Source organism: Stomatobaculum sp. (assembly GCF_057248925.1).
The window spans coordinates 57672-115063 of record NZ_DBHIHF010000004.1 but is presented as its reverse complement, the minus strand read 5'-3'; the positions used below and the strand labels follow the sequence as shown (position 1 = coordinate 115063).

Genomic DNA, 57392 nt, shown 5'->3' with positions numbered 1-57392 from the left:
GCGCACAAGCACCGCGACAAACATCGCGCCGACATAAGTTGGAAACGACATACCGATGGCTGCGCCAATCAGCGCGGAAATCTTCGCGCCGACCGCCATACAGACTAAGAGCACCGTGACATTTTCCATGATGACGCGGGTGCTCCGCGCCTCGCCGCTGCTCTTGTTGACCTCAAAGACATCACTGCCCTGAAAGCTGTCCGCCGCATCGGGCGTCAGCTTATGCCGGACAATCAGCTGACTTCCAAGCGGTCCGCCTATCATGACCGCCGTAATGAGGCCAAAGGTTGCCGCCGCCGCGCCGACCAGCATCGCCTGGTCGTAACCCATCTCGGTGAACTGTGCGCCGTAAGACGCCGCCGCGCCGTGGCCGCCTATCATCGAAATGGCACTGGATAACAGCGCATAGGGCGCGGGCAGTCCGATGGCCGTTCCGACCGCAATGCCGATTACGTTCTGAATGACCGAGATGACACCTGAGATCAGCCAATAGATAATCAGCATGACGCCGCCGCGCTTTAAGAGCGAAAAACTCGCCGAGAGTCCGACTGTCGTGAAGAAGGCCAGCATGAACGGACTCTGAAAATACGTGTCAAAACTCACCTGGAAGCTCCCCGTCACATGGCCGAGGAACGTCAGAAACATAAAGAGGAAACCGCCCACCACCGGTGCGGGAATGCAATAGTGGTTTAAGATCCGGACGCGGTTTTTCACCGCCGCTCCCAAAAGCAGTAAGAGCGCCGCGAGCGCCAAGGTCGTAATGGCATCCGCCTCGATTTGGAGGGTGGAATTCAGGATCTGTATGCTCACAACTCCGCTCCTTTCGTATGCGCAGTCTTAAATCTCTCTTGTCAGTTCGGAGAGCGCAAAAATCTCGCGCTCCGCCGCAATCGCCTGCTCCTCAAGCGCCGCAACGCGCGCGCTGTACTCGGCGACAAAGTCCTCATCCTCAATTGAGGCGAGATTAATCTTCACATTGAGGCCCGCACCGATCACAGCGGTTCTCGCCGCCATCGCCGCGACGAGGCCATCGGTCACGGCATTGGTATTGCCGCGCTCCACCACCGTCTTTGCGAGCGGGAAAATGCGCGCCGCGGTTTCCGCGACATGGCAGGGAACCTTTGCGGCAGACTTTAAGCCGTTCTGCATTGCGGCCTTTCGCGCAGCCTTCTCTTCGTCCGTGTTCTTCGGCAGCGCCATTGCCGCCATGAACTCGTTGAAGGACTCGGAGTCGCGGTCAATCTCCTCAACCAGCTCTTTCTTCAGTGCCTCGGCCGCCGCTGCGACCTCGCGCATCTCTGCCTCAACCTCAACATACTTCTTCTTGCCGACGGTGAGACCCGCTACCATGCCCGTAAGCGCTGCGGAGAGAGCGCCGAACCGCCGCCCGGCGCCGGTGCATCGGAAGCCGTGAGATCCACAAACGCGGCGATACTCATATCTTTCAGCTTTTCGCTCATGCCTCTTCCTCCTCATCCTCAAGGAGCCAGTTCTCCATGATCTGCTTCTTCGCGTCGAACTTCATCGGTCCGAACATGCAAGCCTGCAGGTAGTACTCTGCGCAGTCAATCAGGGACTGCATCGGCACGACACCGACAATCTCACTCTCGAGGACATTGACACCGTAGCGACGCGCCTCCATCTTGACTGCCTCAAACGCGCGGTAGATGGCCGTCTTCTCGTAGTTCACGAGGTTCATCGAAACCTGTGCGACCGTAGCTTTGCCGGAATAGTGATCCTTCAGCTCGACGCCGATGGCCTTGATGAAGTGGTAGCCGCCGCGGATATTCTTGACCGCATCCGCAATGTGGTTTGCGATTTCCATATTGTCCGTATCGAGGTTCACATTGTACGCAATGAGCGGCATTCTCGCGCCGATGGCAACGACACCTGCGGTCGGATGAATGTGATCCGGTCCGAAGTCCGGGGTCCAGAGTTCCTTGTCCTGAAGCTTCTCCGCCATGCCCTCGAACTGACCCTTACGAATCTTTGCGAGGTTTGCTCTGTGCGGTGCGGTTGCGGAATCCTCATACAGGAAGACCGGAATGCCGAACTTCTCGCCGACTGCTTTTCCGACTTCCTTTGCGATCGCATCCGCCTCTGCGACGGTCGTATTGCGGCAGGGGATAAAAGGAACGACGTCGACAGCGCCCATGCGCGGATGCTGTCCCTCGTGCTTGGTCATATCAATCAACTGCACAGCGACTTCAAACGAGTCGATGACTGCGTCGCGGAGCGCTTCCGGCTCGCCGACTGCGGTAATCACGCAGCGATTGTGGTTCACATCAGTCTGGCAATCCAGAAGCCGGACATTCTTTCTGTTCTTGAAGCACGCGGCAATTTTTGCCACCTTCTCCATGTCACGTCCTTCGCTGTAATTCGGCACAGTCTCAAGCAGTTTCTTTGCCATTTGTCTCCTCCTTTATCGGTTGACAGCGACACCCTGCCGCTGCTCTTTTATTATACTCAGTTTTTTTGTTTGTGCACATTTTTTTATTTAAGATTGTAAAGTAGGTAGCTCACCAACATTATATCCATTTTCAAGTGCTGATAGCGCCGATTTATTGGATGAACTATATGTAATACACAGAAAGCTGCCTTTCTTCCCTGCGCCATGTCTTCGGACCTTGCCTAGTCTCAAACAAACACAAAAGAAGAGGCAGCTCCGATCGGGACTGCCTCTTCTTTTGTTTCGTATCCTCTTTGATTCCGGACAGCTTTTCAGCTCAACTTACCTTCGGATGCCTTGTTCTCTCAGTTCCCGCTCCCCGCCGCGAGCAGTTCCTTCAGTTCCGGCGTTCTCTGAATGAGGCCCTCCTGCTTCATCCAGTCGATGTTCTCCTGCCAGCAGCTCTCTGTTTGCGAGAGGAAGGGCGCACTGTCGCTCTCCATCTTCGGCAACAGCACTGCTGCGCTCTTTTTCTCAACATTCTCACTGAGCGGGAAATTCTCGGCATTCTGCTTTTCGAGCAGCAGTTTCACGGCCGCATCCGGGTCTGCCTTGAAATCCGCAAACCCCTTCTTTGCCGCGCGCACAAATTTCTCCGCGAGCTCCGGCTTATCCTGTAAAACGCTGTCATTCGTAATCAGGCAGAGTTCATAGTAATTCGGGACGCCGTACTCGGTCGGCGAGAAGTAGTTGAGCGAAAATCCCTCTTCCTCGAGCTGCGGCACCTCGTGGTTCACGAGACAGCCTATGGTCGCATCCACCTGCCCTGTGGTCATGGAGCTCATGAGATCAAAGCCCACATTCTTTAAGGTGAGGTTACTCGTGTCCGCGCCGACATTCCGCATGAGCACCGAAATCATGGCCTCGGAGAGCGGCGTCCCCGCATAGCCGACCGTCTTGCCCTCGAGATCCTTCGGACTCAGAATATTTTTGTCCTTCAGCGAAAGGACAATGTTCAGCGGGCTCTGGCAAACTGCGCCGAGCGACTTCACCTTGACGCCCTGGTCCGCGACCATCTGGATAATGTCCTGCTGATAATAAAGTCCGAACTCTGCCTTGCCCGCCGAAACAAGCGAAATGGCATCGTTCTCGTTCGACGGGAACTGCACATGGACATTGAGCCCTTCTTCGGCAAAGTAACCCTTCTCGATTGCCTCATATAAGAAGGCATGCACGGCGTTTGGATACCAGTCCAGGACAATGTTCACATCCTCCGCTTTCTCCTGTCCCTTTGCCTGTTTTTCGGTCTTGCCACCGCAAGCTGTGAGCGCCGTCAAAAGCGCAAGTCCCGTCACGATAGCCGCTACGCGCCGCCAGATCTGTCCGCCAAACCGTTTCTTCATGAATCTCTCCTCCTTGTCTCTTCTGGATCGCTATCCTGATGATTCCGAAACCTGAGCGCTCTCGTCTCTATCTGCCGCGCAAGTGCCGTGAGCAGCATCGCCGCGACACTTAAGAGCACAATCGGCGCAAATACGCCCGCGCCGTCGAGCTGTGTCATCATACGGCGGGAGAAATAGCCGAGGCCCGCCTGGGCGCCGAGCCACTCGCCGATGGCTGCGCCGATGACCGAGAGCGGGATTGCCATACGAACTGCCGTGAAAAAGGAAGGCAGTACAGCCGGGAGCTTTAACTTCCAAAAGAGCTGCCACCGCGTCGCACCGAGGGTCTGCATGAGCTCCGTCATCTCCGGCGGAATCGCGCGAAAGCCGTCCGAGAGCGTGACCGCAATCGGGAAAAACGTCATGAGCACGGCCGCGAGCACCTTGCTCCAGATGCCGTAGCCGAGCCAGAGCACGAAGAGCGGCGCGAGCGCCGTGGTCGGGATGGTCTGCGAGGCGACGAGGAGCGGGTAGAGCGCCCGCTCCGCCGTTTTGCTCTGGTCCATGAGAATCGCGAGAAAAATCCCGAGCAGCAGCGAGAGCAGCAGCGAAACGGCGACGACTGCCATGGTCGCCGGAAGATGCACCAGAAGGAGCGGCTTCCGGAGCTCATAGATGCGGCGCAAGATCTGTGTCGGCGACGGCAAAATATAGGCCGCGTTCATGTGCCGCGCAAACAGTTCCCAGGCGAGTAGAAACAGAGCCGTCAGCAAAAGGGAGGGCAGCTGCCGCCGCATCGTCTCTCTGTTCATACCGTTATCTCCCGCGCGAGAAGCTGTATCAGCTCCCGCTTTAAGTCGAGCGCCGCCGTCTGTCCGAGACTCTCCTCGCTGCGCGGGTAAGAAAGCGGCACGCGAAATTCTCTAAGCGACCGCACCGGCCGCGATGTGATGACCAGAATGCGCTCCGAGAGAAAGATAGCTTCCTCAACATCGTGCGTCACAAACAGAATGGTCCGCTTCTCCTGCCGCCACCTGTCGAGGAGCCACTTTCGCATCGAGAGCCGGGTCATATAGTCGAGCGCCGAAAAGGGCTCATCTAAGAGAAGAAGCTTTGCGCCGGTCAGCAAGGTCCGCGCGAACGCCGCCCGCTGCCGCATGCCGCCGGAGAGCGAGAGCGGACTCTTATCCGCCCAGCCTTGAAGCCCCACCACTTCCAGTACAGCCTCTGCCTTCGCCCGCCGGGTCTCCCGGTCGAGCGGCTTCTCGCCGAGTTCCAGCGGCAGCCCGACATTGTCCGCAACAGTCCGCCACGGAAACAAAAGGTCCTGCTGCGGCATGTACCCGCAGTAGCGCTTCTTCTCCGCAATCGGCACGCCCTCCGCCAGGATGCTGCCGGACTCGGGCAAGAGAAGCCCGTTCATCAGGCGAAACAGGCTGCTCTTGCCCGCGCCGCTCGGCCCGAGAATCGAGACAAATTCCCCCGCTTCCACCTGAAACGAGAGCCTGTCCAGTAACAAAGGGCCGCTCCCGGCATAGCGAAAACTCACTTCCGAAAATTCCAATGCTGTCATTGTTTCTCCTCAAGCTGTCCATACAAAAAAGGACAGAACTGCCCGATGGCATCTCTGTCCTTTCATGAGATTCCTACGTTGGCATTACCCAAATCAGGTTTTCGGGTTCCGGTCCTCCGGTCTCAGCTGCACACAGCACCCCGTCTCGTTTTCTGTTTTGATTCTAGTCACCCGCACGCAGGCTGTCAAGTCAGTCTCAGTGCACATAGACCGGCATGCCGACCGTGATTCGCTCGTAAAGCTGTTTTGCGAAGGCCGACGGGAGGTTAATGCAGCCGTGGCTGCCGTTCGACTGGTAGATGTTGCCGCCGAACTTGCCGCGCCAGCTCGCATCGTGAAGCCCGATGCCGCCGTCAAACGGCATCCAGTAGCTCACAAACGCCGCGTAGAGATTCTGGGACCCGCGAAGAATCCGATTCCGCTGCTTGTAAGCGATGCGGAAGTTACCGTAGTGCGTGGCTCTCTCCCGGGTCGGAAGGCCGGTCACGCAGGCGCTCTCCATCACCTTTCTGCCGTTCTCAAAGAGAATCACGCGCTGTTTCTCGATGCTGATGTCGATATAGTTCAAGCCGTGTCCCAGCTGGAACTCGGGATCGGCCGCGAGCACCGGGACAAAGAGATCGTCCTTCGCCATCACAATCTCGCCGTTCAGAGACTTCGGCGTCTCCTTCACCGCGCTGCCGCTCTCGCTCGCTTCGCCGCTGTTGCCCTCGGCAGTGAGGCTCTCGACCGTCTCGGTCTCGACCGGCGCCGCGCCGACCGCAATCGTATCGCCGTTGACACTCTCGGTTTGAACCGTCCCTGCGGCAGTTTGGCTCTCCGCAGCCGTCGCCTCCGCCCCCGCCGCGGCCTGGGCGGGCGCCGGATCCGGATCCGGATTCTCGATGAAAATGCCGTCCCGGAGAGAGGCCGTCAGCACCGGACTCGCGGCATCCGCCGCTCTGTCTTCCTCGGATTTCAGCGTCGCGATGTACTCCGGCGCCTGGGTCTGCTGCGCCTCGGCCTCCTTTAAGAGCTGCTCGGCCTTTGCCTTGTCCTTTTCGCGCCGCGCCGCGCGCTTTGCGGCTTTCAGCTTCTTTGCATTGGCCGCGAGCCGCGCTGCCTTCTGCGCCTCGCTCTCCCGCACCGGGCGGTTGATGCCGAGCTTTGCGCAGAGAATTTGCATCATGCGCTCGCTGTCCACGACATAGTTCTCGCCGCCGTGTTCCGCGGAAAGCGCCGCAAGCTGCGGCTCAAACTGTCCCTGCAGTCCGTTCACATAGTCTTCGAGCGCCGCATAGTCAAGACCTGTCGTGCCGTCCCGAGTCTCGCGGAGCCAGCTGTTCAGCGTCTCGCTGTCCAGCTGTACCGTTGCCTGCCCGATGAAAAAGGTGAAGTCGTGATTGACCAGCGCGTTTCGCGCGGCTGCCTTGTCGGCCAGGGTGGCATTGTCCGCGGTCACCGCGGGCTGCACCGCAAAGGTGTCGGTGAGGTCAAGCTCGCTCTGATCGCTCTGCAGCGCCTCGACCACGGCATTCAGAATGTCCTCTTTGCTCGCGCTCCAGCCGGTCTCCGCCGGCAAAACGGAATAGCCGGCATCCGCCGTATAGTCGGAGAGTTTGGCATCCTGCGCCGGAATCGAGACCTCAAAGAGCCCCTGCTCCTCGAGGAGTTTCTCGACCGCATCGCGGTGCACGTCGACGGTTCTTTTGCTCAGAAGCTCATGCCGCTGAAAAATTGCGACCGGCCACGCGAACGAGGAGCCGTCTTTCAGCGCTGCCTTCCAGTTGTCCCGGCTCTCGACCCCGAGCACATCCTTCCGGTGCAGAGAATAGCTCAGATCCTTGACGCGTATGCCGAGCGAGCCCTCGGTCGCCGCCGCCGTAATCAGTTCCTGCGCTCTCGTATAGGAAATCAGCGAGGCATCCTTTCCGTCCACTGTCGAATTCGGGTAAGTATGACCCGCAAAAAAAGCGGCCCCGGCCAGATAACAGACGCAAAGTGCTGCCGCGGCGCCACCCAGTATCTTCTTTTGTTTCCGTTCCATCTCTCTGCCCTTGCCGACCCTCCGTCTTCATAAAAATTTTATACTCTATTTTAACATTCGAAGCGTCTTTTGAGAAGCTATGACAACAAAAAACCTTGCACACCGCAGTGCAAAGTGCTATGCTGATACGAAATTTTTTCATGTTGTTGTTTCTCTCAGATTGGAGGCAAGGTATGGCACTCGTCATTCCGGAGCACTACGATCCCGTGCTCTCGGTCCGTGAGACCCAGGAGGCAATCAAATTTATCCGCGACCTGTTCCAGAAAGAGTTCGGTCAACAGATGAACCTGGAGCGCGTCTCCGCACCGCTCTTCGTGACCGAAAAAAGCGGCTTAAACGACAATCTAAACGGCGTGGAGCGCCCGGTCAATTTTGACCTGCTCTCTTTACCGGGCGAGAACATCGAAGTGGTGCAGTCGCTCGCCAAGTGGAAGCGCCTTGCCTTAAAGCGCTACGGCTTCAAGCCGGGCGAGGGCCTCTACACAAACATGAACGCCATCCGCCGCGATGAAGAGCCGGACAACCTCCACTCCTGCTATGTGGACCAGTGGGACTGGGAGCGCGTGATTCGCAAAGAGGACAGAAGTATCGAAGTGCTCGAGGACACCGTGCAGCGCATCTTCACGATTATCAAGCACATGCAGCATGAGGTCTGGTACAAGTACCCGGATGCCTGCTACCGCCTCCCGCGGGAAATCACCTTCATCGACGCAGAAGAGCTTCTGAAGCGCTACCCGACGCTCACCCCGAAGGAGCGCGAAACTGCGATTGCGCGTGAGTGCGGCGCTGTCTTTGTGGAGCGCATCGGCGGCGCGCTCTCTAACGGCGAGCCCCACGACCTCCGCGCGCCGGACTATGACGACTGGAACTTAAACGGCGACATTCTCTTCTGGTTTGAGCCTCTGCAGTGTGCGCTCGAGCTATCCAGCATGGGTATCCGCGTCTCGCCGGAGAGCCTTGACGCACAGTTAAAGCTCACGCACTGCGAGAACCGCCGCGCCCTCCCCTACCATAAGGCGCTCTTAAACGGCGAACTGCCCTATACCATCGGCGGCGGCATAGGCCAGAGCCGTCTCTGCATGCTTTTACTCGGCAGAGCGCACATCGGCGAAGTGCAGGCCAGCATATGGCCAGAGGAGATGATCGAGACCTGCGCGGCCCACAACATCACCCTGCTGTAACGCGCAAAGACCGCTGCCTTTCGGGCCTGCATCCGTATGCAAAGCCAACGGAAGACAAAAAAATCCGCAGACAGTCGACTGTCTGCGGATTTTTTGTATCTGCTTTGTTATCCGAATTTATGCCGTTTCGATCGCGTCTTTTCGAGTTTCATCGTTTCGATTTTTAGTCTTATCGAAATACAGTCTTTTTGAATTCGGCATTTCCGCTCTTTCCCGCTCAGAGTGTGAGCAGCTGCTCCGCCCGAACTTCGTATTCGCTGAGAGTCTTACTCTTTTTGAGTTCCCGCACCGCTCTCTCGTGTTCCGGAAAGGCAAGTCCCAAATAGTCCCAGACCTCCTTCATGCGGCAGAGCGTCGCATTTTCATAGAGGAAACTCTTTCCGTAGCCGTCGAGGAGCGCCGCATGAAAAGCACGGCGCTGCCGCTTCTCTTCCTCTTCGCGCGGCATTTCTTCACCGCGCAGGCGTCTCAGATAGCGCGCGGCGAGCATCGGATCCCGGAGAAGTCCTCTCCCGAGCATAATGTGGGAGACCGACGGAAAGCGCTCCCGTATGCGGTCAATATCCGCCTCGTCGATGAGATCGCCGTTATAGCCGAGCGGCATCTTTGCCCCCTCCGCTGCCAGAGAAAACATGTCGAGGTGAACCGTTCCCCGGTAAAACTCCTTCTGAATCCGCGGGTGGACTATGAGCTCGGAGAGCGGAAAGTCGTTATAAATTTCGAGAATCGCCGGAAACTCCGCCGGGTCCTTGACGCCGAGCCGCGTCTTCACGCCGAGCTTCGTATCCGCAGGTAAGTTGCGAAATACCTCTTCAAAAAAATGCCTGAGCGCCGGGAGCTCCGTAAGAAAGCCCGAGCCCTTCTTCTTCGCCGTGACCGTGCCCGAGGGACAGCCGAGGTTCAGATTGAGTTCCTTGTAGCCGTAGTCTCTCAGGATTTCCGCGGCAAAGAGAAAATCCTCCGCATTGTTCGTTAAGAGCTGCGGAATCAGATGTAACCCTGTATTGTTCTCCGGCAAAATGTCGCGCCGGTCCCGCTTCGTGATGCCGGCACCCGCATGTCCCGGCGAGATAAACGGCGAATAAAACCGCGCAACGCCGCCGTAGCACGCGGCGAGCGCATTCCGATAGACATAGCCCGTGATGCCCTCCATCGGCGCAAGCGAAAATATGATTTCTTTCATCCGGATACTCCCTCTTATGATATGCCCCACATTGTAACGGAGTTACGAAAAACGCGCAAGCCGATGGACAGCGCCGGAATCTGTGCTACACTGCCTGTAGTAAAGGAGGAACTTGCAATGCTCGAACAGGTGAATTTGAAACAGAAACTTGCGAAAGAGGATTATCAGGCTGTGATGCCCGCCCTGAAAGCGAGACTCGCCGCGCTGGATGCACCGCTCCGCGCCGCAAATCTCCCGGTCATTCTGATTTTTGAGGGCTGGTCCGCCGCCGGCAAGGGGCAGATGATCGGGCAGCTCATCAAAAATCTCGATCCGCGCTGGTTCACCGTCGTGAACACCCAGCCGCCGACCGAACTCGAACAGCGCTATCCTTACCTCTGCCGCCACTGGCACACCATTCCGGAGGCGGGCAAATTCTCGATCATGGACCGCTCCTGGTATCAGGAGGTCTCGGTCCGTGCGATTGCGGACAAACTCCCCGCGCACACCGTGGAAACCCGGCTCGCCGACATCCGCCGCTTCGAAAAAACACTCACGGACAACGGCTATCTGATTCTCAAATTTTTCATCCACATCTCAAAGCGGGAGATGAAAGCCCGCCTCGAGGCACTCGCAGAAAACCCGGAGACCGCCTTCCGCGTCGTGAAATCCGACCGGAAGCAGGTAAAGCACTACGACGACTACTATGCCGCCTTTGACCGCATGCTTGCCGAGACCACGACCGCCGAAGCCCCCTGGACCCTGGTCTCCGGCACGGACCGCCGCGCCGCGACCGCGCAGGTATTCCGCACCGTGATCGATGCCATCTCCGAACGGCTGACCCGCCCCGCTCCGCCGCAGACTATTACGCTGCCGAACGAGGACACCGCCGATGCAACGCTCTGCCTCTCCGACATCGACTTAAGTCAAACGCTCACGCGGGAGGAGTACAAAAAATGCCTGAAAGCAGAGACCGCGCGGCTCGCCAAAAATCAGAACCTTCTCTATACCAGACGCATCCCGCTGATTGTCGGCTTTGAGGGCTGGGACGCCGCGGGAAAGGGCGGCTGCATTAAGCGTCTCTCCTCACCGCTCGATGCCCGCGGCTACGCGGCACTCCCGATTGCGAGTCCAACACCGGAAGAGAAAAAGCGTCACTTCCTCTGGCGCTTCTACGAGCGGCTTCCGAAGAGCGGTCACATTGCGATTTTTGACCGCACCTGGTACGGTCGCGTCCTCGTCGAGCGGATTGAGGGCTTCTGCAGCGAGGCGGACTGGAGGCGCGCCTACGGGGAAATCAACGACTTTGAGGCCTATCTGCAGCAAAGCGGCGCTCTGCTGGTGAAATTCTGGATTCATATCAGTAAGGAGGAACAGTTAAAGCGCTTCCGCGCCAGAGAGCGCACGCCCGAGAAGCAGTGGAAAATCACCGCCGAGGACTGGAGAAACCGCGAAAAGTGGGCGCTCTACGAGACCGCGGTGAACGATATGCTCCGCTACACCTCGACCGAGACAGCGCCCTGGCACATACTCGCCGGAAACGACAAGTACTTCGCGCGGATTCAGGCTCTCCGCATTGTGAACGAGGCGATTGAGGCGAGGCTTAAGGAAAAGGGGTGAACAGCACAGTTTCTACGATAGCACAGCACAGATAAGAAAAGCGGGCATCTCCGAAGGAGAGGCCCGCTTGCTTTCATTAGAGTTTCTTTTGTTACTTGGGAATTAACGCCATTTTTAGTGCCATCGGCGTTAATTGTGGCATTATTCACGGTGTCATCCACCTTGCTTTGATTTCGATAGAGCAGCATCCGATTTACAAGGTGACGGTTTGTTTTCTCGTATAACCGATTTTTAATCTTTCTCGTAGAAAACAATGTCCATCTGTTCATTGACTTTTTCAATTCTTCCGGTTCGATGGTACCCCAGCTTTTCGTAAAGATGCAGGTTGCCGGCCTCCTGTAATATTGTATCCAGGCACCAGTGATGACTACCATGTATTTGTTCCGCTGCGCTTATTGCTGCTTGGGCATATCCCTTGTTTCTATGCGCAGGCATAATCCAAATCGGGGATATTCGTTTTCTGCTATGATCTTTCTTGTCGACAACCCGAATAACACCGACATTTTCATTCTCGACAACAACGAAATAATAAACCGTCCCCGGCTGCTCATATCGTGCAGAGATTTTCTCCAAGCTCTCAGCTCCGGGACTCATCCCATAATCTTGATATTTATCCAGTAAATCCGAAAAAGCACTGATCTGCATTTCCCATATGGTTTGCAGATCATCCTTAAAAGCAGGCTTTAAGGAAACCTTATTCATTTGTCTCTCTCCATAATCATCTACCGCTCTACAAAGGTAGATGTTAATAAATCTGAATTTCAACAATTGTATCATCATTATACGCGTGAGTTGATAGGCTTTCCACCATCTCTCGATCCCAGCGTTAGCTCTACAGTAGCAAAAAGGCAGCGGCCTCACGGCCGCTGCCTTTTTCTATCTTACGAATTCTGCTTCTGCTTAATCATAGCGCGCTTCCGGAGCGTCGGATCCAGAATTTTCTTCCGGATGCGGAGGTTCTCCGGCGTGACCTCAAGGAGCTCATCGGTGTCGATGAACTCGAGGCACTGCTCAAGACTCATGACCTTCGGCGTGACGAGCTTCAGGGCATCGTCCGAGCCGGAAGCACGGGTGTTGGTGAGTTTCTTCGTCTTGCAGACATTGACCTCGACATCCTCGGACTTGCCGCTCTGGCCGATGACCATGCCGGCATAGACCTTGACACCGGCGCCGATGAAGAGCTGTCCTCTCTCCTGCGCTTGGAAGAGTCCGTAGGCAACCGCCTCACCGCTCTCGTAGGCGATGATAGAACCGGTCTTCCGGTAGAACATATCGCCCTTATAAGGACCGTAGCCCTCGAACTCAGTGTTCAGGATACCGTTGCCCTTCGTGTCGGTCAGGAACTCGCCGCGGTATCCGATCAGGCCGCGCGACGGGATATTGAACTCAAGGCGCGTAAAGTTGCCGTGAATCGGCGTCATGCCGATCAGTTCGCCCTTTCTCGAGGTCAGCTTCTGGATGACCGCACCGGTAAACTCGTCCGGCACATCGACAAAGGCAATCTCCATCGGCTCCAGTTTCTTGTCGCGCTCGTCAAAGTGATAGATGACCTCTGCCTTCGAGACTGCGAACTCAAAGCCCTCGCGGCGCATGTTCTCGATTAAGACCGAGAGGTGCAACTCACCGCGGCCGCTTACCTTGAAGCAGTCCGGCGTGAGTTCTTCGACGCGGAGCGAGACATCGGTATTCAGCTCGCGGAACAGACGGTCGCGCAAGTGGCGGGATGTAATGTACTGACCCTCCTGGCCGGCGAGCGGGCTGTCGTTGACCATGAAATTCATCGAGATGGTCGGCTCGGAAATCTTCTGGAACGGAATTGACTCCGGGGACTCGGGGCTCGTGATGGTGTCGCCGATATGCAGGTCGGAGATGCCGGAGATTGCGACAATCGAGCCGAACTCCGCTTCCTTCACTTCAACGCGGTTCAAGCCCTCGTACTCATAGAGCTTGCCGATTTTCACGCGGCGCAGCGTATCCGGCTCGTGGTGGTTCACCAGCGCAACTTCCTGGTTCACGCGAATCGAACCGTTATCTACCTTGCCCACGCCGATGCGGCCCACATACTCGTTGTAGTCGATTGTGCTGATCAGAATCTGGGTCGGTGCCTCCGGATCGCCCTCCGGTGCCGGAATGTGGTTGATGATGGCTTCAAACAGCGGCTTCATATCCGCATTGTCGCTGTCCATCGAAGTTCTTGCCCAGCCGCCGCGCGCCGACGCAAAGATAAACGGGCACTCGAGCTGCTGGTCCGTCGCGTCGAGATCCATGAGGAGCTCCAGCACCTCGTCCACAACCTCGTCCGGACGCGCCTCCGGGCGGTCACACTTGTTCACACAGACGACGACATCGAGCGAGAGCTCCAGCGCCTTCTTTAACACAAAGCGGGTCTGCGGCATGGTGCCCTCGAAGGCATCGACCACGAGGACCACGCCGTTCACCATCTTTAAGACGCGCTCCACCTCGCCGCCGAAATCTGCGTGTCCCGGGGTGTCGATGATGTTGATCTTGACGCCGTCATAGTTTACCGCCGTATTCTTGGAGAGAATCGTGATGCCGCGCTCTCTCTCAATATCGTTGGAATCCATGACGCGATCCACAACCTCCTGATTGGCGCGGAACACGCCGCTCTGCCGCAACAACTGGTCCACGAGCGTCGTCTTGCCGTGGTCAACGTGGGCGATGATTGCGACGTTTCTCACATCCGTTCTCGTACTTCTCATTGAAAAATTCCTCTCTCTTTCTGCCTGAGCAAATCAAAACGCAATGTTATATTTTACTATGCTTTGCGTGGTATGGCAAGCGGGGAAGCGAAAAGGGCGCGGAAATGCATTCATGTCACATCATTGCGTTTTTGTCATGAATATTATATATTTTTTTGTGAAATGAAGTGACATCCATGAAAGGAAACCGCTTTGGATAACGGATACATGCGGGAAATACGCGCGCGAGTCCTTGCCGCCGAAGAAGGTTCGGTTTTTGTTGCCTCTGACTTCTCGGACATTGCGGACTCCGCAAGCATACGTCAAGGTTTACAGCGCCTTCACCGTACGGGCATCCTCCGAAGAATTTTACGAGGAGTCTACGAAAAACAGATCTCCGGTGAGCCATCCGATAACTGTGCTGCAGCGAATCCGGATGCCGTGGCATATGCTCTGGCGCGGAAATACTGCTGGAGCATCACGCCTTGCAGTGATTTGCCGCCTACAAACAGCAATTGTTCTTCGCAAGAAATCACTGTCAAGTCTTACTTGAGCAGCGGTCCCCATAAAACCTTTGTGTGGGATTCTATAAAACTTGAATTCAAGGAAATCAGCAAATCTATGATGGGCGCCCACTATGTCCGCGATTTAATGAGCGACCATGCGCATACACCTATGCGGAAAATGCGGGCACGTATCCTCTCCGCTGAAAGTGGCACTGTGTTTGTTTCCTCTGATTTTGCGGACATTGCGGATACCGCAACCATTCACCAAGGATTACAACGCCTTTACCGCTCCGGCACCATTCGAAGAATCCTGCGTGGCGTCTACGAGAAGCCGAAGTACAGTAATCTGCTCCGCGAATATGTTGCGCCCGATCCGAATACTGTAGCCCGGGCATTGGCGCGAAATTATCACTGGAGCATTGCGCCGTGCGGGAATACCGCCCTCAATCTGTTGGGGCTTTCCACACAGGTACCTGCGGTCTGGTCTTACACCAGTGACGGGCCCTATAAAACCTATGCGTGGAGCTCCGCAAAGCTGGAGTTTAAGCATAGGACAAACAGGGAAATAACAGGCCTTTCTTATATGACAATTTTAGTAATTCAGGCTCTGAAAACACTCGAAAAGTCCAATGTGACACCGGACATCATACAAACACTTTCCGAAAAGCTCTCCGAAGATGAAAAGCAAAGCTGTCTGAAAGAAGCCGGTGCCGCCACGGATTGGATTTATGACACGATACGAAAAATATGCGGAGGAAATACATCATGATCAATGTTGCCCGGCTATCAGATAATGACCGTCGTGAACTGTTTCGGAATACAGCTGCCGAGATGCATTTGCCTGAAGCCATCGTCGAAAAAGATTTTTGGGTATATTTGATCTGATTCACCGTTTTTCTGAGGACATTGATTTGATTCTGGATTGGCAGATTCTTGGTTATAAGAAAGACGAACCTTGGGAAACACGTACCAATACAGGGCAAGATGCTTTTAACAAAGAGGCAAATACGCGAGCGGAAGCATATCTTGCCGAGAAGTTCTGCCCCGAGATTCAAAAAGAAATCTCTGAGATACTTGGCGATGAGGCAAACATCTTTATAGACGAAAAGGACAAGCAAACGGTTCTTTTTGCCTATCCGCATTTGTTTACGAATGCTGCGACCTTGCAGGTGATTCGCTTGGAAATCGGAGCTCTGGCAGCCTGGACTCCTGCGAAAATGGTTTCGATTACACCCTTTGCAGCGGAGAAGTACCCCGAGATTTTTACACATAAAACTACAGATGTTCTGACAGTCGCACCGGAACGAACTTTCTGGGAGAAAGCAACCATCCTGCACCATGAAGCAAACCGGCCCCAAAATTCACCGATGCCACAGCGTTACTCACGGCATTACTATGATCTGTATTGTATGTCCATGGCTTCCGTAAAAGGGACCGCTCTTGCAAGACTAAACTTGCTAAAAACCGTGGTGGATTTCAAAATGAAATTTTATCCGCGAAAATGGGCCAAATATGAAGAAGCTATTCCGGGAAGTTTGAAATTAATTCCTCCGGAATACCGTTTAGCCGCATTGAAATCAGATTATAAAGCTATGCAGGACATGCTATATGGTGATATTCCGAGTTTTGAAACTGTAATGAATGCCATTCGCGAATTAGAGACGGAAATCAACGCGCTTTCGCCCTCCGGCGCCCTCTGATTGCTCCCTACCCTTCCGTGATACGCAAGCTGAAATCACATACATTGTCGCCATGCCCTATGGTCTTGGTTCTGCCCCACAAGAGCCCGGGGTGCATATTCCCGTAGCAGATATCGTCCGTGTCGCAAAAGCCCTTCACAAGCTCCGGACAGCCGTAGCGCACACAGCTGTCTTGATAGGGGCATTTCACCATATCAAAGCGCATCCCGGTTTTCGATAAAAATCGGTTCTCGCTTAAAAACCCCGCTTCGGGGACACAGTGTTTCAGCGCCGTATCAAAGAACAGTTTCGGAACCAGTCTGTATAAGCCCGGAATCTTCAATACCGTTCGGATGACGGGGGCTGCGCGCTCGGCGAGTCTGCGATAGTAACCGGTCACAAACGCAGCGGCTTCCTCACGCTCCGTTCCCGCATCCACCAAGGCATGGAACAAGGCGATACACGGATAAATGCGCTCCCGCTTCTGCCCGGAATACGCCGGTGGGTCATCCTTGTTTTCTTCGAGGAGCGCGGCATAGCGTTTTTCCGCATTCGTTAGGATTTCCCGCGCCTTTTCTTCGCCGTATTTTTCTTTTACTTGCGGAACCATATTGCGCAGATACTTGGGCTGCTTTGTCATATCGATTCCTTCTTTCGCTTGTTTTCTATCCTGTTTTTACCGAAACTCCTTCCTCTATTTCGACATTTTCTCATCTGCCAACAGACTTTCCACCAAATGTCAAACGCCCCTGTTTCCCTCCTCGCAATTTTGTCAATACCTCATAATCGCGTCTTTCATACAATTTATTCCATTTCTACCGTCACAGGGTTTAATGGGTATTCTATTCTTATGTCACCACATGAAAATGTATGAACGTAATTTTATTACTGCCACTTTCTGAGATCTTTTTTCTCCATTGCAACCAGCAATACTTCATCCTGTCGTAGTGGCTCTGCGGGATTCCCGAACCTCCACTTTTTCCCCTCTGCTTTTAGGGCAACCACGTTCATCATGTGATTTTTTCGAAGTTGAAGTTCTATCAACGTTTTGCCAATCCACTCTTCTCGCACTTTTAGTTCCACCACATACAGGTTGTCATCAATTTCCCAGAAATCCTTAAATGAGGATGAAAGCAAAATCCTTGCAGATCGCATTCCTCCCTCTCCCTCCGGATCAAGAATCTTATCCACACCGATTTTACGAAGAATCGAAGCCGTTCTGTCGGTCGATGCTTTTGCAACGATGAGAGGAACCCCCTGCTCCTTTGCAACCGCAACCGACATAATGGCTGCGGCGATATTTGTTCCCGTACATGAAACGACAATGTCCATATTCTTCAACCCAAGCGCCACAACTTCTTCTTCGTTCTCCATGTTTGCCTGTACAACAGACGTGCATTTCCCCGAAAAATCATTCACTACCTTTTCATCACTGTCCACGGCCAGAACATCCGCCCCCATAAGATAGAGATTCTCGGCAAGACTTCTGCCATATTTTCCCAAGCCCAGTACTGCAATCGACTTTTTCATAATCTAAATCCCCCTTATCCCACGTAAAACGATCCTTTGGAATGTCTGATTTTGTTCTGAGATGTTACATCGCCTGCAAAGAAACATGCCATTGAAATCGGTCCGATTCTACCGAGATACATCGATACTATGACCACAATTCTTCCGTAAGCGCCAAGCTTCGGTGTAAGCGCTCTTGACAATCCAACTGTACCAAGTGCACTTGTAATCTCGTAGCAGGCATCCGTCAATTCGATATTCTCAACTGCCATCAGAAGCACGGTCATCGTGAGTAAGACCGAAGCGCTGACCGCTACAATGGCCGCGGCTTTTCTCATCATCTCTGCCGATACGCTTCTATGAAAAATCACTGTCTCTTTTCTTCCGTTAATATAGGAGTACGCATTCATGAAAACCAGAAAAGCAGTAACCGTCTTGACGCCGCCTGCAGTTCCTATCGGAGAACCTCCGATAAACATTAAAATGTATCCTATCAAACAAGAAATCTCTGTCAGCTTTTCCTGCGGTACCGACGCAAATCCCGCAGTTCTGAAACTTACAGATTGAAACAAGCTGTTGCAGAATTTGTCCCACAAATTCATATCTCCGATGGTTCCCGGATTGTTAAATTCTGCCGCCATGATCCCGACAGCACCGGTAATAATCAGTATTGCGGTGACAAGAAGTACCAATTTCGTATGCTCCGGAAACCGTCTCACCGTTGTGACCGGTCCCAAACGATGACGGAAGCCCTGCTTGATGCCGTCGACTACATCAAACCACACAACGAAGCCGATTCCACCCAGAATAATGAGTAGCATGGTGGTAAACATGAGGAAAGGCGAATCCCTGAACTCCATCATACTGTTTGGGCCTGTGACATCCATCCCCGCATTACAAAATGCAGAAACAGACTGAAAACAAGCTGCCCACAAGCCTTTCAAAATACCGTACCTCGGTATAAACCTGCTTGCATAGAATAAGGCGCCCATACCTTCGAGCAAAAAAGTCCCTTTAAATACTCGCAACAGGAATGCCAAGTGTCCCCTATTTCGCTCAATATTCAGCGCACCACCCAGCAGTTTCCGATCTCCGAGCGTAAATTTCTTTTTCCCCATCAACATAAACAACGCCCCGACCGCAACGACACCGAGTCCTCCGATTTGTATCAGCAACAGAATGACCATCTGCCCGAAAAGGCTCCAGTGCGCATATGTGTCCACAACCACAAGCCCCGTCACACACACAGATGTCGTTGCCGTAAACAGCGCAGTCAAAACCCCTGTGCTCTCTCCCTCCGCTGTCGCAAACGGAAGCATCAACAGAAGCGTTCCCAAGATAATGGCTAACAGAAAACTCAAGGGAATCAAGCGTTCAGGTGCGATTCTCATTTGCCTGCGTTTTATCAATTTTTTTATCATAGACTCTCTCTTTTTAACATTCATCTTATGAAACAACTACTGACAACTCATCCTTATTATACGCACACCTTCCTTCCTTGTCACTGTCTTCACTCCACAGAAGCCTTTCCACATTTCCCTTCGCTTTCCCGGATATAAAAGAGAGAGGCTCCCGCCTCTCTCTTTTCTCTTTATACCGCGCTCAGCGCACGGTCTTAACCAGCTCCGATAGTTCTTCTATCAGCGGATGTGCCTCTGCTTCGACGGAATATGAATCGCCGTCTCTCGTCCAGCTCGCAAGCGACCAGCGCCCGTTTTCACCACAGAGCGTGACACGGATACCGTCAACGTGCTTCTCCGTCGTTTCCGTATACTCGCTAAAATCTCCGCTCGGGTCGACGCTCCCTTCTCTTTCCGGAGCTCGTAGCCGATTTCCCCGCCCTCTTCACATTTGCGCAGCCGAGGGAAGTTTTCGGACCTTTGTTTTTCGGAAGACCTCTGCCTCCTCAATATACTTGTCGTCAATCTCCGTCAATGCGCGAAGGAGCTTTTTTGCATTCCGCCGTTTCATACGCGGTACCCCTTTTTCTCCGGCGCTTCCATGTGCCGCCTTTACCTCTTCTGCTCTTCGGTTGTGCTCGAAGGCTCTAGGCCGAGCTCCAGTTTTTCTGTATCCAGCACCTCGGCGCTGCCGTCAGCCTTCCTCCGAACGGTCAGCAGGCAAAAATTTCTGTCGGCATTCGGGACAGCTCTGTTGCCGCAGAGAAGCGTATAGCTGTTCTCCGGCTCACCCGCGCCGCCGATGTATACAAACGGTTCATAGACGCTGCCCACCTTGCCGGTGAGCGCTGCCTCAAATACCTTCTGTACCGCGGGATTTGCCTGCAGGTCACTGTCGCCGCTGTTGTACTTCCACTCCGCCGTCATCTTTGCTGCCGCAACGGGCAACAACTCTCTGGTCCCGCGAAGTTCTGCCTTACCGTCCAAATCCTCATAGACATTGACCAGGAGATACGAAGGCTCGGCATCCGGCACCACCGCAGTGCCCTTGCAGAGATACGCGTAATTCGTACCCGCGACCGGCTGCGAACCCAGCACGGCAAGCACCTCGTACTTGTAGCCTGTCATCCCCTCCACAGCCGCATCAAAGGCCTTCATCGCGTCGGCATTGTCCGCCGGTGCGAGGCTCCCCTGGTTTGCACTCCACCCGTCCATCAGGATATCATCACTTTCTCTGGTCTCTGTTTCCGTACCGCTCTCTGCCGCTGCGGCCGTACTCGTCTCTGCCTTTCCCTGCCCGCAAGCCGCAAGCATCACACTCAACATAAGCGCCGCCGTCATCAGTTTTTTCTTCATCTCTATCGCATCCTTTCTTGCTTTTCCCGCAGGACTTTTTCTTGTTCTCACCCTATAAGACGGTTTCCGTCTCTCCAAGGTCACAGTTTCTCAGATTTTTTTATTTTGAAACAAAACAGATGTCACCTCCCGCGAAAAGGGCGGTGACATCCGTTCGTGTCGCAAAAAACCGATTTCCTGGTTCCTGTCTCAGCTTTTCTTTTTCTTTCGCGGCGTGACCTTCGGTGCTTTCTTTTTCGGCGCTTCGGTGCTCTCCTTCGCTTTCTTCGGTTGCACCTTTCCGCTGCCCTTCTTATCCTCTGCAGTGCTCTCATCCGTCTTCTTCGCGTCGCCCGGTTTCAGACCCGGAATGCCGATTTCATCGTCCGGCGTAAGCGTGCGGGACGGTGGGAAGATGACGGCGGATGTGTGAATGTTACAGCGTCTCTGCGGCGTCAGACGGGAGTCATCCGTCTCGACCTCCGAATCCGGCACCACCATCACGACGCGGCTCGTAGTCGGGCAATACGGCGTCGGCAAGAGCCCCGTGACAGAGCAGACCGACATGGTCGTGTGCTTGTCGCACATCTCGGTCGGAATCGTGCCGCGCGCAAAGAATTCGGTGTAGACCGCATCGCCGCGCGGGTCGTTGCTGCAGACACCCTTGACCGGGAGTTTGCCGGACTTCCGGCAGATGTCGGCGGTCACAATGCTGTCAGGCATCACAAAGCCCGGATCCGGCTTGCCCTGATGCACCTGCTCCATAATCTTCCGCCAGATGTCCTTGTGGAAAGAGTTGCCGCCGTTGCCGTCCGTGAGCGGCTGGTTGTCGTCGCAACCACCCCAGATGCCCGCCGTATAATAGGGCGTGAAGCCCACAAACCAGACGTCCACATTGTTGCTCGTGGTGCCGGACTTACCGGCGCTGCTCATGTTCGAGGGCTTGGCGCGCGTGCTCGTCGTATTGACATTGATGCCGCTGCTCGCAAATTTGCGGTTCGGCAGCATGGACTGCTGCAGCGCATCCGTCAGCAGAAAAGCGGTCGAGTCCTTGATCACGCGGTGCTGCTCCGGATTGTTCTCGAGGAGCACTTTTCCGTTGTGATCCAGAATTTTGGTGTAGAACACCGGCTTCGTGTAGACACCCTGGTTCGCAATCGCCGCAAAGGCCGCCGTGAGCTCCAGGTTGTTGACGCCCTTGGTGAGACCGCCGAGCGCCATGGCCGGGTTGTAATCCGAGTCCGTGAGGCTCGTGATGCCGAACTTCTTGCTGTACTCCGCGCCGAGCTGCGGGCTCACGGTTTCCATGAGGCAGCGCACTGCGACAATGTTCATCGAGTACATGATGCCGTCGCGGATGCTGGACCAGCCGAGATAGTTGTCGTCGCCGTACCAGTTCCGGAACTGCTTGCCGTTCGCCTCATAGGGGCCGTCGTAGTAGACCGAGCCAAGTGTCTGCCCGCAGGCATCGATTGCCGGCGCAAACGCGGACAAAACCTTGAAGGTTGAACCCGGCTGACGGTAGGAATCCGTCGCGCGGTTTAAGGAGAGCGAAACGGTCTTCTCGCCGCGGCCGCCCGAGAGCGCCTTTACCTGTCCCGTGCTCTGCTCCATCAACACAAACGAGTCCTGCGGCTCGAGGATGATGTGAAGGCTCTCACCGACAATCTGATCCTCGGCCGGATTCACGACGCTCGCCCGGAAGGCCTCGGCGTCTGCCTTCGCCTCGGCATCCGTCCGGTACAGACCGTCAAAATTTTTCCCCTTGTTTGCGAGCACATTGCGCTCGCTGTAATTCTGTACCTCGCCGTTTGCGCGCTTCACCGAGAGGCGGTATTCGAGCGCGTACTTGGTGACCGCATAGTTCGCGGGATTGTTGATCTCACCGTCCACAATCGCCTGCAGCGCAGGATCCTGGGTCGTGTAAATCGAGAGGCCGCCGCTGTAGAGGAGGTTATGCGCCTGCGTGTCGGTATAGCCGAACTTGTCCTTCAGATCCTGCTGCACCTGACTCACAAGTTCGTCGGTAAAGTAGCTGTAGGTGTGAGTCGCCTTCTCCTTGGAAACCAGGTCGGCGTTCTCAATGCGGTCGTAGACATTGTCCGCGAGCGCCTCCTCCTGCTCTTCCTTGGTGATGTAACCCTGCCGCAGCATATAGCGGAGTATCACCTTCCGCTTCTCCTCGTTTGCCTGCCGCCCCGTAATCGGGTTGAGGCGCGAGGGGTTCTGGGTGATACCGGCGAGCACGGTGCACTCCGAGAGCGTCAAATCCTTGACCTCTTTGTTGAAGTAGCGGCGCGAAGCCACCTTTACGCCGAGCGCATTGCTGCCGAGATTGATGGTATTCAGGTAGTTCGTCAGAATAACCTCCTTGCTCATGATGCGCTCGAGCTTCATCGCAAGGTACTGCTCCTGAATTTTTCGGGTCAGCTTCTCGCCGAAGCTCTTTTCCCGGCCGCCGTTGAAGAGATTGTTTTTGATGAGCTGCTGGGTAATGGTCGAGCCGCCGCCCGAACTCGAAGTCCCGCGAATCACACCGACAACCGCACGCATAATGGAGCGCGTGTCGACGCCGTTGTGCTGCCAGAACCTCTCGTCCTCAATCGCGACAAACGCATTGATCAGGTTCTTCGGCAATTCCTCATAAGTCGCCTCTTCGCGATTCGAGCCCGCCATGACCAGCGTTTCCACCTGATTTCCGGTCGCATCGTAGACCGAAGTCGCAAAGCCCATCGGGGCAATGCTGTCCGGCTTGAGCTCCGGTGCCGAGTCCACAATGCCGCGGATCGCGCCGAGCACAAAGGACACCGCGATTGCCGCAATCAAGAGCAGCAGCATGAGCACCACGCGGACTGCCGTGAGAGAGATCAGATTTTTCAGTTTGCTCCGGTGCGCGTCCTTGTCCTGCAGCGCACGCTCCACGGAATTTCTTCCAAAATCCACTGCGCACTCCTTTGAAAAAATTTTGAGAGTTCACTCTAGTATATCATGAGTCACCCCCGAACTCCAGCAGTCCCCCGCCGCCTTCCAGCAGGGCCTTTGCCGCTCTCCTTGCATTTCCGCTGTCTGCAATGCTATGCTAAGATTTTAACGAAATATTCCTGTCACAGTACCCTGTGACAGAACAAGGAGGTCCTTCATGCCCGAATGCCGGTATACCCTACTGAAGAGCGGCAGAGCCGAACTGGAAGAAAAGAAGTCCCGCTTCCTGGCGCAGAGTTTCTTTGTGCGGAGTGAGGCAGAGGTCGCGGAAATCCTGGCGGCCGTCCGGAAAGAACACTACGACGCCCGGCATGTCTGCTCGGCCTATGTGCTCTTTGGCAATCCGCCGCTTGAAAAATCCTCCGACGACGGCGAACCCGCGAAGACCGCGGGACTCCCGATGTTAGACCTGCTCCGCGCGGCTTCGCTTTGCAATACGCTTGTCACGGTGACCCGCTACTTCGGCGGCATCAAGCTCGGCACCGGCGGTCTGGTCCGCGCCTATACGGCGGCGGCCAAGGGCGCGCTCGAGCAAGCTGTCATCGCGGAATTGCTGCCTGCCGTGCAGCTCTCCCTGACCGTCGACTACGGTCTCTACGGAAAAGTGTCCCGCCTCGCCGAGGACTGTGCGGGCACCGTGCTCTCCCTCGACTTTCTCGCGGAAGTGTCTCTCTGCCTCCTCTTTCGGGCCGAGGACAGCGCGCGCTTTCTCGCCGCGCTGACCGAGCTCTCGGGCGGCAACCTGACACCCGAGAGCACCAAAACGCTGACCTGTGTCGAGCAAGACGGAAAGCTCACGCCCATACAGCTATAAGCCTACTGAAAACTCGCGCCCGCAATCAAAGACCCGAACTCTCCAGAGAGTTCGGGTCTTTTGCTTTGTCTGTCCTGTCACACCGCTTTACTGTGTTTTCTCGCTCTCCGCCTGTCTCGCGAGTTCTGTGCCCGGGAAGCGCGATATGACTTCCGCAAAAAAGGTATTCGCGTTTTCCGTGTCTCCGAGAGCCTTATAGGCCATCGCCTTCCGGAAGAGTGCCGGCTCGTAATTCTGATTGATGGCGAGGGACTTGTCGTAGAGATCGATCGCCGCCCGGTAATTTCCCGCCTGGAACTGCACTTCGGCGCGACTGTAGAGGCTCAAATACCCCTCGCTGTTCATTTTTCCGGCAACCGACTGATAAATCTGCTGCACCGAGACGCCGCTGCCGTCGTCGATATCTGTGAGCTGAGAGACATCGAGGGTCGCATAGAGTTCGGCCGCGTGTGCATAGTCATTGTTCCGGAAGTCGTTCAGAATGCCCGCGAGCTTCTGGTACTGCGAAAGCTTGCTGTTTTCGCCCTCGGTCAGCATATCGACCTGACTCTGCAGCGCGCTCTTCTCTTCCTCCGCACTGCTGTGATTCACCTCAATATCGCGGAGCGCGCTGTTTGCGGAGGCGAGCTTCCGGTCCATCTCCCGGAGTTCGGCGTTATGACTCGAATTCAGCTCGGCCCGCTTGGTCGGCATATAGAGAAAAATCACCGCCGCCGCGCCGATCAAAAGGCCGATGGCAATGTTCAGGCCGGTCTGCCAGCCTGTGCTCTCGCGGTAAGTCGAGGGAATCAGAACCTCGTCGTCCGACATCTCCCGGTGCGAATAGGTTCTTGAGCCGTTGTCGATTTCCTCGCGCGGTTTGTCCTGCTTTTTCTGGATGCGCCGCTTCTCCCGCTCGGCGGCATCCGCATAGCGCACCGCCGTCTGGTTCATGCGGTCGGTTTTCCGCACCAGTTTGAGATAGTGATCCGCCCGCTTATAATCGCCCGCCTCGATATAGAGGAGCGAGAGCAGAAGCCCTGCCCGCACATAGTTCGGATGCTGGGCGACAATACCGGCGAGCTGATGAATCGCCGTGTCGTAATTACCGTTTTTCGTTGCCTCAAGCGCCACATTGTAGCGCTCGATCATCTTCGAGAACGAAGCGAGCTGCCCGCCGCGCCGTCTGACATCGTCGAGATAAAAGACCGCGCGGTTGTTTTCGGTCCGGAGGTCAATGCTGATGACCCACTGCACGAGCGCATCGCCGACCTCTCCCATCTCATAAAAGATGAGTCCCAGAAGATTTCTGGCATCCGTCAGGTCTTTGTTGAGCTCCAGGGCGCGCTTTAAGTACGGCACCGCTCCGGATAAATCCCTCTGTCTCGCGAGCTGCAGGCCGCGATTGTAGCAGCTGTTGGCCGCTCGAACGCTGCGCTCCAGTACATTCATGCTTCTGTCTCTCCGCTCCGCTTTAAGAGCTCCATCAAAATATCCTTCATGTCCGTGAGATCGCTCCGCACAATCGCATCTTCCACCGCTGAAATTTCAAGGCTCGAGCGGTAGTTCCGGATCTCCTCGTCAAAATTAATCATTTGCTTTCCTCCGCCAAAATTTCACCTGCCAGATAGAGCGAGCCCGCGATGAATAAAATCGCGTCCTCCGCCTGCTCCCCTCTCGCCTGCCGGAGGGCTTCCCCGACACTCCCGTATGTCTTCACCGCGGTCGCCCCTGCCTTGCGGTAGATGTCCGCGAGCGCGTGTACTTCCGTTCCGCGCGAAGTGTGAAGCGGCGCGATGTAAACGCAAGCCGGTCGCAGGACTTTCACAAAGGTCTCCGCAATCGCAGAGAGTTCCTTATCCTGCACAGACGAAGTCAGCAGGAGCGGCTTCTTACCGCGCTGCGCCGCAAGTGCTGCCCCGGCCTCCGCCATTCGCAGCACGCCGTCGGCATTGTGTGCGCCGTCCAGAAATACATCGGGATGTATTTCCTGCATACGGCCTGTCCAGACTGTCGCGCGGACGGCCTCCGGAAAGGAGACTGCCGCCGTACGTCGCCGCGCGTCCCCGGTCTCTCCTTCCGAAAAGACCTGAAACGCCTTTGCGGCGAGCGCCGCATTTTCCCGCTGGTACGCAGCCGGCAAAAAGGCGAAACGCGTGTCCGTCGGGTTCGGCGCGACCGGATAGGCGGGTGCCTGCATCTCCCGCGCCTTCGCCGCAATGACAGCTGTGACCGAAGGCACTGCGTCTAAATAGACCACCGGGACCGTTTTCTTGATGATACCTGCCTTTTCCGCCGCAATTTTCTCAACTGTGTCGCCGAGATACTGCATGTGGTCAAGGCTTATGCTGGTCAGCACGGTAAGGCAGGGCGCGCAGCTATTTGTCGCGTCGAGCCGTCCGCCGAGCCCGGTCTCAAGTACGACAACTTCGCAACCTGCCTCCCGGAAGAGCAACATGGCCATGTAGTAGAGATATTCAAAGTAGGCGGGAAAATTCCGGTCGGCCTGTACCTCTGCCTCTCCTTGGCACTTCACCGTCTCCGCGGCTGCCCGGAAGGCTTCCGAAGAGACCATCTTCCCGTCGATCAGAATGCGTTCTCGTATGTCCACGAGATGCGGCGAGACGAAGGTACCGACACGGTACCCCGCGCGGCAGAGTGCCTCCGTCAGATAGGCGCAGACCGAGCCCTTGCCGTTGGTTCCCGCGACATGAATGACCCGGAACGCGCGATCCGGCGCGCCGAGCGCATCTAAAAATGCCCTGACTTCCGGTACGGAAGTCTTCTTCTCGCCCCACATAGGCAAATCATCGGGGCAACGCCTCTCTTCCGCCATCGTTTTCCCTCGTTATGCGCCGAGCATCTTTCTCTGCTCGCGCACTTTTTCCAGCATTTCCTCGTACTTTTTCCGCTTCTCCTGCTCGGCAGCGACCTTATCGGCCGGTGCCTTTGCGAGGAACTTCTCATTCCGGAGCATGCCGTCCGCGCGCGCAATCTCATTTTCGAGCCGCGCCTCTTCTTTGGCGAGGCGCTCCTTCTCCTTCTCGACATCGACGAGGTCCGCAAACGGAATGTAAATCATGGCGCCCGGGATGACGGCCGAGACCGCATCCTCCCGAATGCCGGTCTTGTCCTTCTGAAGCTTTACCTCCGAAGCGCGGCCGAGCACGCGGAAGAAATCCTCCGCGCGGCGGAAGCTGTCGAGCACAGCCTCGTCCTCGGATACCACAAAGACCTCTGCCTGCTGTCCCGGCGCGACATTCATCGAAGTGCGGATGCGGCGGATTTCACGGACCGCATCTTTGACGCGCTCCACTTCGGCCGCATCCTCCGGGAACACGAAACGCGCTTCTTCGACCGGCCAGGGCGAGACCATGATGCTGTCCTCTTCGTTTAAGCTCAGGAACACTTCCTCGGTGATGAAGGGCATGAAGGGGTGGAGAAGCTTCAGCGCGCGGCTTAAGACCTCGCGGAGCGTCCAGAGCGCGGCCTCGCGGGTCGGGTCCTCTTTGTTCCAGAGGCGCGGCTTCACCATCTCGATGTACCAGTCGCAGAACTCCTCCCAGATAAAGTCATAGACCTTCTGAAGGGCAATGCCGAGTTCGAACTTCTCGAGGTTCTCGGTGACTTCTCCGGTGAGCCGGTTCAGCTGATGCAACACCCAGCGGTCCTGCGCGAGGAGCGCCGAAGCTGCGGGCTCCGCCGGCATGGTCTCGCCGAGATTCATCTCGATAAAGCGCGCCGCGTTCCAGATCTTATTCGCAAAGTTGCGCGCGGATTCCACTCTCTCCCAGTAGAAGCGCATGTCGTTGCCCGGCGCATTGCCTGTCATCAGCGTGAGGCGCAGTGCGTCCGCGCCGTAGCGCTCAATGACCTCAAGCGGATCGATGCCGTTGCCGAGCGACTTGGACATCTTTCTGCCCTCGGAGTCGCGCACCAGACCGTGAATCAGCACCGTGTGGAAGGGAAGCTTCCCGGTCTGCTCAATGCCGGAGAAGACCATGCGGATGACCCAGAAGAAAATGATGTCATAGCCGGTCACGAGCACATCGGTCGGGTAGAAATAGCGGTACTCGGGCGTATCCTTCGGCCAGCCGAGGGTCGAGAACGGCCAGAGCGCCGAACTGAACCAGGTGTCGAGCGTGTCTTCTTCCTGACGGAAGCTGTGGCCGCCGCAGTGCGGGCAGGTATGCGGCATCTCGCGCGCCACGACCACTTCGCCGCATTTGTCGCAGTAATAAGCCGGAATCCGGTGACCCCACCAGAGCTGGCGGGAGATGCACCAGTCGTGAATACCCTCGAGCCAGTTTAAGTAAGTCTTGCCGTAGCTCTCCGGCACAAACTTGAGCTCGCCGCTCTTCAGCGCCGCAATCGCCGGCTTTGCCATCTCCTCCATCTTCACAAACCACTGGGGCTTGATCATCGGCTCAATGACGGTCTTGCAACGGTCGTGTACGCCGACCGCATGGCTGTGCGGCACGACCTTCACGAGGAGCCCCGCTGCCTCGAGGTCCCTGACAATGGCCTTTCGCGCCTCGTAGCGGTCCATGCCGTCATAGGGCGAACCCGGGCAGCGAATCGTCGCGTCGTCGTTTAAAATCGTGATTTCCGGCAGGTTGTGGCGCTTGCCGACCTCAAAGTCGTTCGGGTCGTGCGCCGGTGTGATCTTCACGCAGCCGGTTCCGAATTCGGGATCCACATAGCTGTCCGCGATGACCGGAATCTCGCGGTCCGTGAGCGGAAGCTTTAACATCTTACCGACCAGCGCCGTGTAGCGCGCATCGTCCGGGTTCACCGCAACGGCGGTATCGCCGAGCAAGGTCTCCGGTCTCGTGGTCGCAATCTCGACAAAGGCGCCGTCTTCGCCGACAATCGGGTACTTGATGTGCCAGAAGAAGCCGTCCTTGTCGACGTGCTCGACTTCCGCATCGGAAATCGTGGTCTGACAGACCGGGCACCAGTTGATGATGCGGCTGCCGCGGTAGATGTAGCCCTTCTCATAGAGGCGCAGGAAGACCTCTTTCACAGCCTCCGAGCAGCCCTCGTCCATCGTGAAGCGCTCTCTGTCCCAGTCCGCGGAGGAGCCGAGTTTCTTTAACTGGTTGATGATGCGGCTGCCGTATTCATCCTTCCACGCCCAGCACTCTTCGAGGAACTTCTCTCTGCCGAGCTCCTCCTTGTCTCTGCCCTCTTTTTTGAGCTTCTCGATGACCTTGACCTCGGTCGCGATCGCCGCGTGATCCGTGCCCGGCTGCCAGAGAGCGGAGTAGCCCTGCATTCTCCGGAAACGAATCAGGATGTCCTGCATCGTATTGTCGAGCGCATGGCCCATGTGCAGCTGTCCCGTGATATTCGGCGGCGGCATGACAATGCAGAACGCCTTCTTCTTTTCATCCACCTCGGCATGGAAATAGCCGCGGTCCATCCATCTCTGATACAGCTTATCCTCAATCTCCGAGGGCGTATAAGTCTTCGGCAGTATTTTCATATTCAGTCCTCTCTGCGTTTGTCTCATCCGGGCCGGTCTTTAGACCATGCTCCGGTATTCTTCCCGCCACTGCGCAATGATTTTTTCTTCGAGCGCACGGCGCTTTGTCTCATCCTGTTCGGCAAAAACGGCTGCGACCTCTTTTGCTTCTCTGCCCGTTGCGCCGCGCGACGTCACTTCGCGCAACTGTTCTTCCCAACGCGCTTTCTCGCTGTCCCGCATCTCCGGCAGTTCCCGCCGGAAACGCGCCTTCAGTGTCTCGTCCGTCTCGGTCTCCGCGAGGAAATACATGCGCTTGATGGTATTTCTGTCCCGCCCGAGCGCATAGGCCTCCTGAAAACAGTCGAACGCGCGGTCCGAGAGAAAGAGATTCGCGAGCGCCGCGCCCTCGCGGTCCAGAAGGCGACTCTTCGAGGCGCGGTCCAGCTTGTCGTCCGCAAGCGCTCTCTCGTAGGCGCCGACCGCTTTCCCGTATTTCCGGAGCGAGAAAAAGAGGTCGCCCCGCTTTAACTCGGCTCTCTCCCGGGGAAGCGCGAGATATTCCTTCGCGTCCTGCAAAAACATGCTCTGCTGTCTCGGGCTCGCGTAGCCGCTCCGCGCGAGAAAGCGCGCGAGTACCTCTTCGTTTCGCGCATTCTCGCCCCGGTAACTCCGGAGCTCCTGCGCGAGCGCCGGTTGCAGCGCTCCCCGCTCCACAAAGGTAAAAAACGCCTCACCGACAAAGCCCTCGAGAAACAGCGGCGGATACTTGAGAATCAGATAAGAGAGCTCTTCCGCGGTCTCCGCGTGAATGCCCAGATTCTCGAGATAGAGCCGCTCTCTCGGATTATTCTTGCCAACCAGTATTACTCCCACAGTTCCACCTCCTGCGTGAGTACCTCGCCGCCCGGCGGATAAATCTCTCCGAACCCGGCGTCGCGAAGCTTCAGCGAAACGGTGCGCTCATCCCCAAAGCGGAATGCGCAATCGACATAACAGCTCTTCTCCTCCCGCTCCGGCAAAAAGCCAAGCGGCACGCCGAGGGTCTGCGCCGCGCCGCGCGGGCCGGCGCCGACTGTGAGCAGCAGCTCTTTTCTGTCTTCGGGCAGCAGACGAAAGCGACCGCCCGCTGTGAGCAGCGATTCGCCCGCCTCGACGAGCACCAGCTCCCGCTCTTCGCCGTATTGTTTCACCGGGAGCGAAATCTGCGCAGCCGCCCGGCCCGCACAGATCAGGCGCGGCGCCGTGCCGCTGTTCTCCGCGAGACGGCAGGCCTCAACCCCGCCGCGCGCAAACAGTTCCTTCTCTTGGTACAGCTTACGCTGTCCCTTGCAGATTGTGCGCTGAAAGCCCTCCGACCAGCTCATGCGGTTAAAGCCCTCGCCGGTCAGAATCACACTTGCAAAATGGCGATTCCGGAGAAGCCGCTCGGCACTGACCGACAGCACCTGATCGGCCATGCGCTCTCCCTGCGGCGTCGAGAGCATGCGAAGCGTAAAGGCATCGCGAAGCTTTCGCTGTTCCGCATAGAGGCAGCTTCTTCCCTTTTCTTTCTTTTCACGCGCCATATAAAAACAGAGCGACTTCTCCGCGAGGTCAAAGAGTCCCACCTCGCCCGCGGCGCGCAGGTCCGGTTCCGCCGAGATAAAGGCGAGAAAGCTCTCCTCGCGGCTTACGAGGCGCGTTCTCTCTGCCGGAAAGTCGAACTGCGGCAACAGCGCCGCGAGCTCCCGCACAAACGCGAGCCGGTAATCCGGCAACACAATGACCGTGCGGAGTTCTTCCGCTTTTTCGTCTCCGAGCACCTGCTTCCGCGCGAGTTTTAAAAATCGCGCCAGCAGTTCCACCGCACGGTATTCGGTTTCCTCCGCAACCAGAAGCCCGTCCCGCTCGCTCTCGGCGAGCAGCCCCTGTACCATGCTGCCCCGTCCCGCGAGCGCCTTTTCATAGGCCTCCGCATCGATGTACCAGCGGTCTTCCCGCTTGTCGCGGCAGAGTTCCGTGCGGAGCGAGAGCTTTCGCTCCCGCCCGTCGGAAACAAACAGGAGATTCGCATCCGTATTCGAGAGATCAATCCCCAGATACTGCATCGACCTCGGCTCCTCTCTGCGTCATCAGAGACGCCATACTGTCCGCGCCGAAGGAGAAGAGCTCGCTTCTCGCCTCGCGCGCAGCGGCATAGGCAGAGAGCTCTGCCTTAAGCTCCTCTTCCGCGCCGCCGAGCAACTCGCCGAAGCGGTTCAGCCGGGCATAGGCGCTGCCGCGCGAAATGCGCTCCGTGCTCTCGCGAAGCACCGTGCGCCGCACGACCGCTCCGCTCTCGGCTTCGAGAACGCGGTACTCCTCGGTCTCGCCCGAAAAGAGCACACTGCTCCTGAGATAAATTCTGCCGAAGAGCTCCGTGCAGTCCGCGCGGCGAAAGGCTGTCTCACCGGGAAGCACGCGACTCTCCACAATGTAGCGCTTGCCTTCTTCACCCCGGAACGAGAAAAGGGATCTCTCGAGCAGTGCATCGGGCAACCGTACTTTTCCGGCAAGCTGTTTGCTCTCCGGCAGGAAAATATCCTGCTCGGCGAGCATCTGTAAAAAGCGTTCGGCCAGCGTTTTTTCCCGCGCACCGAGCGCATCAAGCGATACATAGTAGTGCAACAGCGCACAGGCATAAAGACGCGGCACCTTGGTCATCTGTTCCGCGTAATCCTCCATGGCCCGCGCCTGATCGGCCGTGAGCGGGATGTCCGAGAGCAAGTATTCGCCCGCACAAACCGTGAAATACGCCTCCGCGAGTTCCCGCTCCACGGCGCCCTGCTGTTCGCAGCAGGCAAAGACCCAACGGATCTCGCTGCGGTCGCCGAGGAAAAGCTGACCCGCGAGCACTCGCGTCGGCAAATCCGCGAGCTCTGCGCCCTGCTCTGTCACGGCGTGCAGGAGAGCGCGCATCTCGCCGATGCCGCCGTTATAGTGCGCCGCGAGATACCCGAGTATCGCCCGGTCGGCTTTTCCGGCGCGGAATACCGCGAGCGCCAGTTTGCAAAACAACTCGTCCGACGGCGCCTTGTCCGCCTGCACGAGGTAAGAGACCAGTCTTGCCAGGGCATCCGGCTCCACATCCCGCGGCAGATATTCCTGCAGAAGTTCATAGGCCTCCTGCCATTTTTCCCGCTGCACCAGCAACGAAAAAATCTCGGCCCGCTCTTTCTCGGTAAAATCCGCCTTGTCGCTGCGCTGCAGATAGCCCTCGCAGCGCGACTTATTCGCGAGCAGCGCCGCGCGTATCCGGCACTTGCAGCTCTCGGCGAGCGGCATATGTTCGAGACCGAAGCGCAGCGTGCGCACCCCCTCATCGTCCAGGTTTTCGTTTGCTTCGCTTGCGCGCTGCAGGAGTTCGTCGAGCTTCCGCAGCAACACAGCGGGCTGTTCCGGCTGAAGCGCCTCGCACTGCGCGAGATACTGCGGCAAATCAAAGAGCGCTTTCCGCTCCAACCCTTTCGGCGCGCGGCGATTGCCCGCGCTGTCCTCGGTGAGGAGCAGCGCCTGCGGCGAATAAATCGGCAAATAGGCTTCACCCGCCCGGAAGTCCGCCTTTTCCTCTTCTTCGAGTTCCGGATAGACCGCGACGAGACGGCGATCTTCCGCCCGCGGCGCTGCGACATACTGTGTCTGCAGAATGCGGGGCAGCACGGCGGCGAGCTTTTCGTCTATCATGCCGTCCCAGAGCAGCGCCTCATAAATCGGCGCGAGGCTCCGGCTCACCTCACCGGCGAGCAGCTTCCGAAGCCCGAAATCCTCAATCTCGCGGCGATATTCCCGCCAGATTTCCGGCTCTTCGCTCCGGCGCTCACAGACTTTGCGGTAGAGCTTTACCAGGCTCTCCTCGCCGAGCGTATTGTCAAATAAAAAGTATAGGAGCAGCTCGTGCGGCAGCGGTTCCGCCGCATCCTCGGGCATACTCGCAAGCAACGCCTCATAGAGTCCCGGAATCCGGAGATCCTGGCGCACCGCCTCGCAGTACCAGACATAGGCCTCGCGGTCCGTTGCCCTGCGCCGCAGCGCACTGCGCACAAAGACTTCGAGTAACTCCCGCTGCGGCAGTTTTTCATAGACCGCGCGCAATACACGGAGCGTCTCGCCGGGCTGCTGCGCCGTCTCGGTCGCAAGGACTGCGACTCGCCGCGCAACGGCCTTGGTCATCGCCTGTTCCCGGAGGAGGAAGCGAAGAGCTGCGAGCGAAACCGGTGTTAAATCCGTGAGCGCTTCCCGCCGCTCCCGGAAAGCGCGCGCGAGGAGTGCATAGAGATACACGCTCCGGCTGCCCTGCCGGTAGCAATGCCTTAAGAGTTTTTCCCACTTCGCGGCGCGCGCCGTCGGGTATTCGGGCACGAGGAGCAGAAGCGTCGGCAGCAATTCCGCCTTGCCTTCCCGCACAATCTCGCGCTCGACGCGCTCGGCTGTCCGGTTCTTCCGGTGCTCATCGCCGGAGAGGAGGCTCTTTAAGCTGTCCGCAAGGTACATTTTCAGGCGCTCCGTTCCCGCAACACGGATGCCGGAGAACGTTCCGTCGAGTGCGTCGAGATACTGCTGCGCGCGCGCCGTATTGCCGCGCGCGGCGAGCAGCTCCGCCGTATAGAGCGCTGCTCGCTGTGCATCGATTTCCTTCTCGTGTTCCGCCTCCCGGAGCGCGGCCTCCGCCTCGCCGAGCTGCTCTCTTCTTCCGGTCAGCAAAAACAGCGCGTGGGCATGGCGGTAACGCAGCATGTGACGCCCCTCACGAAATTCCGCCGCCCGGTTCTGCGGTGCAAACCCGCGGCGTTCCGCGGCGCCCGCTTTCAGAGAAATCGGCACCAGTTGCTCGGTCTCCCCGCTCCGGAACAGGAGCGCACCGAGATTCTTGCCCTCGTGCAGCGCTGACCGGTCTATGTCAAAGCGATAGCTGTACGGCGCACCGCTCAGCTTCTCCGGCGCAATCCGGCGCTGCGGCGTCAAGAGAAAGGCCGCCTGCGCTTCGACCGTAACCGGCAGGAGCAAGGTGTCCCGACTCTCCAAAAAGACATGTCCGCTCCGCGCCGCTCTCGGCAGCGTCGTGACCTCCGCGGTCGCACGGAAACTGTCGCCCTGTCTCGCGCCGAGCGCCTCCAGAAAAGCATCCATGCCGCACGCCGCATCGCGGCTCTTTGCAAAGGCGCGGTAAAGTGCGCTCCGCTCCGGATCTCGCAAGAAGGGTGCGCGCCAAAATTCCCGGTACGCAAAAATGCGAAGCGCCGCCTCCCGGTCTGTCTTCGCAACTTTTGCAAAATCCTCTGTTGTTCTCAGGCGCTCCAAAAGCTCCGAGCCCTGCTGATCCGTCACAGTGAAACAATACGGTATCGTCTTCTCACCGCCGTCTGTCACCAGAAGCAACTGACCGGTGAGTTCATCTCCCACTTCCAAGTAACGCGCGTCCACCGTGAGTCGTATCCGGTTTCTGACGCCGCCGAAACTGTCTGTCAGCACCCGAACGCGAATATCATCCGAGTACGCAAGTCCCTTCAGCTGTATCCCATTGTCGCTGTCCGCATGAAACTCTGCGCTGAGCATCTCCCCGCGCCGCACAGAGAGACGTAAGTTCTCCGGACGCACGGAAAGCACAGGCACTTCTGAGTTCAGTACGCCCCGCGCAAGTCGGTTGATTCTTTCTCTCATCGCCTTCCTCTGTGCCTCCATTTATCGCAAGATATTTTAGCACACTTCCCCTTGCTTGCAAAGCTTGCTATACTTGCCGGGATTGGAGGTACACATGCTGTCCGAACCCATGACACTCTATAAGCTCATGATACTCTATCTGTTAAAGCAGGTGAATGTCGCGCTGAGCGAAAATATGATCTCGGAATTCTTTCTGTCGCGCGAATACACCGGCTATTTTACCCTGAAGCAGGCCCTCTCGGAGCTCGGCGAATCCGGTCTGATTCAGCTGCACAGCACCCGAAACGCGAGCCGCTATTCGGTCACCGAAGAGGGCGTGCAGACGCTCGCCTTCTTCGGCAAGCGCCTCTCGCCCGAAATTCTCGCCGACATCGACTGCTTTCTCCGGGAAAACCGCTTTCAAATCCGGAACGAACTCAGCGTGCACGCCGACTACTACCCCGCCGAGCAGACAGGCTACCGCGTGCACTGCGAGGTGACCGAGGGCAAGAGCTCCCTCTTTTCGGTCGAACTCACCGCGCCGGAGGAGGCGCAGGCCATCGAGATGTGCCGCCGCTTTTCCCTTTGCTCCGGCGAACTGTACCGCCTGCTGCTCAAAGAATTACTGCAGGCGGACTGACTCCCGGTTTGCCATCTCCGCAACGAGGCGCAGCAGTTCCTCTCTTCCCTGTTTCGTGACCGAGGAAAAGAGGATCAGCGGCGTCTCTTTCGGCGCTCCCAAAGTCTCGAGAAGCAGCTTCTTCTGCTTTTCGAGCTGGCTCCGTTTTAACTTGTCCGCCTTGGTGCCGACCAGCACGGCCGGCAGACCCTGGTCTATAATCCACTTGTACATCAGGACATCGTTCTCCGAGGGCGCGTGGCGGAGGTCGAGGAGCAGGAAGACCGCACGGAGCTGCTTGTCCTCGTGCAAATAGCGCTCTATCATCTTGCCCCAGCTCGCCTTGACCGCCTCGCTCGCGCTCGCATAGCCGTAGCCCGGCAGATCGACAAAGTAGACCGCACCGTTCACGCGGTAAAAATTGATGGTCTGCGTCTTACCGGGCTGGGCCGAGGTGCGCGCGAGCGCCTTGCGGTTCACAAGCGCATTTAACAGGCTCGACTTACCCACATTCGACTTTCCGGCAAACGCAAATTCCGGGAGAGCGCTCTCCGGCAGCGCGCTCGTCACACCGAGCACAAACTGCAACACCGCATCCTTAATCTGACTGTTGCCGTCTTCGCCGATTAAGGGGCGGTACACCGCCGACGGAACTTCAATTCCCTTCTTCTTCACCCTCTCCTTCTTCACGCTCGGCCGCTTTTTCCCAAAGGCACCTGCCACTGAGGGGCGTACTGTTGTCGTTTTCTTCTCCATCTGTCTCTTCTCCCCGTCCTGTCAGCGCAAGCGCTGCAAGTTCCCGAAACTCTCTGATATAGTACAATTTTAACCCTGCCGTAACCTCTTTCGGCAGCGCTGCAATCTCCGCACGATTTTCGTACGGCAATGCGAGCGCCGCGAAGCGCTCCCGTCTCGCCGCAAGCACCTTCTCTTTCAGACCGCCGACCGGCAGAATATGACCGCGCAGCGTGATTTCGCCTGTCACCGCAAGATCGGCGCGCACCGCCTCGTGCCGGAAGGCCGAGAGAAGCGTAAGCGCCATCGCGGCTCCAGCGCTCGGCCCGTCCTTTGGAATTGCCCCGGCCGGAATGTGCAGGTGAAAGTCGTGCTCGCGGAAGTAGCCGCTCGGCGTGCCGCGCTCTACCGCAAGCTGTCTTGCGACCACGAGTGCCAGTTCCGCAGACTCCCGCATCACGGCGCCCATCTGCCCGGTCGGCCGGAAGAGCCCTCTGCCGACATTGACCTCGACTTCAACCGAGAGCGCCACGCCGCCCGCAGCGGTGTACGCAAGCCCGTGGGCCACCCCGACTTCGTCCCGCCGGTGACTCCGATTTGCCGGAAAACGCGCCTTGCCGAGATAGTCCTCGAGATTTCCCGCCGTAACCGCGAAGCGCTCCCGCTCTTTTAGGAGAAGCTGCCTGACGCACTTTTCCGTGAGCGTGCGGAGCTCCCGCGCAATGCCGCGCACGCCCGCCTCCCGCGTGTAACAGCGGATCAGCGTCCTGACAGCGCCGTCCGTCAGTGAAAACTGCTCTGCCGTGAGGCCCGCGTTCCGGCGCGCCCGCGGCAGGAGATAGCGCCGCACAATGTGAAATTTCTCGGCCTCCGTGTAACTGCTGAGGTAAATCAGATTCATGCGGTCCATGAGCGGTGCCGGTATGCCCTCGGTCGTATTTGCCGTCGCGAGGAAAAAGACCTGTGAGAGGTCCATCGGCAGTTCCACATAGTGATCGCGATAACTCCGGTTCTGCGAGCTGTCGAGCACCTCGAGGAGCGCCGCAACGGCCGCCTGACCCCGGTAGTCTTTCGAGAGCTTGTCGATCTCATCCAGCAGAATCAGCGGGTTCTTGCTGCCCGCGCGCCGGAGAGCCTCCGCAATCCGTCCCGGCATCGCGCCGACATAGGTTCTGCGATGGCCTCGGAGTTCGGCTTCATCCTGAATGCCGCCGAGGCTGATGCGCACATAGCGCCGTCCGAGTGCCCGCGCGATGCTCTCGGCAATTGACGTTTTGCCCGTTCCGGGCGGCCCAACGAGGCAGAGTACGTCCTGCGAAGCCGTCGGGTTCAGCTTCCTGACGGCGAGGCAGTTCAGTATCTTCTCCTTGACATTTTCAAGACCGTAGTGATCCCGTTCGAGCACGCGCTTTGCCGCGGCGAGATTCGCCGTGTCCTCCGTGACGCGGTCAAACGGCAGTGCCAGCACCGTGTCGAGGTAATTCTGCTGCAGGGCAAATTCCTGTGTCCCCTGCGGCAGATGCCGAAGGCGCAAAGTCTCCCGGCGAAGCGCCTGCTTTACCTCATCCCCGGCAGGCAGTGCGTCAATCTTTTCTGCATAGGCTTTTACATCGCCCGCAATACCTGCATCCTCTCCGAGTTCCTCTTCGATGATGCGAAGCTGCTCCCGCAGCATAAATTCGCGCTGACTCCGGTCGAGACGCACGCGAAGCTTCTGCTCATACTCATGGCGCATCCGCACGACATCGATTTCGCGCGAGAGTTCACCGGTCAGAACCTCGTAAAACTCATCGCCCGTATTGCACTCGAGCAGGCGCTGCCCCGTGCCCCAGGCCCAGGGGAGCTGCGAAGAGCTGTTCCGCAGAAGCTGCATGAGGCCTGTCTCAGAGATGAGCCGCGGCAGGTACTTCTCCGCAAACGCCTTGTCCTCTCTCGCGTAGAGCTGCAGATAGCCCTTCAGCGCGCGGAGCATGGCTTCTTTCTCATTGCTGTCCTTCTCGATTTCCCGAAGCGGCGCATTGAACAATTCCGCCTCATAAATATCCCCCTCCAGAACCAGCTGTTCCACGCTGCAACGCCGTATCCCGAACAACATGGCGCGCCGCGTGTCCCGCGACGTCCGCGTGAGGGAACGAATCTGGCACAGCGTGCCGTAGCGGTACGTGCCGCTCACGCCCGGGTCCAACGCCTCCGGATTTTTTTGTGCCACCAGAAAAATCAGACCGTCCCGCACCATGGCTTCCTCGACAGCTGCGACGGTCCGGCTGCGGCTCAGGTCAAAACGAGCCACGCCGCCCGGCAGGACAACCTGCGCGCGCATCGCAACCACAGGGTATCTTCTCCTTGTCCTCATGACCTCCTCCTATCTTCGTGCCGCAAATGACTCAAAAGGCGGGCATATGCCCGCCTTCCTGTCACAAGTCTCGTGTTCACACACTATTCTGTTTCTGTACTCTATTCTCTGTATATGTGCGCCGTCAGGCAATCTCGCCCGGCCTTGAGGGCTTCTCGCGATCCCTCTGAATGCTCGACTCGCGGTGCACAATCTGCGGTCCGGCCTCATGCCGCACCATCTCCTTCGTGACCGTGCAAATGCCGACGGACTCATCGGAGGGCACTTCGTACATCAAATCCATCATCACGTCTTCGACAATCGCGCGAAGACCTCTGGCACCGGTCTTTCGCTCCAGCGCGAGGTGAGCGATTTCGCGCACCGCTCCCTCCGTGAACTCGAGTTTCACATTGTCGAGTTCAAAAAGCTTCCGGTACTGCTTAATCAGCGCGTTCTTCGGCACAGTCAGAATCTGCACCAGCGCATCCTCATCGAGCAAATCCAGCGAGACCGTAATCGGCACGCGGCCGATGAACTCCGGAATCAGACCGTACTTCACAAGATCCTGCGGCATGACCTGGTGGAAGAGTTCGTCCACCTCCCGCGCATTCTTCGCGACCACCTGGGAGTTGAAGCCCAGACCGCCGCTGCCGAGACGGGAGTCGACAATCTTCTCAAGTCCGTCGAACGCGCCGCCGCAGATGAAGAGAATATTGGTTGTATCAATCTGAATGAGCTCCTGGTGGGGGTGCTTCCGTCCGCCCTGCGGCGGCACCGAGGCAATCGTACCCTCCAGAATCTTTAAGAGCGCCTGCTGCACACCTTCGCCCGAGACATCCCGGGTGATAGATACATTTTCGCTCTTTTTGGTAATTTTGTCAATTTCATCGATGTAAACAATACCGTATTCGGCACGTTTCACATCATCTCCCGCCGCCTGAATCAGCTTCAGCAGGATATTCTCGACGTCCTCGCCGACATAGCCCGCCTCTGTGAGCGTCGTCGCATCCGCGATCGCAAACGGCACATTCAGAATCTTGGCCAGGGTCTGCGCAAGATAGGTCTTGCCCGAACCCGTCGGACCGAGCATCAAGATATTACTCTTCTGAATCTCGACGTCGGAGTCCGTATTGGACATGATGCGCTTGTAGTGGTTGTAGACCGCGACCGAGAGCACCTTCTTGGCCGTCTCCTGACCGATCACATACTCATCGAGAAACCTCTTGATTTCCTTCGGACGCAGGAGGTTGATGCCTTTTAAGCTGCTTGCCGCCGCGTCGTCCTCCGGAAATTCCTCCTGCAGGATCTCGTTGCAGAGCGCCACGCACTCGTCGCAAATGTAGACGCCGTTCGGTCCCGACAGAAGTTTTCTCACATGATCTTCCGTCTTGCCACAAAAAGAGCAACGCACACGTTCCCCGTTCTTATTGGGCATGTTTCTTTTCTTCTCCTTTTACTCAGTGATGCGCGATGACTTCGTCGATGATGCCGTACTCCTTGGCCTCCGCCGCCGTCATGTAGTTGTCACGCTCGGTGTCGCGCGCAATCACCTCGAGATCCTTCCCGGTATTCGCCGCGAGAATCTCATTCAACTTATTGCGTGTCTTCAAAATCTGCTCGGCGACAATGCGGATCTCCGTCTCCTGCCCCTGGGCACCGCCGGAGGGCTGGTGAATCATAATCTCCGCGTTCGGGAGCGCATAGCGCTTGCCCTTGGTGCCGCCGGAGAGCAGGAATGCGCCCATGCTCGCCGCCATGCCGATGCAGATGGTCGAGACATCGCATTTCACATACTGCATGGTGTCGTAAATGGCCATGCCCGCCGTCACGCTGCCGCCCGGGCTGTTGATGTAGAGGTTGATGTCCTTGTCCGGATCCTCGGACTCGAGGAACAGGAGCTGCGCGACCACGAGGCCCGCGCTCACATCATTGACCTCCTCATCGAGGAAGATGATTCTATCCTTTAAGAGGCGGGAAAAAATATCGTAGCTCCGCTCGCCCCGGCTGGACTCTTCCACCACATATGGCACTAAACTCATCTGATTTCTCCTGACTTTCACTGGAGCTTTGCCTCCGCGACGAGGAAGTCGACTGCCTCCTGGATCTTTAAATCCATCGCCAGCTCTTCTCTCTGCTCCGCGCCGACATACTCCTTCATCTTCTCCGGTGCAATCTTGTAAGCCTCGGCCATCTTCGCGATCTCGGCGTCGATTGCCTCCTCGCTGACCGCGATGTTCTCGGCCTTCACGACCTCCTCGAGCACCAGTCTGGTCTTTAAGTTTCTCTCGGCCTGCGGACGGAACTGCTCTTTCAGCTTCTCGACCGTCATGCCGGTGTACTGCAGGTACTGCTCGAGCGGCAGACCCTGAGACTGCATGCGGCGTGCATAGTCATCGAGCATCTGCTCGCACTGCATCTCAACCATCGGTGCCGGAAGTGTAAGCTCTGCGTTCTCGACGACCTTCTCGACCACGTTGTTCTCGTTCTGTGCCGCCGCGCTCTTTGCCTTCGCCTCTTCGAGCTGCTTCTTCAAATCCGCCTTGTACTCGTCGAGAGTCTCGAACTGCGAAATCTCGCTCGCGAACTCATCGTTCAGCTCCGGGAGATCCTTTCTCTGAATCTCGAGCAGCTTGCAGGCAAAGACCGCTTCCTTGCCCGCGAGTTCCTTCGCGTGATACTCGGTCGGGAAAGTCACATTGACATCAAAGCTGTCACCGGTCTTGTGGCCGACAATCTGCTCCTCAAAACCGTCGATGAAGCTGCCGCTGCCGAGCACCAGCGGATAGTTCTCACCCTTGCCGCCGTCAAAGTGCACGCCGTCAATGCTGCCGTCAAAGTCAATCTTGACATTGTCGCCCATCTCCGCCGCACGGTCGTCGACCGTCACGAGGCGGGCGTTCTTCTCAAGCTCCTTCTGCAGTGCCTCATTGAGGTCCTCGTCGGTCACCGTCGCATCCGCCTTCTGTACCTCGACGCCCTTATACTGGCCGAGCTTGACTTCCGGCTTCGTCGCAACCGTCGCCGTATAGACGAGGTCCTTGTCCGTGCCGATTTCGGTCACATTGATCTCCGGGCGGGACACAATCGTGAGGCCGCTCTCCTTTGCCGCCTCCGGATAGGTATCGTTGATGCAGCTGTTCACAGCGCTCTCAAAGAACACGCCCTGACCGTAGAACTTCTCAATGACTGCCTGCGGCACATGACCCTTCCGGAAACCCTGCACCTGATACTTGCCCTTCTCGCGGTTGTATGCTGCGGTGACTGCTTTCTGAAACTCTGCCTGCGGCACAGTCACCGTAATCACTGCCATGTTGTTTTCTTTCTGCTCTACCTGAAATCCCATCTGGACGTCCTCCTGGATAATCTGTTCTCTGAATTAGCATATTACTTGCAAAAGAGACATATTCAGTAGAACAGTATAGCACAGAGGCACGCTTGTCACAATGCTTTTCCGGCGTTGCGGGAGAGCATCTTCTCCGCGAGATAAAAGGCGCGCGCCGTGCGCTTCGCGTTGTCGTCGAAATGACCTCCCGGATTCCACTCGAGCACCAGGGTGCCCGGCTGCATGCGCTCCGACAGTTGTTCATGGTACTGCCGCATTAAGTTGCCGCAGCTCGCCATCATCTCGTTCCGGGCCTTCTCCTCCTTGTCGCCGAGACTTAAGGAGAGCGCCTTGACGCGCGGGGTTCTGCCCCTCTGGTACTTCATGAATCCCTGAAACCAGAGTGATGGCGAGGCCGCGGCGACCGCGGCGAACGCATCCGTCCGGTAGGACGCCCAGAGTGAGAAAAAACCGGCGAGCGAATAGCCGCCGAGCAGTACGGGACAGTCTTCCGGCAAATCGTAGCGCGCGCGAAGTGCCGGAATCAGCGCGAGCAGCTTCTCGAGGAAAACGGGCGCACCGTCTCCGAAGAGACTGTTGCCCGAGGGCTGCGGCGCTTCCCAGGGAGCGAGCTCACGCATCCAGTCATTGACCCGGACTGCGACCAGCAGGCCGCGATCGGCGCGCTTTTCCTTTTCTTCAAATGCGGCGAGAAACTTTGCCTCTTCTTCCATGCCCTCCAAATCGTGCTCATCGGCCGGCTGCAGGAGCAGATAGGCTGCTTCCGCGCTGCCGCAGGCAAGGCACTCGCGCTGTAACAGCGAAAACTCTTCCCGTATGTTTGCCATCCCGCTTCACGCCTCTCCGGCTTCCCGGAGAATGCGTGCCCCCGCTTGGCAGGCATCACAGAGGCAGTTCGGCTCCCCGTTTGCCTTTGCCGCTTTCGCCGCCGTTTCGGTTGCCGCCGCAGCTTCCTTACCGAAAACCGCCTCGCCGGACGGCGAAGACGCAAAGGCAATCAGATCGTCAATACTGCAGACATCCTCCTTGAGCTCTCCGATCAGTGCGTCGCGTGCCGCCGCTTCGTCTGCCGTTCCGACTGCCTCTAAATAGCGCTTTCCCGCCGCAACGACTTCCGCACAGGCGCTCGGCGCCTGAATCAGCTTTTCCACATCTTCTCTTACAATCTGCTCTGCCATGACTCTTTCCTTTCTCAAAACGGACCTCACCGTCCGAACTATCGTTCTATTTATATTGTACCCGTAAGCATACAAAATTACAAGACACCGGGGCGCCGTATCCTCGCGGACAGTGCCCGGTCTTACTGTTTTTATTCTGTCACAAAAGAGAATCTCTGCGCCTCGTGCACAGCACTCATCCGTCAACGCGCAGCGTGGCCGAACGCCGCGCTCTGTCGGCTCTGCATCTCCGAAATAAATCGACGAAAGGCAAACACAGCACCCGCGATAGGAAGCTGTGTCCCATGCGGATGCTTCGTCCCCTGCGGCAAAGACAGATCCCCGCCGCAAAGAAAACACACGACGCCCGGTAACGAACGATCGAATCGTAACTCTCTCTGGAAAAACATGCGGAAACCCTGTAAGCTGAAAGAAAAAGAACCGGCGTCTCCGTCACGCTATGTCGGAACACGGCAGGAAAGGACTGCACTCCATGGAACACATTGAAATCGAGCGGAAATTTTTGCCGCCTGCATTACCGGACGGTCTCGAGCGCTATCCGCACAAAGCGTTTTTACAGGGCTATCTCTCGACTTCGCCGACCCTGCGCGTGCGCCGCGAGGGCGAGGCGTATGTTCTGACCTATAAGGGCAACGGCCTTCTACAGCGGACGGAGTATAATCTTCCGCTCACGGCGGAGAGCTTTGCCCACCTCCTCGAAAAATGTGACGGTCTCCGCATCGAAAAAACGCGCTATCGAATCCCGCTCCCGGGCACCGAGCTCACCGCGGAACTCGATGTGTTCCACGGGGCGCTGTCGGGACTTTGGCTGGTCGAAGTGGAGTTTCCCGACGAGGCGAGTGCGGCGCGTTTTTTGCCGCCCGCCTGGTTTGGACGGGAAGTGACCCAAGATGCCCGTTACCAGAATTCGTCTCTTAGCCGCTTAGGGCTCCCCGGGGAGGAAACCCCATGACACAAAAAAGAAAACGGGAACTGATTCTCATTGCCGTCCTCTGCCTCGCAGCGTTACTCTTACTTCTCTGGCAACGGCTCGGCAGCGGTCAACACGGCATGCGCGTCCTGGTCTCCCAAAATGGCACGGTGGTCGGTGACTATCCGCTCTCCAAAAACCGCGAGGATGTATTTCAAACCTCGGACGGCGGCACAAATACCCTCGTGATTCATGACGGCGAGGCCTGGATCAGCGAGGCCAACTGCCCCGACAAAGTCTGCGTGCACACCGGGCGCATCTCCCGCCCCGGCGAGATTATTGCCTGCCTGCCGCATCGCTTGGTCGTACAGATATCGGAGCGGTAATTTTCTTTCCCACTGTGACAAGAACGGGAAGCGCTTTCCTCCAAGCAGGGCAAAGCGCTTCCCGTTTCTCATTCTTCTCAGTATCAGATGTCAATCGTTTCACGCCTCTGCCCGAGCTGCCTGTGCGTGCCCCACAGCTGTGCCAATAGCACACCCATGACCGTCAGCAATATCTCCCAGGGATACAGGAGGTATCCCCTCCAAAAACAAACGAGCAGGATGCCGTCCGCAAGCAAAAATGCATACCAGAGCTTCCGATTCAATCTCGCATATTTCACATGTGAGGTGAGCAATATGCCGAGAATCAGAAAGCGCAAAAAGCTGTAACTCAAATACGGCCAAGCATGATACCAGCGCCTTCTCCACTGCTGAAAAACACCCATGAAACCACAATCCGCAGCGATAAACAAATGCAGAATCCAGATGCTCGCGCGGGGCATAAGCTTAGTTATCATATATATTATTCACCACCTCAAAACTCCAAGTTGAAGACCCTAGTCCCACTGTCAGACAATCGTTTCCTCCGATTATGCACTTGGCCGATGTGACGACCGGTTTCCAAGAAGATGGAGCTGCCTTTCTCCGTTTTTGCTTCCAAAAGCAATTAAACGCAGTTCCTTGCAGCGTCAATCCATACTGTCCATCCTACACTGACTGCGAATCTCATAGTTTCTTGCGCAACTATATCTTAATGCTACTATCTCTTTCCAAAAATATCAACACATCTTTCACAAAAGTGTGCAAATGTCTCGCATTTTTGGCTTTTTTCACTACCATGCTTTGTTAACGGTCTCTTCGATTGTTTGCCGGAACGCGTTTCATCCTTTCGCAGATGCAAAAGCAGCGCCCTGTCCGAGCGGACAGGGCGCTGCTTTTCATGCCTGTTATACTTGCTGCCGAATTGCTGCCGCAGCACTTTAGTTGATCACGCTTACCGGGCACTTTCTCGCGCAGGCGCCGCAGTTCACACACTTGTCGTAGTCGATCTGCGCGACGTTCCCGTTCATGTGAATGGCGTCGAACTTACACTCCTTCACGCAGAGCGTGCAGCCGATGCAGCCCGCCTGGCAGACATCCTTGACTGCCTTGCCCTTCTCCTGCGACATACATCTCACGTGGTACTTTGCCTTGTAGGTCGTCATCTCGATGATGTGACGCGGGCAAGCCTTGACGCAGAGACCGCAGGCCACGCACTTATCCTTGTCGACCACGGCAATGCCGTCGACCACATGAATGGCGTCAAATTCGCAGACCTTCACGCAGGAACCGCCGCCGAGGCAGCCGAAGTCACAGCCGAGATCGCCGCCGCCCGGCATGACCGACATCTGGTTACAGTCGGTCGGGCCCACGTTCTTGGCGCGCTTGATTGCCTTGTCGCAGGTGCCGGAACAGCGAACCATCGCGACCTTCTTGACAGCCTCGCCCGCCTGGACACCCATGATGTCCGCGATTTTCTGCGCGACCGGCTTGCCGCCGACCGGACACTGGGTGACCGGCGCGGAGCCGCTCGCAATCGCGTGCGCGCAGCCGTCGCAACCCGGGAAGCCGCAGGCACCGCAGTTGTTGCCGGGCAGTGCCTCGCGGACCGCGAGCTCTTTCTCATCTACTTCTACTTTGAACTTCTCACTTGCAACGCCGAGACCCATGCCGCAAATCAGGCCGACGATACCGACAATCGCAAACGAGACAATGACAATGGTAAAATTCATTTCTCTCCCTCCGCTCAGCTGATCATGCCCGAGAAACCGGTGAATGCGATTGCCATGAGACCTGCGCTGATCAGAACGATCGGCAGACCGCGGAAGTACTTCGGAATATCGTTGCCCTCACATCTCTCGCGGATACCTGCGAGGATGACAATCGAGATTGCGTAACCGACTGCGGTGCCGACACCCCAGGCGAGGCCTTCCACAAAGTTATACTCCTTCTGCACGTTGTCGAGTGCCACGCCGAGCACGGCGCAGTTCGTCGTAATCAGCGGAAGGTAAATACCAAGGGACGCGTGCAGAGAAGGCATACTCTTCTTCATGAACATCTCGATGAACTGCACGAGAGACGCGATCAGAAGAATGAAGACAATCGTCTGCAGGTAGTCAATCTTGAGCGGGCGCAACACGAGCATGTAGACCAGCGAGGAAAGAATGGTCGCGAGGAAAATCGTGAAGATAACCGCGCCGCCCATGCCTGCCGCCGTGTCCTTTTTCTTCGAGACGCCGACGAAGGAGCAGAGTCCAAGGAATCTGGAGAGCACGACATTGTTGACCAATGCACCGCTGACCAGGAGCAATGCTACTTTTGACATCACTTCGCCTCCTCTTTCTTCTCCGTTGCCGGGTTCTTTGCCTCAACCGCCGGGGTTGCAACTGTTGCCTGCACCGCAGCTGCCGCCGGCTTTGCGACCGGCTTCACAACCTTGGTCTTTGCTTCTTCCAGCGAAAGCGGCTTGCTCTTCTTGCCGCGCTTGTCGTCCTGGTAATACTGCATGCCCGCGACGAGGAACGCCATCACGAAGAAAGCACCCGGGGGCAGGACGAAAATCGAAATGTGGTACGCATCCGGAATCAGCTTGACGCCGAAAATCGAGCCTGCGCCGATGATCTCACGGAAGGAGCCGAGCAGCAGGAGAGCCAGCGTAAAGCCGAGGCCCATGCCGAGACCGTCAAAGAGTGCCGGAATCGGCTTTGCGCCGAGCGCATACGCCTCCGCGCGGCCAAGGATAATGCAGTTCACGACGATCAGCGGAATGTAGATGCCGAGTGCCGTGTAAATCGAAGGTGCAAACCCCTGAATCAGGAGCTGCACAATCGTCACGAGGGACGCGACGACGACAATCTCCGCGGGGAGACGCACTCTCCCCGGAATCACGCCGGAGAGCGCGGAAATAATCAGGTTCGAAAACATCAAAACTACCAGAGACGAAAGTCCCATACCGATTGCATTGACCGCCGAGGTCGTAACTGCAAAGGTGGGGCAAAGTCCCAGCGCCATGATGAAGACCGGGTTTTCGGTGATGAGACCGTTCCTCAGGCGTTCCAAACAAACTTTCACGGAATCTTTTCCCCCTCTCACTGATTTAAGCCGTTATTCACGAAGTAAAGCGCTGCGTTGACGGAATTGGTCACGGCGCGAGAGGTAATCGTCGCACCGGAGATTGCGTTGATCTTGTCGTTGTCAAGCTCGCCGTCACCGGCCTTGGTGACCGTAAACTTCTCACCCTTCTTGCCGTTGAACTGTTTGTACCAGTCGGTGTCGCGCGCATTCATGCCGAGACCCGCCGACTCCGCGATTGTAAGGAACGCAATGCCGTTCACCGTCTTGTTGTCGGCCTGGATGCCGACCGAAATCGAGACCAGACCGCCGTAGCCGTCCTTCGAACCTGCGTTGATGATGTGACCGACGACATTGCCGCTCGCATCGACCGCATCGACCACTTTGTCAATCATGACATTGCCGAAGCCCTGCTCCGCAAGAGAAGCCGCATCTGCCGCAATCAGCTTGTCGCTGTCCGGATTCTCCTTAAAGTCCGCGGCATCCGGAAATACCTGCTTGTAAGCCGCGATGGTCGCCGCATTCTGTGCTGCCTGAATCGGCTCGTAGGTCACCGTGTAGACAATGCCGAGCAGAAGACCTGCAATCACCGTGATCAGCATGAGGCGCAGTGCATCGCTCACAAACGAAGTCTCTTTTGTCTTGCTCATGCTTTTTTTGCCTCCCTTCTGCCGAATGCCTTCGGAATCGTAGCGCCTTCAATGAGCGGCGAAAGCATATTGCCGATGATGATGGAGTAAGAAACGCCCTCGGCGCCCGTACCGAAGATACGGAAGAGGCCGGTCAGAATGCCGATGATGACGGCATAAATCATCTGGCCCTTCTTGGTGAGCGGCGTCGACGCATAGTCGGTCGCCATGAAGAACGCACCGAAAATCAGACCGCCGCCGAGCACCTGCGCGAGAACGTAGTTCAGGCTGTGCTCGCCGAAGATAAACACAAAGATTGCGGTCGTCACAATGTAGATGACCGGAATCTCAAAGCTGATGACCTTTCTCCAGAGCAGATAGGCCGCGCCGAGGAGCAGGGCAATCGCAGAAACTTCACCGATGGTGCCCGGAATATGTCCCACGAAGAGCTGGAACAGATTCACATCCGCCGTCGCCGGGGTGCCGGCCTTTAAGGCGGTCTTCATGACAGCGAGCGGTGTTGCGCCCGTCGTCGCATCGAAGTTAATCGGCTTCGACGTGAAGTTGTTCATGTACTTCGCAAGCGAAATCAGCAGGAAACATCTGCCGGCGAGCGCCGGGTTCATGAAGTTCTGGCCGAGACCGCCGAACATCTGCTTTGCGATGATGATTGCAAAGACTGCGCCGAGCGCCGGAATCCAGAGCGGAATCTCCGGCGGCATGTTGAGCGCGAGAATGAGTCCCGTGACAACCGCCGAGCAATCCGTAATTGTCACTTCTTTTTTCATGCCGCGCTGCCAGAGGTACTCGGAGAGCACCGCCGCCAGAACGGTCACCAGAATCACGAAGAACGAATGGATGCCGAACTGTACCACGCCGTAGACCGCGGTCGGAATCATCGCGATACAGACATCCAACATAATCTCCCGCGTCGAAGCGCGGTCTCTCACATGCGGAGAGGCGGAAACGTTTAATACATTCATCGCTTACTTTGTCTCCTTTCCGCCCGCTGCCTTCTCTGCGGCAGCCTTCTGCCGCCGCTCTTCGCCGATGCGGCGCTTCATCTGCTTGAATGCCTGGGTCAGCGGGCGTCTCGCGGGACAGATGTAGGAACAGCTGCCGCACTCGATGCACTCCATGCCGTAGAGCTTCTCATAGCCCGCGCTGTCGCCGTTCATGCAACTCTTCATCATAAGCACCGGAACCAGGAACTCGGGACATACCTCGCCGCAGCGTCCGCAGCGGATGCACGGGCTCTCCGGATTCTTCTCGACCTCGTCCTCGAGGAAGCAGGTCAGCGAGGAGGAATTCTTTGTGACCGGGACATCGGTCGTGTACATCGCCTGTCCCATCATCGGACCGCCCGAGAGAATCTTCTTCGGGTCCGCTTTGAAACCGCCGGCCGCCTCAATGATGTCGTTGTAGTTCATGCCGGTTCTGACCTTGAAGTTCTGCGGCTCCTTGATTGCGTCGCCCGTAATCGTGATGACGCGCTCCAGAATCGGCGTCTTCTTACAGACCGCATCGTAGATTGCCATGACCGTGTTCACATTGTCCACGACACAGCCCGCATCCGCCGGAAGCATCGAGGAGTTGATCTCTCTGCCGGTCACCGCGTAAATCAGCGAGCGCTCGCCGCCCTGCGGGTACTTGGTCCGGAGCGCCTCAACCGAAATCTTCGGCTCGTCTTTCACGAGTGCGCGGAGCTTCTCGATGGCCTTCGGCTTGTTGTTCTCGACACCGATCACCGCCTTCGCGTTCTCGAAGAGCTGCAGCATGACCTTGATGCCGCCGATCAGCCGCTCCGGCTCCTCCATCATCATGCGATAGTCGCAGGTCAGATAGGGCTCGCACTCTGCGCCGTTCACAATGATATAGTCGATCTTCGACTCGTCCTTCGGTGTGAGCTTTACATTGGTCGGAAAGCCCGCACCGCCGAGACCCACAATGCCGGCTTCCCGCACAATGTCCCGGATTTCCTGCTTGCTGAGCTTTGTCGCATCCCTGTCTTCGCCGAGGCCCTCGACCGCCGTATACTGGCCGTCGTTCTCGATCACGATTGAGATGCTCTTCGCGCCGCCTGCCGTGACGCGGGGCTCAATCTTCTTTACTTTTCCCGACACGGAGCTGACCACGACCGCCGAGATAAAACCGCCTGCCTCGGCGATTTTCTGTCCCACCAGCACCTCATCGCCGACCTTGACAATCGCCTTGGCCGGTGCGCCGATGTGCTGCGAGAGGGGATACACCATCTCGCCGGAAGTCGGTTTCAGCACTGTGACAGCTCTGTCCATCGAGAGCTCCTTGCCCTCAAACGGATGGACGCCACCTCGAAAAGTTGCCAATCCCATCTGACTACCCTCTTTCTTTCAGATTCTGTTACTCTCTGCGTTAATATTATAACATGCCGACAACGGCACAATTAAGAAAAACCACGCAAAGCGTGGTTTTTTTTCCATACAAGCGTCGCATTTTTACATGCGCTCCGGCACTTCCATGCCGAGCACACCGAGACAATATGCAATGACAATCTCGGCGGTCTGAATCAGTGCGAGGTAAGCGCGCTTCTTCTCCTCGTTCGGCTCCTGCAGAATGCGAACCGCATGGTAGAAGGAATTGAAGTGATTCGAGAGCTCGTAGAGATACTGGCAGATGCGGTGCGGCGCGAGTTCCTTCCAGGCCGCGCGCAGCACTTCCGGATAGCGCGCCAAATCGAGGAAGAGCGCCTTTTCGCTCTCGCTCTCCGCCGGTCGTAAATCCGCCGCTGTGATGGCTGCGCCGCCTTGGTTCGCATACTTTTTAAGGATAGACTTAATCCGGACCGCCGTGTAGAGAATGTAGGGGCCGGTGTTTCCCTCAAACGATGCAAAGCGCTCGAGGTCAAAGACATAGTCCTTCGAGGCCTGGTTCGAGAGATCCGCATATTTCAGCGCGGCGAGTGCTACCGTCTTCGAGGTCTTCTCTGCCTCCTCGGGCGAAATCTCCGGATTCTCCGCGATGCGGGTCGAGACTGCCTCCCGAATCTCCCGGATCAAGGTCTCAAGGCGCATCACACCGCCCTCTCTTGTCTTGAAGGGCTTTCCGTCCTTGCCGTTCATCGTGCCGAAGCCGATGTAGATGAGCTCGTGCGCCGGGGGAACGATGCCCGCCTTCCGCGCGACGCGGAAAAACTGCGTGTAGTGGAGTTCCTGGCGCTTGTCCGCAATGTAGATGTAGCAGTCCGGCGAGAGGGTCGCCTCGCGGTCAATGAGGGTCGCCAGATCGCTCGTCGCATAGAGCGCAGCGCCGTCCGACTTCCGGACAATGCAGGGCGGCAGTTCCTTCTTGTCGCCGGGCTCCGCGATGTCCACGACGAGCGCGCCCTCGGAGCTTCTCGCAATGCCGCGCTTCTCAAGGTCTTCGAGAAGCGCCGGGATAAAGGGCTGCGCGTCGGACTCACCTTTCCAGAGTTCAAACGAGACCGCAAGCGCATCGTAGTTCTTCTTTAAATCCGCCTTCGAGATGCGGAGAATGTGCTTCCAGAGCGCCGTAAAACCCGGATCGCCGCTCTGCAGTTTCAAGGTCGCAAGGTGGGCTGCCTCGGCAAAGGCCTCGTCCTCCTTGGAGCGCTTGCTCGCGGTCGGGTAAATCTCCTCGAGCTCGGAAATCGTAAACGGCGCTTCTTCCGGATAGTCGCCCGTATGGCTCTCGTCAAAATACGGGAGTTCCGGCTTCCGGCGGCGCAGCTCCTCAATGATAAGTCCCATCTGGAGCCCCCAGTCGCCGAGGTGCACATCGCCTATCATCTCGTTTCCGAAAAATGCGCCCATGCGCTTCAAGGCCTCGCCGATGATGGCCGAGCGCAGATGTCCCACGTGGAGCGGCTTTGCGACATTTGCGCCGCCGTAGTCGACGACAATCTTTCTGTTCTCATCGCGCACTGCGCCGCACTGCGGCTGCTCCCGGAGGGCACGCACCGCCGTTGCGAGCGCGTCCGGGCTCACGCGGAGGTTGATGAAGCCCGGCGGCACGGCGCCGACTTCCGAGAAAAGGCTCTCTTTCTTCAGTTCCGCGGCAACTGCCTCGGCGACCTCGAGCGGCCGCTTGCCGGCCTTCTTTGCGACCGCCATGGCGCCGTTGCACTGGTACTCGCAGAGATCCGGGCGGTTTGAGAGTTGCACAGAAGCGCCGGCCTCCGGATAGCCGACTGCCGCAAAGGCGCGCGCCACACTCTCGTTCATTTCTTCCAAGATTGTTTTCACTGCCATATCTTTCCCCCAATGTGAAGAAGAGCAGCCCGGCATCGGGCTGCCCTTCGCAAGTCTGTCTTTTAGTTCTGCGCTCTGCCGAGATACTCGCCCGTGCGGGTGTCGATCTTGACGCGATCGCCGATGCCGACAAAGAGCGGCACGGAAATCTGTGCACCGGTCTCGACCGTCGCCGGCTTCTGCGCGCCGGTTGCCGTGTTGCCCGCAAAGCCCGGCTCAGTCTCCGTGACCTCCAGCTCCACAAAGAGCGGCGGCTCGACCGAGAACACATTGCCGTTGTAGGAGACAACCTTGACCATCTCGTTCTCCTTGACGAACTTCAGCGCATCGCCGATCAGATCCTTGTTCAGCGAAATCTGATCGTAGGTCTCGGTGTTCATGAAATTGTACATGTCGTCGTCCGCATAGAGATACTGCATCTCAACGCGGTCAATGCGTGCGGCGGGGAATTTCTCCGTCGGACGGAAGGTGCGCTCAGTCACAGCTCCTGTCATCACGTTTTTAATCTTGGTGCGCACGAACGCTGCGCCCTTGCCCGGCTTCACATGCTGGAATTCAATGATCTGATAGACCGCGTTGTCAATCTCGAGCGTGATGCCGTTTCTGAAATCACCTGCAGAAATCATAAGTTAACCCTCCATCCATTCGTTCCCAAATAGTCTACTGTATTCTACGATAGGCAAAAACTTTTCGCAAGCTTTTTTCCGCTTTTCCCTAGGCCGGAAGCGCTCCTTTGGCGAGCGTCAGGAGCTGCTTCTCCTGTTCCGCCGTGCACCGCTTGCCCGTCCAGAGCGAAAAGGCATGCACCCCCTGGGAAATCAGCATTGCGAGGCCGCCGGCGACCGGTTTTCCCGCCGCGCGGGCAAGGTGCAAAAACCCTGTCTCCTCCGGCGTATAGACAATGTCTGCGGCCGCCGAGAGCTTCTCGAAAAACCGCGGGTCTTCCACAATGCTCTCTTCAGCGTTCGGCCACATGCCGACACTCGTGCACTGAATGCAGAGATAGTCGTTGCCCCGAAGCTCACGCCAGTGCTCGAGTGCCGCCGCCCGCACTGTCAGGGACGGATTGATGTCACGCACAGCCTTTGCGAGTCCCTCCGCGCGCGCGGTGTTCCGGTTCAAAATCACCAGTTCGGCAGCCCCGCCCGTCGCAGCGAGCACTGCCGCGCTCCGCGCCGCGCCGCCCGCACCAAGTAACAGGATATGCGCGCCTTCTGTCCGCAGATTTTTTCGCGCGAGCATGGCCGCCATGCCGGCAATGTCGGTGTTGTGTCCGACATAGCCCTCCTCGGTCCGAACCAGCGTGTTCACGGCACCGATCAGTCTCGCCTCTTCACTGAGGCCGCAGAGATACGGTATCACAGCTTCCTTATAGGGAACGGTCACATTGAACCCCGCTATGCCGAGCGCGTGCGCGCCGCGGATTGCCGCGCCGAGTTCGTCCGGATTTTTGACTTCAAAGGGCAGATACGCGACATTTTCCCCGCAAACTGTCGCGAGCGTATTCTGAATCAGCGGGGACAGGCTGTGCCCGATCGGATGCGCGAGCAGTCCGAGAACTTTGGTCTTTGCGTCGATCATTTCCCGGTTCCCTTCTTTCTCCGGTAAAGTGCGAGCACGGGGCGCTCGAGGAGTCGTTTCAGACGAATCTGTATCTCTTCGCGCGGCTCCATCGGCTGTACGAGAAGACTGTGCATCCCCGCGCGGTTGGCGCCCCAGATGTCCGTGAAAAGCTGGTCGCCGATTGCGATGGTCTCGCCGGGCGATGTGCCCATGCGCGCCATGGCCTTCCGGTACCCGTACCGCCGGGGTTTTAAGGCGCGCTCCACATACGGGAGGTTCACAGCCGTTGCAAACGGGAGAATGCGCGAGGCCTTGTTGTTCGAGACCAGACACATCCGGAACCCTGCGGCCTTCAGACGCTGCATCAGCGCACGGCAGCGCGCATCTGCCGGCGCATCCGGCGGCACCAGGGTATTGTCAATGTCAAAGACAATGCCGCGTATGCCGCGCGCCGTCAGGCTCTCAAAGGGGAAGTCATAGACAGAGCGCACTTCTTCTTCGGGGAAAAAGACACTCATGCCTGCTCCTTCTGCGAGATGAGCTTGTTGATCTCCGCCATAAAGGTGTTGACATCCTCAAACTCCCGGTAGACCGAGGCAAAGCGCACATAGGCGACCGGATCCACCTTCTTTAACTGCTCCATGACCATCTCGCCGATAACCGTCGAGGGAATTTCTCTCTCCTCGCGATTAAAGAGCGCGGTCTCGATTGCATCGGTCATCGTCGTGATCTGTGCCGAGCTGATGGGACGCTTGTGGCAGGAACTCACAATGCCGCGCTCAATCTTCGCGCGGTCATAGGCTTCCCGCGAGTTATCCTTCTTGATAATCATGAGCGGCATGGTCTCCGGCTTCTCATAGGTCGTAAAGCGCTTGCCGCAGCGCTCACACTGCCGACGCCGCCGTATGGTCGCATTTTCGTCCGCGGGGCGGGAATCAATGACGCGCGTATCGGGCGCATTGCAAAACGGGCATTTCATTTTTATTTTTCCTCCGTGAGACCCTGGTCTCGGTAATATCGCAGGGCGCCGTCATGCAACGGTAACGGCAACTCTTCCAGATAAAATGCTTTGTCGGTGACATTCGCAAATCCCGGGCGTTTTTTCGAAAGTTCGGGCAGTGCGGCATACAGTTGCTCTGTAAGCTGATAGACAAGCGCCTCATCCATATCCGCGCGCACGCAGAGCAGGCATTTGACGCCGAAGCTCGGAATATCTTCGTCCTGGCCGGGATAACTGCCCTTCGGAATTACAGTCGCAAAATATTGCGGCTCGGCGGCGAGAATTTTCTGAATTTCCGCTGCGTCATAGCGGAGCAACTTGCTCTTTTTAGCGGTCGCGAGCTTTTCCAGTCCCGGCGCCGGAATGCCGGAGAGCGCGTGTACCGCCTTTGCCCGCCCTGAGAGGACGAGATCCGCCCCGGAGCCGATGCCGGCATTCACGGAAAAGCCCTCTTCCGGTATCTGCAGCGCCTTCAACGCGACGCGCGCGGCGCGCTCCGTCGCAGACCCCTCGGGTCCCACAACGACCGGCAGCCCTTTTAAATCCGAAACCCGCATAAGGTCGCTCTCCTCCAAAGCCATCCACTGGCTCACGCTCGGAAAAACCGCCCCGATGACGCGGAGAGCTTCGCCGCCCGGCTCGTTTTTCGCTTCTGCCGCGACATCCGCCGTAATCAGCGCGAGATCCACATCGCCCGCCAACAGCCTCTTCACATTTTCCGGCGAACCGGTCGAAGCTTTCAGATTAAAGCGGAGCGTCTCACTGCGCTTCTGCAGAGCGTTCGCGATATCCGCGCCGCTCGCATACAGACTGCCGCCGGTGTCCCCGGTTCCCATCGTAAGCCAGGTGAATTTCTTCGCTTTTTTCGCACGTGCGCGCTGTACCGCACAGGCGGAAAAGGTGCATAAAAAAGCAAGGCAAAGCGCTATCACCGCGCGCTTTTTCCTCGCGGCAGACATTTCTTTCATTCTGCGGCTCCTCTCTGTTTTCGGAATCAATATCAATTCGGAAACGCTGAAAAAAGCAAGCAGAATACAGTCGGTAGGTTCAGCGTTTTTTGATTATATCATCTGTATTTCTATGCTTCAAGTTTGCAACAATCAAAAAACACCTCCCGCCGAAACGGGAGGTGCCGCAGAGTTTCATTTTTTGATTTACTTGCCGAAGAAGCTTCCCATCAGCGAGAGGCAAATCGGGTTGTAAATATCGTCGATGATGACGGCGAAGGAGGGATAGAGCACCCACGCGACATCGTGGTAACCGTACTGATCCATGACGGCCTTCTCGTTTGCGACGGCGTTCGGACCGGAACCGCAACCCCAGCCGCAGTTACCTGCCGCCATGACCGCTGCGCCGTAGTCCTTGCCGAAGAGGTTGAAGGAGATGAAGATTGCAAAAATAGCCATCATGACTGCCTGCGCGACGAGGATGATACCCATCTGACCCGCAACCGGTGCAAGCTTCGTGATGTCGATCGTCATCAGAACGAGTGCGAGGTAGAGCTCGAGGAACATGTGCTCAATCGCCTCGGTCTCCGGCACTCTTGTGTCGATGCCGAGCGCCTCCATCACGTTTCTGCCGATGGCACCCGCAAAGAGGCAGCCGATGAACTTCGGCATCTCAATCATCGGGATCGAGTCGAGCAGCATGTAAATCGGCATACCGAGTGCCGCAAGCAGCAGGCAGGTCGCAAATGCGTAAATCATGCGCGTGTTGTCGAGGGTCGGCTTTGCACCGGTTCTCTGTGCCTCCGGCTTATCGTTCGGGTCGGACTTGAGGCCCTTGCTTGTGATCAGGTAAGCCGCAACCGGGCCGCCGATCAGGGAGCCCATGATGTTGCCGAGCGTACCGGCCGCAACACCGACCGTCGTTGCATCCGCCGCGCCCATCTTCTCGAAGATCGGGCCGAACGCGGAAGCCGTGCCGACGCCGCCGGACATCGAAGCCGAGGAGCACTGCAGTGCGAGCAGCGGATTCATGCCGATTGCATGTGCGAGCGCAACGCCGAGGATGTTCTGCAGCGTAATCAGCAGGCAAGCCG

At 57.1% G+C, this 57392-nt stretch carries 51 protein-coding genes, 2 pseudogenes and 1 riboswitch (2 of these 54 cut by a window edge); of the genes and pseudogenes, 9 read left to right on the top strand and 44 right to left on the bottom strand.

The window, feature by feature from the left end; translation table 11 throughout:
* From gltS to ACO4XG_RS02315, 7 genes are all read right to left on the bottom strand, one after another.
* Positions 1–810, bottom strand: partial view of a sodium/glutamate symporter gene (gene gltS, locus ACO4XG_RS02345; RefSeq protein ID WP_308508485.1) — the 5' portion only. It extends 438 nt beyond the left edge of the window; the window shows 810 of its 1248 coding nt (coding positions 1–810); it begins with the start codon at positions 808–810; its stop codon lies beyond the left edge, outside the window.
* Between the two features lie 27 nt (positions 811–837).
* Entirely contained in the window at positions 838–1350 is a 513-nt protein-coding gene (locus ACO4XG_RS02340) for a cyclodeaminase/cyclohydrolase family protein (protein ID WP_485129639.1), read from the bottom strand.
* Between the two features lie 106 nt (positions 1351–1456).
* Positions 1457–2410 carry a glutamate formimidoyltransferase gene (gene ftcD, locus ACO4XG_RS02335; RefSeq protein WP_308508483.1) on the bottom strand — a complete coding sequence of 318 codons (954 nt, stop codon included), beginning with the start codon at positions 2408–2410 and terminating at the stop codon, positions 1457–1459.
* 344 nt (positions 2411–2754) lie between these two features.
* The gene (locus ACO4XG_RS02330; protein WP_308508482.1) at positions 2755–3792 is read right to left on the bottom strand and encodes an ABC transporter substrate-binding protein; all 1038 of its coding nucleotides are present in this window, start codon (positions 3790–3792) and stop codon (positions 2755–2757) included.
* Positions 3789–4583 (bottom strand): ABC transporter permease, encoded by a 795-nt coding sequence (locus tag ACO4XG_RS02325; protein WP_330670125.1) that lies wholly within the window; start codon positions 4581–4583, stop codon positions 3789–3791. The genes ACO4XG_RS02330 and ACO4XG_RS02325 overlap by 4 nt, the downstream gene beginning before the upstream one ends.
* The gene (locus tag ACO4XG_RS02320) at positions 4580–5344 is read right to left on the bottom strand and encodes an ABC transporter ATP-binding protein (protein WP_308508481.1); all 765 of its coding nucleotides are present in this window, start codon (positions 5342–5344) and stop codon (positions 4580–4582) included. Before ACO4XG_RS02320 ends, ACO4XG_RS02325 begins: the two co-directional genes overlap by 4 nt.
* 53 nt (positions 5345–5397) lie before the next feature.
* Positions 5398–5497, bottom strand: a riboswitch (TPP riboswitch).
* A 43-nt stretch (positions 5498–5540) separates the two neighbouring features.
* Entirely contained in the window at positions 5541–7370 is a 1830-nt protein-coding gene (locus ACO4XG_RS02315) for a L,D-transpeptidase (protein WP_308508480.1), read from the bottom strand.
* A gap of 173 nt (positions 7371–7543) precedes the next feature.
* On the opposite strand from ACO4XG_RS02315, the gene asnA reads away from it, so the two are divergent.
* Positions 7544–8551: an aspartate--ammonia ligase gene (asnA, locus tag ACO4XG_RS02310; protein ID WP_308508479.1), complete on the top strand. Its 1008-nt coding sequence runs from the start codon at positions 7544–7546 to the stop codon at positions 8549–8551.
* Between the two features lie 217 nt (positions 8552–8768).
* Here asnA and ACO4XG_RS02305 read toward each other — a convergent pair whose 3' ends face one another.
* Positions 8769–9734, bottom strand: coding sequence for a tRNA dihydrouridine synthase (locus ACO4XG_RS02305; protein ID WP_308508478.1), 966 nt, complete (start codon positions 9732–9734; stop codon positions 8769–8771).
* 117 nt (positions 9735–9851) lie between these two features.
* Between ACO4XG_RS02305 and pap the strand changes: the two genes are divergently transcribed.
* A complete protein-coding gene (gene pap / locus ACO4XG_RS02300) occupies positions 9852–11333 on the top strand; it encodes a polyphosphate:AMP phosphotransferase (RefSeq protein WP_308508477.1) in 1482 nt (493 codons plus the stop codon).
* Between the two features lie 231 nt (positions 11334–11564).
* Here pap and ACO4XG_RS02295 read toward each other — a convergent pair whose 3' ends face one another.
* Together ACO4XG_RS02295 and typA are read right to left on the bottom strand one after the other, a co-directional pair.
* Positions 11565–12035, bottom strand: coding sequence for a GNAT family N-acetyltransferase (locus ACO4XG_RS02295; protein ID WP_308508476.1), 471 nt, complete (start codon positions 12033–12035; stop codon positions 11565–11567).
* A gap of 179 nt (positions 12036–12214) precedes the next feature.
* Positions 12215–14053, bottom strand: a complete 1839-nt coding sequence (typA, locus tag ACO4XG_RS02290; RefSeq protein ID WP_308508475.1) for a translational GTPase TypA — start codon at positions 14051–14053, stop codon at positions 12215–12217.
* A gap of 207 nt (positions 14054–14260) precedes the next feature.
* On the opposite strand from typA, the pseudogene ACO4XG_RS02285 reads away from it, so the two are divergent.
* The 3 genes and pseudogenes from ACO4XG_RS02285 to ACO4XG_RS02275 form a co-directional block, all read left to right on the top strand.
* Positions 14261–14506 (top strand): annotated as a pseudogene (locus ACO4XG_RS02285) (DUF6088 family protein); the annotation flags it as partial.
* A gap of 201 nt (positions 14507–14707) precedes the next feature.
* Positions 14708–15307, top strand: coding sequence for a DUF6088 family protein (locus ACO4XG_RS02280; RefSeq protein ID WP_485129641.1), 600 nt, complete (start codon positions 14708–14710; stop codon positions 15305–15307).
* Positions 15304–16238: pseudogene (locus tag ACO4XG_RS02275) on the top strand (nucleotidyl transferase AbiEii/AbiGii toxin family protein). Before ACO4XG_RS02280 ends, ACO4XG_RS02275 begins: the two are co-directional and overlap by 4 nt.
* 7 nt (positions 16239–16245) lie before the next feature.
* Here ACO4XG_RS02275 and ACO4XG_RS02270 read toward each other — a convergent pair.
* From ACO4XG_RS02270 to ACO4XG_RS02245, 6 genes are all read right to left on the bottom strand, one after another.
* Entirely contained in the window at positions 16246–16857 is a 612-nt protein-coding gene (locus ACO4XG_RS02270) for an L-2-amino-thiazoline-4-carboxylic acid hydrolase (RefSeq protein ID WP_308508474.1), read from the bottom strand.
* 245 nt (positions 16858–17102) lie between these two features.
* Positions 17103–17747: a potassium channel family protein gene (locus ACO4XG_RS02265; protein WP_308508473.1), complete on the bottom strand. Its 645-nt coding sequence runs from the start codon at positions 17745–17747 to the stop codon at positions 17103–17105.
* A gap of 14 nt (positions 17748–17761) precedes the next feature.
* Positions 17762–19147, bottom strand: a complete 1386-nt coding sequence (locus ACO4XG_RS02260) for a TrkH family potassium uptake protein (RefSeq protein ID WP_308508472.1) — start codon at positions 19145–19147, stop codon at positions 17762–17764.
* A 424-nt stretch (positions 19148–19571) separates the two neighbouring features.
* The gene (locus ACO4XG_RS02255) at positions 19572–19697 is read right to left on the bottom strand and encodes a hypothetical protein (RefSeq protein ID WP_308508471.1); all 126 of its coding nucleotides are present in this window, start codon (positions 19695–19697) and stop codon (positions 19572–19574) included.
* A 41-nt stretch (positions 19698–19738) separates the two neighbouring features.
* Entirely contained in the window at positions 19739–20482 is a 744-nt protein-coding gene (locus ACO4XG_RS02250) for a hypothetical protein (protein ID WP_308508470.1), read from the bottom strand.
* A gap of 189 nt (positions 20483–20671) precedes the next feature.
* The gene (locus ACO4XG_RS02245) at positions 20672–23404 is read right to left on the bottom strand and encodes a transglycosylase domain-containing protein (protein ID WP_308508469.1); all 2733 of its coding nucleotides are present in this window, start codon (positions 23402–23404) and stop codon (positions 20672–20674) included.
* A 196-nt stretch (positions 23405–23600) separates the two neighbouring features.
* Here ACO4XG_RS02245 and ACO4XG_RS02240 point away from each other — a divergent pair, with 196 nt between their 5' ends.
* A complete protein-coding gene (locus tag ACO4XG_RS02240; protein WP_308508468.1) occupies positions 23601–24257 on the top strand; it encodes an IMPACT family protein in 657 nt (218 codons plus the stop codon).
* An 87-nt stretch (positions 24258–24344) separates the two neighbouring features.
* Here ACO4XG_RS02240 and ACO4XG_RS02235 read toward each other — a convergent pair whose 3' ends face one another.
* Genes ACO4XG_RS02235 through ACO4XG_RS02205 form a run of 7 tightly spaced genes read right to left on the bottom strand, consistent with a single transcriptional unit; the run spans position 24345 to position 35382 of the window.
* Positions 24345–25688 (bottom strand): tetratricopeptide repeat protein, encoded by a 1344-nt coding sequence (locus tag ACO4XG_RS02235; protein ID WP_308508467.1) that lies wholly within the window; start codon positions 25686–25688, stop codon positions 24345–24347.
* Positions 25685–25831 (bottom strand): hypothetical protein, encoded by a 147-nt coding sequence (locus tag ACO4XG_RS02230; protein ID WP_009532438.1) that lies wholly within the window; start codon positions 25829–25831, stop codon positions 25685–25687. Before ACO4XG_RS02230 ends, ACO4XG_RS02235 begins: the two co-directional genes overlap by 4 nt.
* Entirely contained in the window at positions 25828–27072 is a 1245-nt protein-coding gene (locus tag ACO4XG_RS02225) for a bifunctional folylpolyglutamate synthase/dihydrofolate synthase (RefSeq protein WP_308508466.1), read from the bottom strand. Before ACO4XG_RS02225 ends, ACO4XG_RS02230 begins: the two co-directional genes overlap by 4 nt.
* Before the next feature lie 12 nt (positions 27073–27084).
* Positions 27085–29724, bottom strand: a complete 2640-nt coding sequence (locus ACO4XG_RS02220) for a valine--tRNA ligase (protein WP_308508465.1) — start codon at positions 29722–29724, stop codon at positions 27085–27087.
* 39 nt (positions 29725–29763) lie between these two features.
* Positions 29764–30579 carry a hypothetical protein gene (locus tag ACO4XG_RS02215; RefSeq protein ID WP_308508464.1) on the bottom strand — a complete coding sequence of 272 codons (816 nt, stop codon included), beginning with the start codon at positions 30577–30579 and terminating at the stop codon, positions 29764–29766.
* Complete coding sequence (locus ACO4XG_RS02210; protein WP_308508463.1) at positions 30570–31793, bottom strand: DUF5716 family protein; 1224 nt, start codon at positions 31791–31793, stop codon at positions 30570–30572. The genes ACO4XG_RS02215 and ACO4XG_RS02210 overlap by 10 nt, the downstream gene beginning before the upstream one ends.
* Positions 31774–35382 (bottom strand): DUF5717 family protein, encoded by a 3609-nt coding sequence (locus tag ACO4XG_RS02205; RefSeq protein WP_308508462.1) that lies wholly within the window; start codon positions 35380–35382, stop codon positions 31774–31776. The genes ACO4XG_RS02210 and ACO4XG_RS02205 overlap by 20 nt, the downstream gene beginning before the upstream one ends.
* A gap of 94 nt (positions 35383–35476) precedes the next feature.
* Here ACO4XG_RS02205 and ACO4XG_RS02200 point away from each other — a divergent pair, with 94 nt between their 5' ends.
* Complete coding sequence (locus ACO4XG_RS02200; protein WP_308508461.1) at positions 35477–36001, top strand: DUF4364 family protein; 525 nt, start codon at positions 35477–35479, stop codon at positions 35999–36001.
* Here the strand turns inward: ACO4XG_RS02200 and yihA are convergent.
* From yihA to ACO4XG_RS02165, 7 genes are all read right to left on the bottom strand, one after another.
* Positions 35984–36607: a ribosome biogenesis GTP-binding protein YihA/YsxC gene (yihA, locus tag ACO4XG_RS02195; RefSeq protein ID WP_308508490.1), complete on the bottom strand. Its 624-nt coding sequence runs from the start codon at positions 36605–36607 to the stop codon at positions 35984–35986. The two genes, ACO4XG_RS02200 and yihA, sit on opposite strands and share 18 nt — an antisense overlap.
* A gap of 28 nt (positions 36608–36635) precedes the next feature.
* The gene (gene lon / locus ACO4XG_RS02190) at positions 36636–39068 is read right to left on the bottom strand and encodes an endopeptidase La (protein ID WP_308508460.1); all 2433 of its coding nucleotides are present in this window, start codon (positions 39066–39068) and stop codon (positions 36636–36638) included.
* A 124-nt stretch (positions 39069–39192) separates the two neighbouring features.
* Positions 39193–40482 (bottom strand): ATP-dependent Clp protease ATP-binding subunit ClpX, encoded by a 1290-nt coding sequence (gene clpX / locus ACO4XG_RS02185; RefSeq protein ID WP_308508459.1) that lies wholly within the window; start codon positions 40480–40482, stop codon positions 39193–39195.
* A 22-nt stretch (positions 40483–40504) separates the two neighbouring features.
* Positions 40505–41086, bottom strand: coding sequence for an ATP-dependent Clp endopeptidase proteolytic subunit ClpP (clpP, locus tag ACO4XG_RS02180; protein WP_308508458.1), 582 nt, complete (start codon positions 41084–41086; stop codon positions 40505–40507).
* 17 nt (positions 41087–41103) lie between these two features.
* Complete coding sequence (gene tig, locus ACO4XG_RS02175) at positions 41104–42390, bottom strand: trigger factor (protein WP_308508457.1); 1287 nt, start codon at positions 42388–42390, stop codon at positions 41104–41106.
* Positions 42391–42485: 95 nt separating this feature from the next.
* Positions 42486–43217 (bottom strand): alpha/beta hydrolase, encoded by a 732-nt coding sequence (locus ACO4XG_RS02170; protein WP_308508456.1) that lies wholly within the window; start codon positions 43215–43217, stop codon positions 42486–42488.
* A gap of 6 nt (positions 43218–43223) precedes the next feature.
* The gene (locus ACO4XG_RS02165; RefSeq protein ID WP_485129638.1) at positions 43224–43586 is read right to left on the bottom strand and encodes a hypothetical protein; all 363 of its coding nucleotides are present in this window, start codon (positions 43584–43586) and stop codon (positions 43224–43226) included.
* Between the two features lie 454 nt (positions 43587–44040).
* Here ACO4XG_RS02165 and ACO4XG_RS02160 point away from each other — a divergent pair, with 454 nt between their 5' ends.
* Positions 44041–44520: a CYTH domain-containing protein gene (locus ACO4XG_RS02160; protein ID WP_308508454.1), complete on the top strand. Its 480-nt coding sequence runs from the start codon at positions 44041–44043 to the stop codon at positions 44518–44520.
* On the top strand, positions 44517–44864 hold the full coding sequence (locus ACO4XG_RS02155) for a NusG domain II-containing protein (protein ID WP_308508453.1): 348 nt from the start codon (positions 44517–44519) through the stop codon (positions 44862–44864). The genes ACO4XG_RS02160 and ACO4XG_RS02155 overlap by 4 nt, the downstream gene beginning before the upstream one ends.
* An 83-nt stretch (positions 44865–44947) precedes the next feature.
* On the opposite strand, the gene ACO4XG_RS02150 is transcribed toward ACO4XG_RS02155, so the two are convergent.
* The 14 genes from ACO4XG_RS02150 to ACO4XG_RS02085 form a co-directional block, all read right to left on the bottom strand.
* Complete coding sequence (locus tag ACO4XG_RS02150) at positions 44948–45319, bottom strand: hypothetical protein (RefSeq protein WP_308508452.1); 372 nt, start codon at positions 45317–45319, stop codon at positions 44948–44950.
* A gap of 462 nt (positions 45320–45781) precedes the next feature.
* Entirely contained in the window at positions 45782–46573 is a 792-nt protein-coding gene (locus ACO4XG_RS02145) for an RnfABCDGE type electron transport complex subunit B (protein ID WP_308508451.1), read from the bottom strand.
* Positions 46574–46587: 14 nt separating this feature from the next.
* Entirely contained in the window at positions 46588–47166 is a 579-nt protein-coding gene (locus tag ACO4XG_RS02140; protein WP_009532456.1) for an electron transport complex protein RnfA, read from the bottom strand.
* Positions 47166–47912: an electron transport complex subunit RsxE gene (gene rsxE / locus ACO4XG_RS02135; protein WP_308508450.1), complete on the bottom strand. Its 747-nt coding sequence runs from the start codon at positions 47910–47912 to the stop codon at positions 47166–47168. Before rsxE ends, ACO4XG_RS02140 begins: the two co-directional genes overlap by 1 nt.
* 17 nt (positions 47913–47929) lie before the next feature.
* Positions 47930–48562, bottom strand: coding sequence for an RnfABCDGE type electron transport complex subunit G (locus ACO4XG_RS02130; RefSeq protein ID WP_308508449.1), 633 nt, complete (start codon positions 48560–48562; stop codon positions 47930–47932).
* Entirely contained in the window at positions 48559–49524 is a 966-nt protein-coding gene (locus ACO4XG_RS02125; RefSeq protein ID WP_308508448.1) for an RnfABCDGE type electron transport complex subunit D, read from the bottom strand. Before ACO4XG_RS02125 ends, ACO4XG_RS02130 begins: the two co-directional genes overlap by 4 nt.
* Before the next feature lie 3 nt (positions 49525–49527).
* A complete protein-coding gene (gene rsxC, locus ACO4XG_RS02120) occupies positions 49528–50892 on the bottom strand; it encodes an electron transport complex subunit RsxC (RefSeq protein ID WP_308508447.1) in 1365 nt (454 codons plus the stop codon).
* A 123-nt stretch (positions 50893–51015) separates the two neighbouring features.
* Positions 51016–52788, bottom strand: a complete 1773-nt coding sequence (argS, locus tag ACO4XG_RS02115; protein ID WP_330670121.1) for an arginine--tRNA ligase — start codon at positions 52786–52788, stop codon at positions 51016–51018.
* Between the two features lie 62 nt (positions 52789–52850).
* On the bottom strand, positions 52851–53414 hold the full coding sequence (efp, locus tag ACO4XG_RS02110) for an elongation factor P (RefSeq protein WP_009532462.1): 564 nt from the start codon (positions 53412–53414) through the stop codon (positions 52851–52853).
* An 88-nt stretch (positions 53415–53502) separates the two neighbouring features.
* Positions 53503–54369: a shikimate dehydrogenase gene (aroE, locus tag ACO4XG_RS02105; protein ID WP_308508446.1), complete on the bottom strand. Its 867-nt coding sequence runs from the start codon at positions 54367–54369 to the stop codon at positions 53503–53505.
* Positions 54366–54869 carry a YqeG family HAD IIIA-type phosphatase gene (locus tag ACO4XG_RS02100; RefSeq protein WP_308508445.1) on the bottom strand — a complete coding sequence of 168 codons (504 nt, stop codon included), beginning with the start codon at positions 54867–54869 and terminating at the stop codon, positions 54366–54368. The genes aroE and ACO4XG_RS02100 overlap by 4 nt, the downstream gene beginning before the upstream one ends.
* On the bottom strand, positions 54866–55330 hold the full coding sequence (gene nrdR / locus ACO4XG_RS02095; protein ID WP_308508444.1) for a transcriptional regulator NrdR: 465 nt from the start codon (positions 55328–55330) through the stop codon (positions 54866–54868). The genes ACO4XG_RS02100 and nrdR overlap by 4 nt, the downstream gene beginning before the upstream one ends.
* 2 nt (positions 55331–55332) lie before the next feature.
* A complete protein-coding gene (locus ACO4XG_RS02090; RefSeq protein WP_308508443.1) occupies positions 55333–56319 on the bottom strand; it encodes a TAXI family TRAP transporter solute-binding subunit in 987 nt (328 codons plus the stop codon).
* Between the two features lie 186 nt (positions 56320–56505).
* Positions 56506–57392, bottom strand: partial view of a sodium/glutamate symporter gene (locus tag ACO4XG_RS02085; RefSeq protein WP_308508442.1) — the 3' portion only. It continues 364 nt past the right edge of the window; 887 of the gene's 1251 nt are visible here — the last part of the coding sequence; its start codon lies off the right edge, out of view; it ends in the stop codon at positions 56506–56508.

What these genes read in the sequence shown, in the direction of transcription:
- clpP (WP_308508458.1), bottom strand. Translation starts at nt 41,086, where the DNA reads ATGAGTTTAGTGCCATATGTGGTGGAAGAGTCCAGCCGGGGCGAGCGG.
- typA (WP_308508475.1), bottom strand. Translation starts at nt 14,053, where the DNA reads ATGAGAAGTACGAGAACGGATGTGAGAAACGTCGCAATCATCGCCCAC.
- ACO4XG_RS02150 (WP_308508452.1), bottom strand. Translation starts at nt 45,319, where the DNA reads ATGATAACTAAGCTTATGCCCCGCGCGAGCATCTGGATTCTGCATTTG.
- ACO4XG_RS02145 (WP_308508451.1), bottom strand. Translation starts at nt 46,573, where the DNA reads ATGAATTTTACCATTGTCATTGTCTCGTTTGCGATTGTCGGTATCGTC.
- nrdR (WP_308508444.1), bottom strand. Translation starts at nt 55,330, where the DNA reads ATGAAATGCCCGTTTTGCAATGCGCCCGATACGCGCGTCATTGATTCC.
- ACO4XG_RS02090 (WP_308508443.1), bottom strand. Translation starts at nt 56,319, where the DNA reads ATGAAAGAAATGTCTGCCGCGAGGAAAAAGCGCGCGGTGATAGCGCTT.
- ACO4XG_RS02170 (WP_308508456.1), bottom strand. Translation starts at nt 43,217, where the DNA reads ATGGCAAACATACGGGAAGAGTTTTCGCTGTTACAGCGCGAGTGCCTT.
- ACO4XG_RS02240 (WP_308508468.1), top strand. Translation starts at nt 23,601, where the DNA reads ATGCCCGAATGCCGGTATACCCTACTGAAGAGCGGCAGAGCCGAACTG.
- ACO4XG_RS02260 (WP_308508472.1), bottom strand. Translation starts at nt 19,147, where the DNA reads ATGATAAAAAAATTGATAAAACGCAGGCAAATGAGAATCGCACCTGAA.
- ACO4XG_RS02125 (WP_308508448.1), bottom strand. Translation starts at nt 49,524, where the DNA reads ATGAATGTATTAAACGTTTCCGCCTCTCCGCATGTGAGAGACCGCGCT.
- ACO4XG_RS02255 (WP_308508471.1), bottom strand. Translation starts at nt 19,697, where the DNA reads ATGAAACGGCGGAATGCAAAAAAGCTCCTTCGCGCATTGACGGAGATT.
- ACO4XG_RS02325 (WP_330670125.1), bottom strand. Translation starts at nt 4,583, where the DNA reads ATGAACAGAGAGACGATGCGGCGGCAGCTGCCCTCCCTTTTGCTGACG.
- lon (WP_308508460.1), bottom strand. Translation starts at nt 39,068, where the DNA reads ATGAGGACAAGGAGAAGATACCCTGTGGTTGCGATGCGCGCGCAGGTT.
- pap (WP_308508477.1), top strand. Translation starts at nt 9,852, where the DNA reads ATGCTCGAACAGGTGAATTTGAAACAGAAACTTGCGAAAGAGGATTAT.
- ACO4XG_RS02225 (WP_308508466.1), bottom strand. Translation starts at nt 27,072, where the DNA reads ATGGCGGAAGAGAGGCGTTGCCCCGATGATTTGCCTATGTGGGGCGAG.
- ACO4XG_RS02130 (WP_308508449.1), bottom strand. Translation starts at nt 48,562, where the DNA reads ATGAGCAAGACAAAAGAGACTTCGTTTGTGAGCGATGCACTGCGCCTC.
- ACO4XG_RS02340 (WP_485129639.1), bottom strand. Translation starts at nt 1,350, where the DNA reads ATGGTAGCGGGTCTCACCGTCGGCAAGAAGAAGTATGTTGAGGTTGAG.
- ACO4XG_RS02220 (WP_308508465.1), bottom strand. Translation starts at nt 29,724, where the DNA reads ATGAAAATACTGCCGAAGACTTATACGCCCTCGGAGATTGAGGATAAG.
- ACO4XG_RS02305 (WP_308508478.1), bottom strand. Translation starts at nt 9,734, where the DNA reads ATGAAAGAAATCATATTTTCGCTTGCGCCGATGGAGGGCATCACGGGC.
- ACO4XG_RS02160 (WP_308508454.1), top strand. Translation starts at nt 44,041, where the DNA reads ATGGAACACATTGAAATCGAGCGGAAATTTTTGCCGCCTGCATTACCG.
- ACO4XG_RS02295 (WP_308508476.1), bottom strand. Translation starts at nt 12,035, where the DNA reads ATGAATAAGGTTTCCTTAAAGCCTGCTTTTAAGGATGATCTGCAAACC.
- ACO4XG_RS02100 (WP_308508445.1), bottom strand. Translation starts at nt 54,869, where the DNA reads ATGAGTGTCTTTTTCCCCGAAGAAGAAGTGCGCTCTGTCTATGACTTC.
- ACO4XG_RS02235 (WP_308508467.1), bottom strand. Translation starts at nt 25,688, where the DNA reads ATGAATGTACTGGAGCGCAGCGTTCGAGCGGCCAACAGCTGCTACAAT.
- argS (WP_330670121.1), bottom strand. Translation starts at nt 52,788, where the DNA reads ATGGCAGTGAAAACAATCTTGGAAGAAATGAACGAGAGTGTGGCGCGC.
- aroE (WP_308508446.1), bottom strand. Translation starts at nt 54,369, where the DNA reads ATGATCGACGCAAAGACCAAAGTTCTCGGACTGCTCGCGCATCCGATC.
- ACO4XG_RS02210 (WP_308508463.1), bottom strand. Translation starts at nt 31,793, where the DNA reads ATGCAGTATCTGGGGATTGATCTCTCGAATACGGATGCGAATCTCCTG.
- clpX (WP_308508459.1), bottom strand. Translation starts at nt 40,482, where the DNA reads ATGCCCAATAAGAACGGGGAACGTGTGCGTTGCTCTTTTTGTGGCAAG.
- ACO4XG_RS02155 (WP_308508453.1), top strand. Translation starts at nt 44,517, where the DNA reads ATGACACAAAAAAGAAAACGGGAACTGATTCTCATTGCCGTCCTCTGC.
- efp (WP_009532462.1), bottom strand. Translation starts at nt 53,414, where the DNA reads ATGATTTCTGCAGGTGATTTCAGAAACGGCATCACGCTCGAGATTGAC.
- ACO4XG_RS02330 (WP_308508482.1), bottom strand. Translation starts at nt 3,792, where the DNA reads ATGAAGAAACGGTTTGGCGGACAGATCTGGCGGCGCGTAGCGGCTATC.
- ACO4XG_RS02230 (WP_009532438.1), bottom strand. Translation starts at nt 25,831, where the DNA reads ATGATTAATTTTGACGAGGAGATCCGGAACTACCGCTCGAGCCTTGAA.
- ACO4XG_RS02270 (WP_308508474.1), bottom strand. Translation starts at nt 16,857, where the DNA reads ATGACAAAGCAGCCCAAGTATCTGCGCAATATGGTTCCGCAAGTAAAA.
- ACO4XG_RS02200 (WP_308508461.1), top strand. Translation starts at nt 35,477, where the DNA reads ATGCTGTCCGAACCCATGACACTCTATAAGCTCATGATACTCTATCTG.
- ACO4XG_RS02320 (WP_308508481.1), bottom strand. Translation starts at nt 5,344, where the DNA reads ATGACAGCATTGGAATTTTCGGAAGTGAGTTTTCGCTATGCCGGGAGC.
- tig (WP_308508457.1), bottom strand. Translation starts at nt 42,390, where the DNA reads ATGGGATTTCAGGTAGAGCAGAAAGAAAACAACATGGCAGTGATTACG.
- ACO4XG_RS02205 (WP_308508462.1), bottom strand. Translation starts at nt 35,382, where the DNA reads ATGAGAGAAAGAATCAACCGACTTGCGCGGGGCGTACTGAACTCAGAA.
- ACO4XG_RS02140 (WP_009532456.1), bottom strand. Translation starts at nt 47,166, where the DNA reads ATGTCAAAAGTAGCATTGCTCCTGGTCAGCGGTGCATTGGTCAACAAT.
- ACO4XG_RS02315 (WP_308508480.1), bottom strand. Translation starts at nt 7,370, where the DNA reads ATGGAACGGAAACAAAAGAAGATACTGGGTGGCGCCGCGGCAGCACTT.
- ACO4XG_RS02280 (WP_485129641.1), top strand. Translation starts at nt 14,708, where the DNA reads ATGCGGAAAATGCGGGCACGTATCCTCTCCGCTGAAAGTGGCACTGTG.
- asnA (WP_308508479.1), top strand. Translation starts at nt 7,544, where the DNA reads ATGGCACTCGTCATTCCGGAGCACTACGATCCCGTGCTCTCGGTCCGT.
- ACO4XG_RS02265 (WP_308508473.1), bottom strand. Translation starts at nt 17,747, where the DNA reads ATGAAAAAGTCGATTGCAGTACTGGGCTTGGGAAAATATGGCAGAAGT.
- ACO4XG_RS02250 (WP_308508470.1), bottom strand. Translation starts at nt 20,482, where the DNA reads ATGAAGAAAAAACTGATGACGGCGGCGCTTATGTTGAGTGTGATGCTT.
- rsxC (WP_308508447.1), bottom strand. Translation starts at nt 50,892, where the DNA reads ATGGGATTGGCAACTTTTCGAGGTGGCGTCCATCCGTTTGAGGGCAAG.
- ftcD (WP_308508483.1), bottom strand. Translation starts at nt 2,410, where the DNA reads ATGGCAAAGAAACTGCTTGAGACTGTGCCGAATTACAGCGAAGGACGT.